The organism is Microvirga lotononidis, from assembly GCF_034627025.1.
In the GTDB taxonomy this organism is placed as follows: Bacteria; Pseudomonadota; Alphaproteobacteria; order Rhizobiales; family Beijerinckiaceae; genus Microvirga; species Microvirga lotononidis.
In genome coordinates this window covers 513,831-571,140 of record NZ_CP141048.1, presented here as the reverse complement: position 1 = coordinate 571,140, position 57,310 = coordinate 513,831, and the positions used below count along the sequence as shown (strand labels likewise).

At 63.2% G+C, this 57,310-nt stretch carries 50 protein-coding genes (2 of these 50 only partly in view); 22 read left to right on the top strand and 28 right to left on the bottom strand.

Annotated features, from left to right (window positions below):
- From cyoD to U0023_RS02465, 7 genes are all read right to left on the bottom strand, one after another.
- Positions 1-299, bottom strand: partial view of a cytochrome o ubiquinol oxidase subunit IV gene (gene cyoD, locus U0023_RS02495; RefSeq protein WP_009763928.1) — the 5' portion only. The gene continues 112 nt to the left of window position 1, outside the view; 299 of the gene's 411 nt are visible here — the first part of the coding sequence; its start codon is at positions 297-299; its stop codon lies off the left edge, out of view.
- Positions 296-922 (bottom strand): cytochrome o ubiquinol oxidase subunit III, encoded by a 627-nt coding sequence (gene cyoC, locus U0023_RS02490; RefSeq protein ID WP_009763929.1) that lies wholly within the window; start codon positions 920-922, stop codon positions 296-298. Before cyoC ends, cyoD begins: the two co-directional genes overlap by 4 nt.
- Before the next feature lie 4 nt (positions 923-926).
- Positions 927-2,930, bottom strand: coding sequence for a cytochrome o ubiquinol oxidase subunit I (gene cyoB, locus U0023_RS02485; protein ID WP_009763930.1), 2,004 nt, complete (start codon positions 2,928-2,930; stop codon positions 927-929).
- Between the two features lie 17 nt (positions 2,931-2,947).
- Entirely contained in the window at positions 2,948-4,201 is a 1,254-nt protein-coding gene (gene cyoA, locus U0023_RS02480; protein ID WP_009763931.1) for a ubiquinol oxidase subunit II, read from the bottom strand.
- A 3-nt stretch (positions 4,202-4,204) separates the two neighbouring features.
- On the bottom strand, positions 4,205-5,548 hold the full coding sequence (locus U0023_RS02475) for an MFS transporter (protein ID WP_009763932.1): 1,344 nt from the start codon (positions 5,546-5,548) through the stop codon (positions 4,205-4,207).
- Positions 5,549-5,800: 252 nt separating this feature from the next.
- Entirely contained in the window at positions 5,801-8,164 is a 2,364-nt protein-coding gene (locus tag U0023_RS02470; RefSeq protein ID WP_009763933.1) for an FdhF/YdeP family oxidoreductase, read from the bottom strand.
- A gap of 162 nt (positions 8,165-8,326) precedes the next feature.
- Complete coding sequence (locus tag U0023_RS02465) at positions 8,327-9,736, bottom strand: FAD-binding oxidoreductase (protein WP_009763934.1); 1,410 nt, start codon at positions 9,734-9,736, stop codon at positions 8,327-8,329.
- A gap of 107 nt (positions 9,737-9,843) precedes the next feature.
- Here U0023_RS02465 and U0023_RS02460 point away from each other — a divergent pair, with 107 nt between their 5' ends.
- The 4 genes from U0023_RS02460 (at position 9,844) to U0023_RS02445 (ending at position 14,975) form a co-directional block, all read left to right on the top strand.
- Complete coding sequence (locus U0023_RS02460; RefSeq protein ID WP_009763935.1) at positions 9,844-10,749, top strand: LysR substrate-binding domain-containing protein; 906 nt, start codon at positions 9,844-9,846, stop codon at positions 10,747-10,749.
- A gap of 184 nt (positions 10,750-10,933) precedes the next feature.
- Complete coding sequence (locus tag U0023_RS02455) at positions 10,934-12,007, top strand: NAD(P)-dependent alcohol dehydrogenase (RefSeq protein ID WP_009763936.1); 1,074 nt, start codon at positions 10,934-10,936, stop codon at positions 12,005-12,007.
- Positions 12,008-12,136: 129 nt separating this feature from the next.
- A complete protein-coding gene (locus U0023_RS02450) occupies positions 12,137-12,970 on the top strand; it encodes a universal stress protein (RefSeq protein ID WP_009763937.1) in 834 nt (277 codons plus the stop codon).
- 85 nt (positions 12,971-13,055) lie between these two features.
- A complete protein-coding gene (locus tag U0023_RS02445) occupies positions 13,056-14,975 on the top strand; it encodes a heavy metal translocating P-type ATPase (protein WP_009763938.1) in 1,920 nt (639 codons plus the stop codon).
- A gap of 49 nt (positions 14,976-15,024) precedes the next feature.
- On the opposite strand, the gene U0023_RS02440 is transcribed toward U0023_RS02445, so the two are convergent.
- The 3 genes from U0023_RS02440 to U0023_RS02430 form a co-directional block, all read right to left on the bottom strand.
- Positions 15,025-15,462: a universal stress protein gene (locus U0023_RS02440; RefSeq protein WP_009763939.1), complete on the bottom strand. Its 438-nt coding sequence runs from the start codon at positions 15,460-15,462 to the stop codon at positions 15,025-15,027.
- A 46-nt stretch (positions 15,463-15,508) separates the two neighbouring features.
- Positions 15,509-16,351 (bottom strand): universal stress protein, encoded by an 843-nt coding sequence (locus U0023_RS02435; protein WP_009763940.1) that lies wholly within the window; start codon positions 16,349-16,351, stop codon positions 15,509-15,511.
- Between the two features lie 63 nt (positions 16,352-16,414).
- A complete protein-coding gene (locus U0023_RS02430) occupies positions 16,415-17,398 on the bottom strand; it encodes a zinc-dependent alcohol dehydrogenase family protein (RefSeq protein WP_040639098.1) in 984 nt (327 codons plus the stop codon).
- A 358-nt stretch (positions 17,399-17,756) separates the two neighbouring features.
- Here U0023_RS02430 and U0023_RS02425 point away from each other — a divergent pair, with 358 nt between their 5' ends.
- A complete protein-coding gene (locus U0023_RS02425; protein ID WP_009763942.1) occupies positions 17,757-19,154 on the top strand; it encodes an MFS transporter in 1,398 nt (465 codons plus the stop codon).
- 19 nt (positions 19,155-19,173) lie between these two features.
- Here U0023_RS02425 and U0023_RS02420 read toward each other — a convergent pair whose 3' ends face one another.
- The gene (locus tag U0023_RS02420; protein ID WP_009763943.1) at positions 19,174-19,776 is read right to left on the bottom strand and encodes a nucleotidyltransferase family protein; all 603 of its coding nucleotides are present in this window, start codon (positions 19,774-19,776) and stop codon (positions 19,174-19,176) included.
- Positions 19,777-19,955: 179 nt separating this feature from the next.
- Here U0023_RS02420 and U0023_RS02415 point away from each other — a divergent pair, with 179 nt between their 5' ends.
- The 4 genes from U0023_RS02415 (at position 19,956) to U0023_RS02400 (ending at position 26,975) form a co-directional block, all read left to right on the top strand.
- On the top strand, positions 19,956-21,020 hold the full coding sequence (locus U0023_RS02415) for a patatin-like phospholipase family protein (RefSeq protein WP_009763944.1): 1,065 nt from the start codon (positions 19,956-19,958) through the stop codon (positions 21,018-21,020).
- A gap of 267 nt (positions 21,021-21,287) precedes the next feature.
- The gene (locus U0023_RS02410) at positions 21,288-22,439 is read left to right on the top strand and encodes an efflux RND transporter periplasmic adaptor subunit (protein WP_009763945.1); all 1,152 of its coding nucleotides are present in this window, start codon (positions 21,288-21,290) and stop codon (positions 22,437-22,439) included.
- A 23-nt stretch (positions 22,440-22,462) separates the two neighbouring features.
- Positions 22,463-25,648 carry an efflux RND transporter permease subunit gene (locus tag U0023_RS02405; protein WP_009763946.1) on the top strand — a complete coding sequence of 1,062 codons (3,186 nt, stop codon included), beginning with the start codon at positions 22,463-22,465 and terminating at the stop codon, positions 25,646-25,648.
- A 100-nt stretch (positions 25,649-25,748) separates the two neighbouring features.
- Positions 25,749-26,975: an adenylate/guanylate cyclase domain-containing protein gene (locus U0023_RS02400; RefSeq protein ID WP_009763947.1), complete on the top strand. Its 1,227-nt coding sequence runs from the start codon at positions 25,749-25,751 to the stop codon at positions 26,973-26,975.
- 57 nt (positions 26,976-27,032) lie between these two features.
- Here the strand turns inward: U0023_RS02400 and U0023_RS02395 are convergent, their stop codons facing one another.
- From U0023_RS02395 to U0023_RS02355, 9 genes are all read right to left on the bottom strand, one after another.
- Positions 27,033-28,058 carry a S1C family serine protease gene (locus tag U0023_RS02395; protein ID WP_009763948.1) on the bottom strand — a complete coding sequence of 342 codons (1,026 nt, stop codon included), beginning with the start codon at positions 28,056-28,058 and terminating at the stop codon, positions 27,033-27,035.
- Between the two features lie 68 nt (positions 28,059-28,126).
- Positions 28,127-28,465: a helix-turn-helix transcriptional regulator gene (locus U0023_RS35500; RefSeq protein ID WP_083861479.1), complete on the bottom strand. Its 339-nt coding sequence runs from the start codon at positions 28,463-28,465 to the stop codon at positions 28,127-28,129.
- Positions 28,466-28,684: 219 nt separating this feature from the next.
- Positions 28,685-29,605 carry a S1C family serine protease gene (locus U0023_RS02385; protein WP_009763950.1) on the bottom strand — a complete coding sequence of 307 codons (921 nt, stop codon included), beginning with the start codon at positions 29,603-29,605 and terminating at the stop codon, positions 28,685-28,687.
- Between the two features lie 132 nt (positions 29,606-29,737).
- The gene (locus U0023_RS02380) at positions 29,738-31,501 is read right to left on the bottom strand and encodes an ABC transporter substrate-binding protein (protein ID WP_009763951.1); all 1,764 of its coding nucleotides are present in this window, start codon (positions 31,499-31,501) and stop codon (positions 29,738-29,740) included.
- A gap of 93 nt (positions 31,502-31,594) precedes the next feature.
- The gene (locus U0023_RS02375; protein ID WP_009763952.1) at positions 31,595-31,876 is read right to left on the bottom strand and encodes a DUF2160 domain-containing protein; all 282 of its coding nucleotides are present in this window, start codon (positions 31,874-31,876) and stop codon (positions 31,595-31,597) included.
- Positions 31,877-31,886: 10 nt separating this feature from the next.
- Positions 31,887-32,663: a carbohydrate ABC transporter permease gene (locus tag U0023_RS02370; protein ID WP_040639101.1), complete on the bottom strand. Its 777-nt coding sequence runs from the start codon at positions 32,661-32,663 to the stop codon at positions 31,887-31,889.
- A gap of 104 nt (positions 32,664-32,767) precedes the next feature.
- Complete coding sequence (locus tag U0023_RS02365) at positions 32,768-33,664, bottom strand: carbohydrate ABC transporter permease (RefSeq protein WP_009763954.1); 897 nt, start codon at positions 33,662-33,664, stop codon at positions 32,768-32,770.
- The gene (locus tag U0023_RS02360) at positions 33,661-34,761 is read right to left on the bottom strand and encodes an ABC transporter ATP-binding protein (RefSeq protein ID WP_009763955.1); all 1,101 of its coding nucleotides are present in this window, start codon (positions 34,759-34,761) and stop codon (positions 33,661-33,663) included. Before U0023_RS02360 ends, U0023_RS02365 begins: the two co-directional genes overlap by 4 nt.
- Before the next feature lie 10 nt (positions 34,762-34,771).
- Complete coding sequence (locus tag U0023_RS02355; RefSeq protein ID WP_009763956.1) at positions 34,772-35,860, bottom strand: ABC transporter ATP-binding protein; 1,089 nt, start codon at positions 35,858-35,860, stop codon at positions 34,772-34,774.
- A 439-nt stretch (positions 35,861-36,299) separates the two neighbouring features.
- On the opposite strand from U0023_RS02355, the gene U0023_RS02350 reads away from it, so the two are divergent.
- Positions 36,300-37,088 carry an SDR family NAD(P)-dependent oxidoreductase gene (locus U0023_RS02350; RefSeq protein ID WP_009763957.1) on the top strand — a complete coding sequence of 263 codons (789 nt, stop codon included), beginning with the start codon at positions 36,300-36,302 and terminating at the stop codon, positions 37,086-37,088.
- 105 nt (positions 37,089-37,193) lie between these two features.
- Positions 37,194-38,582, top strand: coding sequence for an FAD-binding oxidoreductase (locus U0023_RS02345; protein ID WP_009763958.1), 1,389 nt, complete (start codon positions 37,194-37,196; stop codon positions 38,580-38,582).
- Positions 38,583-38,587: 5 nt separating this feature from the next.
- Here U0023_RS02345 and U0023_RS02340 read toward each other — a convergent pair whose 3' ends face one another.
- The gene (locus U0023_RS02340; RefSeq protein WP_085985165.1) at positions 38,588-39,202 is read right to left on the bottom strand and encodes a peroxidase-related enzyme; all 615 of its coding nucleotides are present in this window, start codon (positions 39,200-39,202) and stop codon (positions 38,588-38,590) included.
- 194 nt (positions 39,203-39,396) lie between these two features.
- Between U0023_RS02340 and U0023_RS02335 the strand changes: the two genes are divergently transcribed.
- Positions 39,397-40,197, top strand: coding sequence for an enoyl-CoA hydratase (locus U0023_RS02335; protein WP_009763960.1), 801 nt, complete (start codon positions 39,397-39,399; stop codon positions 40,195-40,197).
- Between the two features lie 10 nt (positions 40,198-40,207).
- On the opposite strand, the gene U0023_RS02330 is transcribed toward U0023_RS02335, so the two are convergent.
- The 3 genes from U0023_RS02330 to U0023_RS02320 form a co-directional block, all read right to left on the bottom strand.
- Positions 40,208-41,848 (bottom strand): acyl-CoA synthetase, encoded by a 1,641-nt coding sequence (locus U0023_RS02330; RefSeq protein WP_009763961.1) that lies wholly within the window; start codon positions 41,846-41,848, stop codon positions 40,208-40,210.
- A gap of 89 nt (positions 41,849-41,937) precedes the next feature.
- Positions 41,938-42,603 (bottom strand): bifunctional 4-hydroxy-2-oxoglutarate aldolase/2-dehydro-3-deoxy-phosphogluconate aldolase, encoded by a 666-nt coding sequence (gene eda, locus U0023_RS02325; protein WP_009763962.1) that lies wholly within the window; start codon positions 42,601-42,603, stop codon positions 41,938-41,940.
- Between the two features lie 35 nt (positions 42,604-42,638).
- Complete coding sequence (locus U0023_RS02320; protein WP_009763963.1) at positions 42,639-43,535, bottom strand: sugar kinase; 897 nt, start codon at positions 43,533-43,535, stop codon at positions 42,639-42,641.
- Positions 43,536-43,947: 412 nt separating this feature from the next.
- Between U0023_RS02320 and U0023_RS02315 the strand changes: the two genes are divergently transcribed.
- Positions 43,948-44,433 carry an HU family DNA-binding protein gene (locus U0023_RS02315; RefSeq protein WP_009763964.1) on the top strand — a complete coding sequence of 162 codons (486 nt, stop codon included), beginning with the start codon at positions 43,948-43,950 and terminating at the stop codon, positions 44,431-44,433.
- A gap of 765 nt (positions 44,434-45,198) precedes the next feature.
- Here U0023_RS02315 and U0023_RS02310 read toward each other — a convergent pair.
- Complete coding sequence (locus U0023_RS02310; protein ID WP_009763965.1) at positions 45,199-45,438, bottom strand: hypothetical protein; 240 nt, start codon at positions 45,436-45,438, stop codon at positions 45,199-45,201.
- Positions 45,439-45,716: 278 nt separating this feature from the next.
- Between U0023_RS02310 and U0023_RS02305 the strand changes: the two genes are divergently transcribed.
- The gene (locus U0023_RS02305; protein WP_009763966.1) at positions 45,717-46,529 is read left to right on the top strand and encodes a DUF1194 domain-containing protein; all 813 of its coding nucleotides are present in this window, start codon (positions 45,717-45,719) and stop codon (positions 46,527-46,529) included.
- Between the two features lie 147 nt (positions 46,530-46,676).
- Here the strand turns inward: U0023_RS02305 and U0023_RS02300 are convergent, their stop codons facing one another.
- From U0023_RS02300 to U0023_RS02290, 3 genes are all read right to left on the bottom strand, one after another.
- The gene (locus tag U0023_RS02300) at positions 46,677-47,885 is read right to left on the bottom strand and encodes an extracellular catalytic domain type 1 short-chain-length polyhydroxyalkanoate depolymerase (protein ID WP_009763967.1); all 1,209 of its coding nucleotides are present in this window, start codon (positions 47,883-47,885) and stop codon (positions 46,677-46,679) included.
- 226 nt (positions 47,886-48,111) lie between these two features.
- Positions 48,112-49,947 (bottom strand): DEAD/DEAH box helicase, encoded by a 1,836-nt coding sequence (locus U0023_RS02295; RefSeq protein WP_009763968.1) that lies wholly within the window; start codon positions 49,945-49,947, stop codon positions 48,112-48,114.
- 55 nt (positions 49,948-50,002) lie between these two features.
- Entirely contained in the window at positions 50,003-50,320 is a 318-nt protein-coding gene (locus tag U0023_RS02290; protein WP_009763969.1) for a hypothetical protein, read from the bottom strand.
- A 158-nt stretch (positions 50,321-50,478) separates the two neighbouring features.
- On the opposite strand from U0023_RS02290, the gene U0023_RS02285 reads away from it, so the two are divergent.
- The 8 genes from U0023_RS02285 to modA form a co-directional block, all read left to right on the top strand.
- Positions 50,479-51,354, top strand: a complete 876-nt coding sequence (locus U0023_RS02285; protein ID WP_009763970.1) for a hypothetical protein — start codon at positions 50,479-50,481, stop codon at positions 51,352-51,354.
- Positions 51,355-51,432: 78 nt separating this feature from the next.
- Positions 51,433-52,680: an extracellular solute-binding protein gene (locus U0023_RS02280; protein WP_009763971.1), complete on the top strand. Its 1,248-nt coding sequence runs from the start codon at positions 51,433-51,435 to the stop codon at positions 52,678-52,680.
- Positions 52,681-52,807: 127 nt separating this feature from the next.
- A complete protein-coding gene (locus tag U0023_RS02275) occupies positions 52,808-53,740 on the top strand; it encodes a carbohydrate ABC transporter permease (protein ID WP_009763972.1) in 933 nt (310 codons plus the stop codon).
- Complete coding sequence (locus tag U0023_RS02270) at positions 53,737-54,591, top strand: carbohydrate ABC transporter permease (RefSeq protein WP_009763973.1); 855 nt, start codon at positions 53,737-53,739, stop codon at positions 54,589-54,591. The genes U0023_RS02275 and U0023_RS02270 overlap by 4 nt, the downstream gene beginning before the upstream one ends.
- A gap of 10 nt (positions 54,592-54,601) precedes the next feature.
- The gene (locus U0023_RS02265) at positions 54,602-55,273 is read left to right on the top strand and encodes an N-acetylmannosamine-6-phosphate 2-epimerase (protein WP_009763974.1); all 672 of its coding nucleotides are present in this window, start codon (positions 54,602-54,604) and stop codon (positions 55,271-55,273) included.
- An 85-nt stretch (positions 55,274-55,358) separates the two neighbouring features.
- On the top strand, positions 55,359-56,303 hold the full coding sequence (msrP, locus tag U0023_RS02260; protein ID WP_009763975.1) for a protein-methionine-sulfoxide reductase catalytic subunit MsrP: 945 nt from the start codon (positions 55,359-55,361) through the stop codon (positions 56,301-56,303).
- The gene (gene msrQ, locus U0023_RS02255) at positions 56,303-56,947 is read left to right on the top strand and encodes a protein-methionine-sulfoxide reductase heme-binding subunit MsrQ (RefSeq protein WP_009763976.1); all 645 of its coding nucleotides are present in this window, start codon (positions 56,303-56,305) and stop codon (positions 56,945-56,947) included. Before msrP ends, msrQ begins: the two co-directional genes overlap by 1 nt.
- 64 nt (positions 56,948-57,011) lie before the next feature.
- Positions 57,012-57,310 carry the start of a molybdate ABC transporter substrate-binding protein gene (gene modA / locus U0023_RS02250; protein ID WP_009763977.1) on the top strand. It continues 517 nt past the right edge of the window, so 299 of the gene's 816 nt are visible here — the first part of the coding sequence; the start codon lies at positions 57,012-57,014; its stop codon lies off the right edge, out of view.

The following is a 57,310-nucleotide window of genomic DNA, read 5'->3' as shown; positions in this document are numbered from 1 at the left end:
ACCAGGGCCAGGAAGGTCCAGCCGCCCTCGGATTTCGTGTTCATATGCAGGAAGTAGATCATATGGACGACGATCTGCACGGCCGCCAGCGCCATGATGATGATGCCGGTCGTGCGTGTGTCGTCCAGCACATCGCCCATCACGAGCCAGAACGGAATGGCCGTGAGGATGACCGACAGGACGAAGCCGGTCATGTAGCTTCTGAACGTGCCTTGCGAGCCATGCGCATCATGGGGTCCATGCGCCTCGCCGTGGCCTTGCGGCCTCCCGGCGAGCCCGGGCTCGACGATGTCGCTCATCGCATGACTCCCATCAGGTAGACGAAGGTGAACACGCCGATCCAGACCACGTCGAGGAAGTGCCAGAACATGGAGAGGCACATGAGCCGGCGCTGGTTCTCCCGGATCAACCCGCGCAGACGCACCTGGACCATCAGGGTCACGAGCCAGACGATGCCAAACGTGACGTGCAGCCCGTGCGTGCCCACCAGCGTGAAGAACGAGGACAGGAAGGCGCTCCGCTGAGGCGTGGCGCCCTCGCGGATCAGGTGCGCGAATTCATAAAGCTCGATCGCCAGGAACGCCGCGCCGAGCAGGCCCGTGACCGCGAGCCAGATGAGGGTCGTGCGGGCCTTCTCCTTGTCCATCTCCAGCATGGCGAAGCCGTAGGTAATCGAGGACAAGAGAAGGAGGCCTGTGTTGACCGCGACCAGCCGCAGATCGAACAGGTCCGCGCCCGATGGACCCGCCGCGTAATTGCGGCCGAGCACGCCGTAGCAGGCGAACAGGACCGCAAAGATGAGGCTGTCACCCATCAGGTAGATCCAGAAGCCGAACAACGTTCCCCCATCGCCGTGGGCGTGCTCTTCCTGCTCGTAGAAGACCGGCGCCGTTGCGCCGGGCGGTGGAGTCATCTCATGCATCGGCTCAGGCCCTTCCTGCGAGTTGCGCCATGCGTTGGTTTTCAAGCCGCACGACCTCCTCGGCCGGGATGTAGTAGTCCCGGTTGTAGTTGAAGGTGTGGATGATGGCGGCCGCCAGGAGAGCCACGAAGGACAGGGCGGCCAACCACCAGATGTACCAGACCAGGGCGAAGCCAAGCACTGTGCTGAGCCCGGCCAGCACCACGCCCGCGCCGGTGTTCTTCGGCATGTGGATCGGCCTGAAGCCTTCCAAGGGGTGATCGGCGCCGCGCCTCTTCATGTCCCACCATGCATCGAGGTCGTGGACCACGGGCGTGAAGGCGAAATTGTAGGGCGGGGGAGGCGAGGACGTCGCCCATTCGAGCGTGCGGCCTTCCCAAGGATCCCCGGTGAGATCGCGTAGCTGCTCGCGCCGAAGATAGCTGACGAAGAGCTGGATCAGGAGCGCCGCGATGCCGGCCATGATGATGAAGACGCCGATCGCGGCAACCGTCAGGTAGGGCTGCACGGCCGGGTCGTCGAAGTGCTGCGTCCGGCGCGTCACGCCCATCAGGCCGACGAGATAGAGCGGCGCGAACACGGTCCAGAAGCCGACAAGCCAGCACCAGAACGACACCTTGCCCCAGAACGGGTCGAGCTTGAAGCCAAATGCCTTGGGGAACCAGTACTGTAGGCCTGCCAGGACCCCGAACACCACGCCGCCAATGATAACGTTGTGGAAGTGGGCGACCAGGAACAGGGTGTTGTGCAACTGGAAGTCGGCGGGCGGCACGGCAAGCAGCACACCCGTCAGACCGCCGATCACGAAGGTCGGGATGAAGCCCACCACCCAGATGAACGGCGTCTCGAACCGGAGTTTCCCCCGATACATGGTGAACAGCCAGTTGAACACCTTCGCGCCCGTCGGAATCGAAATGATCATGCTCGCAATGGCGAAGAAGGAATTGACGTTGGGCCCCGCTCCCATGGTGAAGAAATGGTGCAGCCAGACGAGCCAGGACACGAGGGCGATCACCATCGTGGCGTAGACCATCGACGTGTAGCCGAACAGCCGCTTGCTGCTGAAGGTCGAGGTGACCTCCGAGAAGATGCCGAAGGCTGGCAGGACGAGAACGTAAACCTCCGGGTGGCCCCAGATCCAGATGAGGTTCATGTACATCATCGGGTTGCCGCCGTAGTCGTTCGTGAAGAAATGCGTCCCCACGTAACGGTCGAGGGCCAGGAGCGTCAGGGTCGCAGTCAGGACCGGAAAGATCGTGACGATCATCGCGTTGCTGGCGAGTGTGGTCCAGCAGAAGACGGGCATCTTCATCATCGTCATGCCCGGAGCACGCATCTTTGCGATGGTTGCGATCAGGTTGACGCCCGACAATGTGGTCCCCACGCCAGCGACCTGAAGGCCCCAGATGTAGTAATCAACCCCCACACCCGGACTGTACGCCGCCTCCGACAGAGGCGCGAAGCCGAGCCAGGTTGCCCGCGAGAACTCGCCGACAAACAGGGACATCATCGTCAGGATGGCGCCGCCTGCCGTCATCCAGAAGCTGAAGTTGTTCAGGAAGGGAAAGGCGACGTCGCGCGCCCCGATCTGCAGCGGCATCACGTAGTTCATGAGGCCGGTCACGAACGGCATGGCCATGAAGAAGATCATGATCATGCCGTGGGCGGAAAAAACCTGGTCGTAATGGTGCGGAGGCAGGTAGCCCTCGTTCACGCCGACCGAAAGTGCCTTCTGGGTGATCATCATGAGCGCATCGGCGAAGCCGCGCAGCAGCATCACGATGGCGAGGATGACGTACATGATGCCGATCTTCTTGTGATCGACGCTCGTGAACCATTCGTGCCACAGATAGCCCCATTTGTCGTACCACGTGATGGCGCCCAGGAGCGCGATCCCGCCCAGGGCGACGACCGCGAAGGTCGCGAGCAGAATCGGCTCATGGTAGGGGATGGCTTCGAGCGACAGTCGTCCGAAGATGAGTTGCTGGAGATCGATGTTCGAAAACATGCGGATCCTCGTTCCAATCAGTGCTGGTGACCGTCGGCAGGTTGATTGTTCAACTGGGCCGGCGCGGGCTCCCGGTTGGCGCCGGGGAGGGCGTTGCCCTGTCCCTGGTCAGGATGAGTCTGGGGGGCGTTGACGCCACCGCGGGTCATGTTCTGGTCCCGTGGCATCATGCCCTGAGGCTGGACGGAACCCTGGGGTGGTCGGCCGGAAGCCGGGAAGGTCGCCGCGGATGGCTCATTGCCGCTTTCCAGGCGGTGGCGGTTATCATAGTCGAGACGCTTGCGATTCTCTTCGCTTCCCTCCGCCGCTCCCCCCATGCTGTCGATGTGGTGCATTTCATGCACGCACATCTGACCCGGTTGGACGCACATGCCCACGACGGCGTCGAAGAGGCCGTTCTCAACAGAGGAGAAATAACGAACCGGCTCCTTTTCGCTCGGCTTTTCGAGGTTGAGATAGGTCTCGCGGTCGAGGGGCGCCCCAGCTGACCTGGCCTTCGCGATCCACTCGTTGAAGCCTTGCTCGCCGAGGCTTTGAAAGCTGAAAGTCATGCGGGAGAAGCCCGTCCCGCTGTACTGCGCGGACAGCCCGGTGAACTCGCCCTCGTGGTTCATGATCGCCTGGAGCGGCGACTCCATGCCGGGCATGGCGTAGATCATGCCCGCTAGAGCGGGCACGTAGAATGTATTGAAGACGGAGGATGACGTGATCCGGAAGGAGATCGGCACGTTCGCGGGCGCGGCTATCTCGTTGACGCTCGCGATGCCGAATTCGGGGTAGATGAACAGCCACTTCCAATCGAGAGCGACGACCTCGACCTTCAGGGGCTTCATGTCGGCGGGGACGGGCTTGCCGGGGGCGATCCGAGCCAGCGGCCGGAAGGGATCGAGCGTGTGCGTGCCGATCCATGTCATGGCGCCCAGCGCGATGATGATGAGCAGGGGCACGGTCCAGATGACCACTTCGAGCTGGGTCGAATGGTGGAACTCGGGATCGTAGGGCGCATCTGTGTTCGATGCGCGGTAGCGCCACGCGAAGATGAAGGTGAGCGCGATCACCGGCAGGACCACGAGCAGCATCAAGGCGACGGACGCGACGATGAGGTTACGCTGCTGGACTGCCACGTCGCCCGACGGAAACATGATGGTCATGTTGCAGCCGGCAAGCAGACCTGCTGTGGCGAGCAGCACCAGACCCTGGAGGGACTTGCGCTTCAGGGAACCACTCGGGCGGAATGCGTTCTGACGGGTTGGTTGCGTCGGCTTCCGCATGGTTCAGACCTGCCGGATTTCGGAGCGGGACAGGCTGAGCGCCAGGAGGGTGGTGACCGCCCCCGACAGCAGATACAGACCGACGCAGGCGAGCCCGTAACGGGCCGTCAGGAACAGGACGATCAGCGGCGCGAAGCCCGCGCCGAGCAGCCAGGCGAGGTCGGTCGTGAGGGCCGCGCCCGTATAGCGGTAGCGCCGTTCAAGTTGCGACGTGATCGCGCCGGACGATTGGCCGTAGGACAGGCCGAGCAGTGCGAAACCCGCATTGACGTAGATCGTCTGGCCGATGGCGTTCTCCTCGACGATCAGGGGCGCGATGGTGCTGCAGATGGCGAAGATTGCGATGAGGCCGGCCGAGACGATGAGCAGCCTGCGGCGGCCGATCTGGTCGGCGATGAGGCCCGAGGCCACCACGGCTCCGGCGCAGATGAAGGCGCCTGAGCATTGGACCATCAGGAACTCGCCTGCGGAGCGCTGGGTGAACAGGGTGATCCAGCTGATGGGAAAAACGGTGACGAGGTGGAACAAGGCGAAGCTTGCCAATGGGATCAGCGCGCCGACGATGAGAACGCGCCCCTGGGTGCGGATCAGGGGAATGACCGGTGAGGGTTCGAGCCGCCGCTGTTCGAGAAGGCGCGAAAACTCCTCCGTCGCCACGAGCCGCAAACGGGCGAACACGGCCACGACGTTGATCGTGAACGCGCAGAAAAACGGATAGCGCCAGCCCCAGTCCAGGAAATCGGCGTCGGACAGATTGAGCATGAAGAATGCGAACAGGACGCTGGCGACCATGAAGCCGAGCGGCGCGCCGAGCTGCGCGACGGCGGTGTAGAAACCCCGTCGCTCGGCGGGTGCGTTGAGCGCGAGGAGAGACGCAAGCCCATCCCAGGCGCCGCCTTGGGCGAGGCCCTGCCCGATGCGCAGGATGGCCAGGAGATAAATCGACCAGGCCCCGATCTGGTCGTAGCGGGGCAGGAAGGACACCGCCATGGTCGAGAAGCCGAGCAGGAAGAGCGCGATGGTGAGCTTGACGCCGCGCCCATGCCGGCTGTCGATGGCCATGAAGATGACCGTGCCGGTTGGCCGGGCAATGAAGGCCAGCGAAAACAGGGCGAAGGAGTAGAGCGTCGCCGTCACGGGCTCCGCGAATGGGAAGAACACCTTGGGAAACACCACCACGGATGCGATGGCGAAGACGAAGAAGTCGAAATATTCTGCCGCCCGTCCGATCACCACGCCGATGGCGATCTCGCTCGGCGCGACACGGTGGTCCGTGGACACCAGACGGGCGTCGCGCTCGAGAGCCGTGGAGGAGGGCTGCGATCCTTGAACCTGATCCATCGTCATCCGGGCGAACGCCTCCAGCGAGAATAGTTCAGCTCAGTCGGTCTATCCGGTTCAGTGCTGCTCGGCCCGTGTTCCGGCTACTCGATCTGAGGTCTTGCTGCCGCAATTCAGGTTAAACTTAGCCAAGTGTTTTAGGGCCGTCGTCCTGTTCAACAACCCGATGACATCGAGTATTTAGCGTGGAATGGACTGTCGGATGGCAAAGTAACGCCGGGCGGCTGCAAGGAGCCTTCCATTGCTCAAGCCACATCTTCAGGCCGTCGGCACGGTCAGCGGCGGCCGGTCAGGATAGGTCTCCGCCACATCAGGCTCACTTGAGACGGGTTTGCCGGGTCGGGCCGCGCTGATCCGGACCGGGACGGATTTCGCAGCCGGCGTGTTGCTCCGCTCATCGCGATGGGAGAGGGGCAGAAGCGCATTGGTTTCCGGGTAATAGGCCGCGCAGCAGCCCTGCGGCACGTCGTAGGCGACGACCTTGAAGCCGCCGACGCGCCGGTCGATCCCGTCGCCGGCGGCGCTTGTGAACTCGATTACCGCTCCCTCCGACAGCCCCAGGCCGGCAATATCCTGCTCGTTCATGAAGACCACCAGCCGCTCGCCCGAAACGCCGCGATAGCGATCGTTGTACGAATAGACGGTCGTGTTGAACTGGTCGTGGCTGCGCAGGGTCATGAGCTGCAGGTGCGGCGCCTCCGGTGTGTCGTCGTCCTGATCGGTCTGGCCGGGTTTGAAGAGGAAGTTGGCCTTGCCGGTCGGCGTATCCCATTTTCGCACGCTCGCCCCATTGGGAAGGCGGAAGCCGCCCGGCGTCTTGATCCGGGCGTTGTAATCCGCGAACTGCTCAGGCAGCACGGCCTCGATCTTGTCACGGATCAGCGAATAGTCCGACACGAGGAGGTCCCAGTCGATTCTTGCCCGGTCGGCTACGGTCGCCTTGGCCAGACCCGCGATGATCCAGGGCTCCGAACGGCAATGCTCGCTCGCTGGGGTCAGCATCCCGGTCGAGCCATGGACCATGGAGAAGCTGTCCTCCACCGTGACCGTCTGCTTGTTCCCATTCTGGATGTCGAGTTCCGTGCGCCCGAGGGCCGGAAGAATATAGGCTTGCTTGCCGTGGATCAGGTGGGACCGGTTGAGCTTGGTGGCGACATGCACCGTCATGCCGATCTCCGGCACCTTCGCGCCGACCCTCTCGATGTCGGGAATGGCGCGGAAGAAGTTGCCGCCCATGGCCAGAAAGGCGTCGACCTCGCCCCGGAGGACCGCCTCGCAGCATTCGGCCGTGTCGTGCCCGCCCTCCCGGGGACTGTGGAAGCCGAAGGCAGCGTCGAGCTTCGCGAGGAATGGCTCCTTGGGTTTCTGGTAGATCCCGACCGTGCGGTCACCCTGCACGTTGGAATGTCCTCGGATCGGGCAGGCTCCAGTGCCCGGACGGCCAATATTGCCGCGGAGAAGCAGCAGATTGACGATCTGCTGCATGGCGTCTCCGCCGCGCCGGTGCTGAGTGATGCCTATTCCCCAACAGGCGATCACGCGCTCGGCTTTCATGTAGATGTCTGCCGCCTGCTCGATCTGCTGCCGGGTCAGAGCCGTGTAGCGCTCGATCTGTTCCCAGCTCAGGCCTCGGACGTAATCCGCGAAGGCCTTGAAGCCGTGGGTGTGCTCGGCGATGAAGCCGACATCGAGGATGCGCGGCCCGCCGGTGGCCCTGGCCGCATCGTCGGCCGCGATCACCGCCTTGCACATGCCCTGCATGGCCATGATGTCGCCGCCTGTGCGGAGCTGGAAGTAGCTTGAGCTGATCGTCTGCCCTGTTCCCGTCAACATCTCGATCGGGCTTTGCGGATCGGTGAACTTGACGAGCGCGCGTTCTTTCAGCGGGTTGAACGTGACGATCGGGATCCCGCGCTTGGCCATGTCGTGCAGGTAGCCCATCATGCGCGGGCTGTTGGTTCCCGGATTCTGGCCAAGGATGAAGACAGCGTCGCATTCCTCCCAATCGCCCAGGGTCACGGTTCCCTTGCCGACACCGATGCTCTCGGGCAGAGCCACCGTGGTCGTCTCGTGGCACATGTTCGAACAATCGGGAAAGTTGTTGGTCCCGATCAGGCGCCCATAGAGCTGCCAGAGAAAGGCGGCCTCGTTGGACGTGCGGCCGGACGTATAGAGCTCCACGCGTTTCGGGTCGAGCTGACGCACGAACCCGCCGATCTCCCGGAAAGCAGTTTCCCAGTCGACCGGCTCGTACTTGTCGGTCTGCGGGTCGTAGCGCATCGGATGCGTGAGACGGCCTTTGTCCTCGAGGGCGAAATCGCTCCAGTTCTTGAGCTCTTCGACCGTATGCCGCGAGAAGAATTCCGGGGTCGTGCGCTTCTTCGTCGCCTCCCAGGCCACAGCCTTGGCGCCGTTCTCGCAATATTCGGCGATGTGGGGCTTCTTCGGGTCGGGCCAGGCGCAACTGGGGCAGTCGAAGCCGTCCGGCTTGTTCATGGAGAGAAGGGTTCGGTTGCCCTTCAGCAGCACCTTTTGTCTGCCGAGATGCCTTTCGACCGCATTCAGGGCGCCCCAACCGCCGGCGGGAGGCTGCTTGGGGACAGACTTGCGACCTTCGCCCATGACGGCCTCTCAGCAGTTGACGATCCAGCCCAACTATCGAGGGTGCCGATTGTTCAAACCCAGGATCGAACCGGTTCCTCGTGACCGGCTTCCGCTGACCTCCGCTCAAGGTTCCGCCACATTCACCCATGCTGTCCTCGCGCCACAGGCGTCGCGAACCTCTTATCCTGGGCCGCCGCCGACACTCGGCCTGATATTCTGGTTCAGGTAGAACACGTTCGCCGGGTCGTACTTGTTCTTGAGGTCCACGAGCCTTTGATAGTTCGGGCCATATGCCGCCTTCACCCGGTCATGGCCTTCATCTCCCAGATTGTTCACATAGACGGCCCCGGTCGAGTATGGCCGCATGGCGGCCCACACTTCGCGCGCCCAGCCGATGTTTTCCTCGTCTCGGGCCGGATCGTCCCAGATGGCGATGGGGAAGCAGTCGAACTCTGCGCTCCGGCATGCATAGGCCGTGTCCGAGACGGGGACGCGGGAAATGGCTCCGCCGACCTGCTGAAGCACCAGCAATGCGTTGTCGTTTGGCGCCTTCCTGTAGACATCGAGGAGAACGCCGATCGCGTCATCGCTGAGCTCGCGCATGAACTGCGCTTTCCACGAGTAGCGGCGGCCCCGCGGAAACAGGGCGTCACCGGACGACTGCACCTCAAGGTAAGGCACTTTCCCGAGGCGCTCGCTCATCGCCTTGCCACGGGCATAGGCGAGCAGAGGTGCGATCGCCGCCTTGGACTCGGCCGGTGAGCCGGAATGAAAGATCGAGATCGAGAACATCCGCTCTCCGGCGGAGGTGACGAGCGCAGCGTCCAGGCTGAGTTCATCGGGCGCCTTCGTGGCGAATTCCCGATAAAACTTCAGCGCATCCTGCGCCTCTGCTTCCCGGAAAGTCACGCTACCTGCGATGACCTCTGTGCCGATCGGGTGGAGCCGATACTCAAAACTGGTCACGATGCCGAAATTTCCGCCGCCGCCGCGCAGGCCCCAGAAAAGGTCCGGATTCTCGGCGCTGCTGACATGCAGCGTCCTCCCGTCGGCCGTCACGACTTCCGCCGACAGAAGATTGTCGCAAGCGAGGCCGAAGCGCCGCCCGAGCTTCCCGAAGCCGCCGCCCAGCGTCAGTCCGGCAATACCCGTGTCGCCGTTTACACCCATCGTCGTTGCCAGACCGCAAACCTGCGTAGAGCCGTCGAACTCGGCGAGGGTCAGTCCGGCCTCGACCCAGGCGACGCGCCGCTCATCGTCCACCACCCTGTTCTTCATACGGGACAGGTCGATGACGAGGCCACCTGCGGAGACTGAGTTCCCGGCTACGTTGTGGCCGCCGCTTCGCACCGAAAGCGGCATGCCATTGTCCCGTGCGAAGGACAGGGCCGCGACGACATCCTGCACGCCGGCGCAATAGACGATGGCCGCCGGGTGCTTGTCGACGAGGCCGTTCCATACCCGCCGCGCCCGTTCGAAGCTCGGGTCACTCGGCAGAACCAACTCGCCTCGCAGGGCGCGGCGGAGCGGGATGAGGTTCTGGTCGCTCATCTCCGGACTCGGGGTCAGAGTGGTGGTTTCCAGCGGCATGCCGTTTCTCCCCTCCAAGGCTTCGCGCAGCGTCTCACAGGAGGAGAGCGCTGACAAAATCGAAGAAATCAGGTGATGGATGAATTCAATTCATCTACAATCCGCCTATGAAGAAGCTGCCGCCGCTCAACGCATTGCGGGCATTCGAAAGTGCCGCCAGGCACTTGAGCTTTCGGCTTGCCGCTGCGGAGCTCGGGGTTACGCCGACAGCGATCAGCCATCAGATCCGACTTCTGGAAGAAAGCTGCGGCCAGTCCTTGTTTCGGCGAAGGCCGCGCCCGCTCCGCCTCACGGCCGCTGGCGAAATGCTCTTCCCCGTCCTCCGCAACGGGTTCGACTCGTTCGCAGCGGCACTCGCAAGCCTGCCCGGTGACTTGACGGGGCAGACGCTGCGCGTCACGACGCCGAATGCCTTCGCCAGCCGGTGGCTGGTACCGCGTCTCCCGAAATGGCGAGAGATCCAACCTCAGATTACCCTTGAGGTGATCGGGACAGACCGGGTCTTGAACCTCGCAAGCGGTGAAGCCGATGTGGCGATCCGCTATGCGCGGCATGTCCCCTCCGAGCACGTTTCACATGAATTGTTTCGTGACGCCTACTTCCCGGTTTGTCGGCCCGAACTGCTTCCCGAAGGTAAGTCTCTGACTGAGCTGGAGGACTTGTGCCGATTGCCGCGTATTCATTACGACTGGATGAAGATGGATGCCGAAAGTCCGACTTGGCGGCGCTGGTGGAGGGTCGCGCGCGATCAGAATTCCAATTTGCCTCGCGACGCCGAGACCTGCCAGGCCAGCTTTCGCGAGGAGGCGCATGCGATTGCAGCTGTGTTGGCGGGGCAAGGCGTCGCCATCTGCAGCGACATCATCCTGGCACCGGAGCTCGAGCGAGGCGAGTTGGTAAAAGCACATCGGCTCTCGCTTCCCGGGTTGAGCTACTACCTGATCCATAGGCCCGAACATCGCCAGAAAGCCGTGATTGCGCAGTTTGCCAATTGGCTGCGCTCCGCGATCTGAAGGAACCCTGCGGCTCACCGTACGCCTCATGACGCCTGGGCCGAGTGCCATTTGGGCCGCTCCGCGTCCCTGGAGGCGGGTTCAACGATAGAAATGCTTGATCCAGGTTCCGCCTTGCCCCGAGCGTCCGGCAGGTACCGTCCTGTGGTATGATGATGGCAAATCAGCCTTGGGAGATGTGGATATGCCCAAGATGAGAGCTGCCATTTTCGTCGAGCCCGGCCGCATTGTCCTCGATGAAAAGCCGATCCCGAATATCGGACCGCTCGATGCCCTCGTCCGCATCTCCACCACGACGATCTGCGGCACGGACATCCACATCCTCAAGGGCGAGTATCCGGTGGCCCCGGGGCTCACCATCGGGCACGAGCCGGTCGGCATCATCGAGAAGCTCGGCTCGGCCGTGCAGGGCTACCGCGAGGGCCAGCGGGTTATCGCCGGCGCCATCACGCCGAGCGGGTACAGCGAGGCCTGCCTGTGCGGGTGCCACTCGCAGGACGGAGCCGGCACCAAGCATGGCTGGAAGGCCATGGGCGGCTGGAAGTTCGGCAACACCATCGACGGTTGTCAGGCCGAGTACCTGCGGGTACCGGACGCCATGGCGAACCTCGCCCCGGTGCCGGACGGCCTGACGGACGAACAGGTGCTCATGTGCCCGGACATCCTGTCGACCGGGTTTTCCGGCGCGGAGAGCGGACGCATCCGGATTGGCGACACGGTGGCCGTATTCGCGCAGGGCCCCATCGGGCTCTGCGCCACGGCTGGGGCAAAGCTGATGGGTGCAACCACCATCATTGCCGTCGAGAGCCTACCGGAGCGGATCGACATGTCGCGCCGGATGGGAGCGGACCACGTGATCGATTTCACGAAAGCCGATCCGGTCGAGGAGATCAGGCGTCTCACCGACGGGCGCGGCGTCGACGTCTCCATCGAGGCGCTCGGGCGTCAGCAGACCTTCGAGGCGGCGCTTCGTGTGCTCCGTCCCGGCGGAACCCTGTCGTCGCTCGGCGTCTACTCGGGGGATCTCAGGATCCCTCTCGACGGCTTCCTGGCCGGGCTGGGGGATTACACGATCCGGACGACGCTCTGCCCGGGCGGCAAGGAGCGGATGCGTCGTCTGATCAGCGCGATTGCCTCGGGGCGCGTCGACACGCGTCCTCTCGTGACGCACCGCTTCAAGCTCGACCAGATCGAGGAGGCCTATGACCTGTTCTCCCATCAGCGCGACGGCGTGCTGAAGGTGGCGATCGCGCCATGACTCGCCGCCATGACAGCATCTATCCCGGCTGGATTGCTCCAGATCAAGGCAAGATCCCTGTCCTGATCGCATGATGGCCACCAACGGCTGCGGCATGAGCCGTGTTCGAGTTGATGGAGGAACGAGGCGATGATCAAAGACATCATGGTGCATCTCGATGGCAGTGCCGAGGACGAGATCCGGTTGGAATACGGGCAGGCGATTGCGGCGGCAGGGCAGGCCCACCTGATCGGGATATTCACCAACCTGCTGTCGGACATCACCATTCCGATTCCAATGGATGGGGGTGGAGCGGTCGTACAGGTCCTCGCGGAGCTCGATGAGCGTGCCCGCCGCGAGGGGGACGTGACGGCTAAGCGCCTGACGGAGCGGATGGCCAGCCTTCAGCTGCCCAATGAGTTCCGTCGGCTCGACGAGACTTATGGCGTCTTGTCCGCCAAGGTCGCGGAACTGGCACGGTGTGCCGATGTCTTCATCGCCACGCGGCCCCACCGCAAGCCCGACATGACCGATTGGTCGGATCTCGTGGAGGCCGTGCTTTTCGGCAGCGGCCGCGCGCTCCTGCTCGTCCCGCCCGGCCGTCATCGGCAGGGGCCGATCCGGACCGTTCTTGTGGCCTGGAACGGCAGCCGCGAGGCGGCCCGTGCCCTGCGTGAAGGATTGAGCTTCATCGACCAGGCGGCTCGCACCATCGTCCTCGTCGTCGATCCTCCGGAGGATATGGAATCATGGAACGAGGTGGAACGTCATCTCGCACGCCATGACATAGTCCCGGAATTGATCTCGACCGAAAGCGGGAACCGCGGCATCGGCGAGGCCATCCTGGAGGAGGCAAGCCGCCTGTCCGCCGACCTCATCATCATGGGCGGGTACGGCCATGCCCGCTTGAGAGAGCAGGTTTTCGGAGGTGCGACACGGGACGTGCTCCAAACCGCGGCAAGCCCGCTGCTGATCGCGCATTGATAGAGCCGTGTAGCGCTCGCCCCAGGCCGGCGGATGTTTGCAGATCCGCAGGGATCATCGATCCGCACCGTGAATGGACCTGACGATGCGTGGTTTCGAGAAATCCAGCCTGCCAGGCTTCTCCGGGCTTGCCCGAGAGGCGAGCCTCCCATCCTTGCGGGATCTTCACAGGCTCCTCCGCCCCACGCTGGTCATGGTACCCGCTGTCGGCCTCGTGCTGGGTTTCGGGATACGGATCGCCGGGAGCGGGGAGACAGCCGGAACGGTCTGGGCCATCGCGATCCTCCCGGTTCTCGCTGCATTGCTGATCGAGATCGTCGCCAGTCTGCGGCGCGGCGATGTCGGCCTGGACATTGTCGCTGCTCTCTCCATGGCCGGAGCGCTTGTGTTCGGAGAGCATCTCGCCGCCGTCGTCGTGGCCTTGATGTATGCCGGCGGGCAGTACCTCGAGAGTTTCGCCGAGCGTCGCGCCAACCGCGAGATGACGGCGCTCCTTGCGCGCGTGCCGCGTGTGGCCCTCCGGCACAGCAATGGCAGGCTCGAGGAAGTCGCTCTCGATGCCGTCGCACCCGGCGATCGCCTGCTCGTACGGCAGGGCGATGTGGTTCCCGTCGACGGTTTCGTGGACAACGGGGTCGCCGTCCTCGACCAATCGGCGCTGACGGGCGAGGTGATTCCTGTCCGGAAGAAAGCGGGCGAGCAGGTCATGAGTGGGGTAACGAATGCCGGGGATGCCTTCGACCTGGTGGCCACGCGCCGCGCGGCCGAGAGCACCTATGCCGGTGTCGTGCGCCTGATCGAGGCCGCCCAGAGCGCGAAGGCACCGATGGCCCGCTTGGCGGACCGGTATGCCATGGCATTCCTGGCCTTGACGATCGGACTCGCCGGCGGCGCCTGGCTGTGGAGCGGCGATCCGATCAGGGGGTTGGCCGTCCTCGTCATCGCAACCCCGTGTCCTCTCATTCTCGCCGTTCCCGTGGCGATCGTCTCGGGGGTGTCGCAGGCCGCGAAGACCGGTGTGCTGGTGAAGGGCGGAAGGGCCTTGGAGGGGCTCACGCGTGTCACAGGCTTGGTCATCGACAAGACCGGAACACTCACGCACGGACAGGCGCAGCTCGTCGAGATTCTCCCCGTCTCGGACATGCCATCCGACAGGCTCCTCCAGCTTGCGGCATCCCTCGATCAGGCGTCGAAGCACGTCATCGCCCATGCGCTCGTGGCGGAAGCGCGAGAGCGCAGGCTCGATCTCCTGCCGCCGACCGAGGTCGTGGAGATCGCCGGGGAGGGGCTGGAAGGGGTCGTCGATGGCCGACACATCTCCGTAGGCGGTGTTCGGTACGTCTCGCAACGTGTCCCCAGGATAGCCCAAATGGTCTCCGAGAACCGCTGGCCTGCCGGAGCCGTCGTCGTGGCCGTATCGGTCGACGGCCAGGGGGCCGGGTTCCTGATCCTGGCCGATCCCCTGCGGATGGAATCCGCCCGGGTGGTCGACAGCCTCCGCCGACTCGGAATCGCCCGGATCGTCCTCGCAACGGGGGATCGCCGGGAGGTGGCCCAGGCGGTCACGGTCGGGTTGCACCTCGACGAGGTTCACGCCGAGCTCACGCCGGACCAGAAAATCGCCATGGTGCAGGACGAGAAGCGATATGGGCCCGTCATGATGATCGGTGACGGCGTCAATGATGCGCCGGCCCTTGCTGCGGCCGACGTCGGCGTCGCCATGGGTGCGAGGGGCGCGACCGCTTCCGCCGAAGCGGCCGACGTGGTTCTCCTCGTCGACCAGCTCGACAGGCTTCCTGCCGCCATTCTCATAGCGCGCCGGTCCCGCCGTATCGCAGTTCAAAGCGTCTATGCCGGAATCGGTCTTTCCGTGATCGGCATGATCGTTGCCGGACTGGGCTACATAACCCCCGTTCAGGGTGCCCTGATCCAGGAAGCTATTGATGTCGCGGTGATCCTCAATGCCCTGCGGGCCCTCTGGGGACCAGAACCGTCGCGGTCGTAATCAGCGGGTTTTTCAAGGTGCAGTGCTCAAAGCCAGATCATAGAGCGTTCTATCTGACGACGAGAACGGGAATCTTCGAATGTGCGAGCACCTTCATGGTCTCGCTGCCCAGGAGCATGGCCGAGACGCCGCCGCGTCCATGCGAGGCCATGACGATCATGTCGCAGCGCTTGTCTTCCGCCGTGCGGATGATCGCCTGGTAGGGTGCGTCGTCCTCCACGTGAATCGTCGTGGCTTCGACGCCGAGATTGTGCGCCATGTCGGAAGATTCCGACAGAGTGCGTTCAGCCAGCTTTCGCATATGGGCGCGGAACGAAGACGGTGTCTCCTCCACCTGATCGGCTTCGAGCGCGAACACATGGAACCGTTCGGTCACCGTCAGGAGAATGACCGCGGCACCCAGCGATTTGGCAAGATTGGTTCCGTGCTCGACCGCCCGAGCCGCAAGGGACGACCCGTCCGTTGCAATCAGAATCTTCTTGTACATGCAACCCTCCTCCATGAAAGCACGCCAGAGTGCCGATCCTCTCTCGTCAGTAGGAGAGGAACAGAGGCGCCGGAGCGTTCTTGAGCAGTGACTGGGTCGTGCCGCCGAGCACCATCTCGCGGAGGCGCGAATGCACATAGGCGCCCATCACGATCATGTCGGCGCGCGTCAGGTGAGCGTGCGTACGCAAGGTTTCTGCCACGTCGCCCTTAACGACCGGAAGCGACAGGACGCTCACGGCGACACCGTGGCGGGCGAGATGCGGGGCGATCTCCGCGCCCGGCACCGTATGCGCCAGGCTCTTCTCCCCTGTGACGCTGATCACTTCGACCTGTGAGGCAGCCCGCAGGAACGGCAGGGCATCGTTGAGGGCGCGCGCTGCCTTGGCGCTGCCATCCCACGCCACGATGATCCGCTCCCCCGCAAACGCCTCCCGCCCCTCCGGCACGACGATGAGCGGGCGTCCGCTTTCCATCAAGACGGCTTCGATCAATCCCCGGTCGACGGCAAGGGAAATCGGCTCGAGGTCGAGAATGGTCAGGTCGTGGGTGCGGGCCAGGGAGGTGAAACTCCGAAGGAGTTCCGGATAGGCAAGCTGCGGCGCCTGCGTGATGCAGGCGATACCCGAGGCCGCGGCAGCTCGTTGTGAGGCTTCCGCAGCCGACTGGGCAAGAGCGTTCAGCCGGCGATTCTCAGCGGATACGAGTTCTTCTGCAAAGGCGCTGGCGAAGGCATGTGTCAGAGTGACTTTCAGGGAAGCCGCCTGAACGGTGACATGGGCATTGGCCTGCCGCGCGAGCGCAAGTCCGTAGGGCAGGGCCGAGGAACGTTCCTCAGCGTCTCCTTCTTCCGTAATCCCGATCAGGATGCTGCGAATGTTCTGGATCATGAAAACCTCTCTTTGAGCGTTTTGTTCTGCGGCTGAAGTTCATGGCATCCGTTGTCGACCTCTTCAGGGGGTCAGGACCGCGGCCCCTTGGAGCCGGCCCGACCGGAGATCGTCCAGGGCCTCGTTGGCGGCTTCCAGCGGATAGCGCGTCGTCTGGGTTCTGATGCGGGCCTCCGGGACGATCGCCAGGAAGTCCTGAGCGTCCTGTCGGGTGAGGTTGGCGATGGAGCGGATCTGTCGCTCCTCCCAGAGAATCCGATATGGAAATTGCGGGATGTCGCTCATGTGGATGCCGCCGCAGACGACGCGCCCGCCCTTCCTCACGGTGCGTAGGGCAACAGGCACGAGTTCGCCCACAGGCGCGAAGATGATCGCCGCATCGAGACGCTCGGGAGGCTCCTGATCGGAGCCACCGGCCCAGACGGCGCCAAGTGACCTGGCGAAATCCTGAGTCGCAGGATCGTGAGGGCGCGTGAAGGCGAAGACGTTGCGTCCTTGCCAGGCGCAGACCTGAGCGATGATATGAGCCGCGGCACCGAACCCGAAGATGCCGATCGTCTTGCCCGGTCCTGCGGCCACCAGAGAACGCCAGCCGATCAAACCGGCGCAGAGGAGGGGTGCCAGCGCGGCGGGATCGTCGTCCTCGGGCAGACTAAACGCATAAGCTTCGTCGGCGATCGCATGGGACGCGAAGCCGCCGTCCCGCGTGTATCCCGTGAACAGCGGTTCGTCGCACAGGTTCTCTTGTCCGGCGATGCAGTAAGAGCAATGTCCGCAGGTATGGCCGAGCCATGGAATGCCGACGCGCTCGCCCAATGCGCGGCTGCGGATTCCAGGACCGAGCGCGTCCACCCGTCCGACGATCTCGTGCCCTGGAATGACGGGAAGCTTGGGATGCGGCAGATCGCCATCGAGCAAATGGAGGTCGGTCCGGCATACCGCGCAGGCCTCCACCGCAATGCGGATCTCGCCTGCTCCAGGTGCGGGGACCGGGCGCTCCTCCATGACCAGAGGCTTGCGCATCGCGTGGAGGACCATGGCCTTCATGGCAGTGCTCAATGAAACGCCGCCTTTGGCGGCATAGGAAATCATCGTCGTTGTGCGCGCGAGGGGCATTGACCAAGATCAAAGGGGACCGTTTGAGCCTGTCCGGAGGCTCCTGGCTGGTGGCTCACCATGAATCGTTGTTGCAGCGGCTTCGCGGTTGCCGATCCCTCTGTCGGAGCGCGGGAGTGAATTCCTTGGTTCACAATGGTTTCTACATGCGTTAGGGCATTGGCGGCACGCCTCGCCTTCGAAGGCCGCTCTTGGCCGCCGATGCGCCCGGAGCATCGTGCAAGCTCGGCCGGAGCTCGCGCGATTCTCGAAGATCCCTCCCGAGCCGGCCGATCGACAGCATCTCACCATGGACACGACTTCACCCCGGACTTCGCCTGCGGCAGGCATCACCGACGGCCTGCCCAATCCCGAGCGGCTGCTGGCCTTTCTCGCCATTGCCATCGCTCTCACCATGGCGGTTCTGGATAGCGCGATCGTCAACGTGGCCCTTCCGGTCATGGCCCGCGAACTCCAGGTGGATCCGGCCACGACCGTCTGGGCGGTCAACGCCTATCAGCTGGCCATCACCGTTTCCCTTCTCCCTCTGGCCTCCCTCGGCGACTCCCTGGGCTACCGCCGGATCTATTGGGCCGGACTCCTGGTGTTCACCCTGTCCTCGCTGGGCTGTGCCCTTGCCGGGTCATTCCCGATGCTGATCGCCGCGCGCGTCCTTCAGGGTTTCGGTGCGGCCGGAATCATGAGCGTCAACATTGCCCTTGTGCGCTTCATCTATCCCTCGAAGCTCCTGGGCCGGGGCGTCGGGAACACCGCCCTCGTGGTCGCCATCTCGTCGGCCGCAGGTCCTACGGTGGCGGCGGCCATCCTGTCGGTTGCGTCCTGGTCCTGGCTCTTCCTGATCAACGTGCCCCTCGGCATCTTCGCGCTCATCGTGGCGGCCCGGACTCTGCCCGATACGCCCCGTTCGGCCCGGCGGCTCGACGGATGGAGCGTCGGTCTGAACGCTCTGACCTTCGGGCTCCTGATCACCGGGATCGACGCCCTCAGCACCGGCAGCTTCACGTATCCATTCATCGCCATCGCCGGCGCGGTCGTAGCGGGGTTCGTCTTCGTGCGCTATCAGCTGTCGCTGGCAATGCCGCTGCTGCCCCTGGATCTCCTGCGATTGCCCGTCTTTGCCCTGTCGATGATGACGTCGATCTGCTCGTTCGCCACGCAGGCGCTCGCCACGCTCGCGCTTCCGTTCTACTTCCATGACGAGCTGGGCCGGAGCGTTGCCGAGACTGGCATGCTCATGACGCCCTGGCCCCTGGCGATTGCCGTGGCGGCTCCCATCGCCGGCCGCTTGGCCGATCGCTTCTCACCCGGCCTGCTGGGCGGGCTCGGGCTTGCCACTCTCTCGGGGGGCTTGGCTCTCGTCGCCATGCTGCCGGACAATCCGTCAACCGCGGACATCATTTGGCGGCTGACGATCTGCGGCCTGGGATTCGGTCTGTTCCAATCTCCCAACAACAAGGCCATCATCACCAGCGCGCCGCCGGAGCGCAGCGGCGGGGCGAGCGGGATGCAGTCGTCCGCTCGACTGGTCGGACAATCCCTCGGAGCGGCCATGGCGGCGGTTCTCTTCGGACTGGTTTCCGGCAGCCCGACGACGATCATCCTATGGCTGGGAGCATGCCTGTCGCTGATCGGCTGCGTGACGAGCAGCCTGCGCATTCTCAGGGGAGGCCGGCCCTCCGGCCGATAAGGGGTGCCGGCGGAGCTTCCTAGCTTTGCCGCTTTTCGGGGCTGACATGGCCGAGATCCGCGGGCGTATCGATGTCCTGAAGGATGGCCGGATCGTCGACCGGGCATTCCAGTACGTCGGATCGTCCGCGCAGGATTGGTCCAGCGCCGCTATCGCCTGAAAGCTGCTCGATCTGGCCTGCGAGTTTGCGCGAGAGGATGACCGGATTGCCACGCCGACCGTTGAGGGTGGGAACCAGCGCCATCGGCTCGCCGGCTCGCTGCCATTCGTGCACGAGGGTGTCGATCAGGCTGGACTTGATGCAGGGCATGTCGCCGAGGAGAATGACGGCGGCCCGAGCCTCGGACGGGAGGGCCGCGAATCCTGCCTTGAGCGACGTCGAAAGCCCGTGCGCGAAGGCATCGTTCCGGATGATGTGGATTGGAAGACCTGCCAACGCGCCTTCCACCTCGGAAGCGTGGTGGCCTGTGACCGCGATCACGGGTTCGGCCAATGACTCTAAGGCGGCGCTCGCCACGTGGTGCACCAAGGGCCTGCCATCCATTCGAGCCAGCAGTTTCGGGTTCGGCCCGAAGCGTGTGCCTCGCCCGGCGGCGAGGATGATAGCCGCAACATCGCTCATCAGGCGATTTGGTCTCAAGCTCGGCGTTCCGTCAACTGGAGCCCGGGCAGGCGCAGCGATCCGCCACGCCATTGGCAAGCGCATTCATGCTTGGCTGAGGCATCTTTCGGGCACGATGTCCGATTTGCAATTCGGAGGCATCCTGGTGGTAATCTGTCGGCCGAGACCTGGAGGCCGCGATGACTGGACGAGCCGACATCCGTAAAAATCCTGTGCGCGGGCTTGTTTGTCCCAACGCCGAGAAGTCCATATCCCTGGCGCTGCAGGGCGGTGGCGCACATGGTGCCTTTACCTGGGGCGTGCTCGATTACCTGCTTGAGGATGGACGGCTGATGATCGAGGCGATCACCGGTGCCAGCGCCGGATCGATGAACGCGGTCGTCCTTTTCGAGGGATGGCTCGAGGGAGGCCGTGACGGTGCACGGGAGCAGTTGCGCAAGTTCTGGAAGCGCGTGAGTCTCGATGGTGTGCTCTCGCCGGTCCAGCGAACGCTCTTCGACCGCATGTTGAGCTATTGGAGCATGAACGGCTCTTCGAACCTCTGGTTCGATGCCTGGTCCCGGGTTGCGAGCCCCTATGATCTGAATCCTCTCGACATCAATCCCCTGCGCGATGCTCTCAACAGTCTGATCAATTTCGAACGGGTGCGTGCCTGCAAGGATGCGAAGCTGTTCATCGCGGCGACAAGCGTTTGGTCCGGCAAGATCAGGGTCTTCAACGGTCCTGAGCTGACGGTGGATCATGTCCTGGCGTCGGCTTGCCTGCCAATGCTCTTCAAAGCCGTGGAAATCGACGGCGAACCGTACTGGGACGGAGGCTACACCGGAAACCCAGCCTTGTTTCCGCTGTTCTACGAAACACAGACGGACGATATCCTACTGGTGCAGATCAACCCGATCGAGCGCCGGTCGACTCCGCGAAGCGTGCAGGAAATCCAGAACCGGCTGACCGAGATTACGTTCAATGCCAATCTTTTGCAGCAGTTCAGGGCGATCGAGTTCGTGACGCGCCTGATCGACGAGGGAAAGCTCTCTGCTGACGATTACAAGCGGGTCTTCATGCACCGGATCCACGGCGGAGAGAAGCTCGACGAGTTCACGGCGGCGTCGCGCCTTAGCGCTCAATGGAGTTTCTTCAAGGAGTTGAAGAATCTCGGCAGGAATGCGGCTCGTACATGGCTGAGGGAGAATTATCAGTTCATCGGGAAGAAAGGCACTCTCGATCTCCGAAATGCCTACACCTAACGGGTTCAGGGCTGCGGGAAGCTTCTTATGATCGTTGCGCTGAAGCGTCTCGCAATCGAAGCGCCCTGGCAGAGTCGTTCGTTAGGGGATCGTGGATCGTCTCGACGGAATTGTATCTGAGTTGCATATCTTGTCAGAGCATCAGCAATGCGCAATATTGCGTTGCAATAAGAACAAAAGCCCTTCTGCGTGCCTCTGCGCATGGGTCGTCAAGCTGGAATTCGGAGGCATAGTGCTGCGTTCATCATGCCGATCAGGAGGTTACGCATGCGCTTTCCTCGGTCCGTGTTGTTTTCCAGCGTTCTGCTGTCATGGTTTCCAGTAGCGAGCTTGGCCATGGCGCAAGGCGGCCCCGCGCCACCCCCACCCGTGACTGTCGCGAAACCCATCGTGAAGGACATCGTCGAGCAGGACGATTTCATTGGACGTTTCGAGGCGATCGATCAGGTCGACATTCGTGCACGGGTCTCCGGCTATCTCGATAAGGTCCATTTCCAGGACGGAACCTTCGTCAAAGCGGGTGACCCTCTTTTCACCATCGACCCACGGCCCTATCGCAATGCTCTTGAACAGGCGCAATCGGCCGTCACGTCCTCCCAGGTCCGTCTGGAATTCGCCCAGAGCGACCTCGATCGTGCCGAGCAGCTGCGGAAGACTGGAAACATCACCGACCAGCTCTACGATCAGCGCCGTCAGTCCTTCCTGACGTCGAAGGCAGAATTGGATCGCGCTCAGGCAGCCCTTCGACAAGCCCAGCTCGATGTCGAGTTCACGGAGATCAAGTCTCCCTTGTCAGGGCGCATCTCGCGAAAGCTCGTTTCCGAGGGCAATCTGGTCAATGCCAACGATACGATCCTGACGAATGTGCTCTCGCTCGACCCGATTCAGTTCTACTTCGATGTCGACGAGCGCTCGTTCCTGGCCTTTTCCAGGCAGTCCCGTGGAGGGACGAATAGCTCCGCCAACGGAGAGACCAACGAGGTCGTGCTCAGATTGACGGACGAGCGTCTGGAGCCGCGCAAGGGGCATCTCGATTTCGTCGACAACCGGCTGGATTCGGCAAGCGGAACGATCCGCGTGCGTGCGGTGTTCGAGAACAAGGATCGCTTTCTGACCCCGGGCCTGTTCGGCCGCGTGACGATCGGCGCGTCGGACCCGTACCGAGGAATCCTCTTGCCCGACGAGGCCATCGGCAGCGATCAGGACAGGCGGGTCGTCTATGTGCTCGGCGAGAACAATACCGTCAATCTCAAGCCCGTTCGCATCGGTCCACGGATCGATGGCTACAGGGTGATCCGTGACGGACTGGCCGGCAACGAGACGGTGGTCGTGAACGGCCTCGTTCGCGTCAGGCCAGGCGCGCCGGTGACGCCTCAGATGACCACGCTCCCGCCAGTGCGGGAACGAAACGGAAGCTGATCCCACGCGAGGAGGGTGCTTCCATGCGCTTTGCCCATTTCTTCGTCGATCGCCCCATCTTCGCGACGGTCCTGTCGGCGCTCTTCCTGATCATCGGGGGGATTGCCTATTCGACCCTGCCGGTGGCGCAATACCCGGATATCGCGCCGCCCACCGTGGTGGTCAGAGCCAATTACCCGGGAGCCGATGCGCAGACGGTCGCGGCCACGGTCGCGACGCCACTGGAGCAGCAGATCAACGGTGTCGAGGACATGCTCTATATGTCCTCCTACTCCACCGGCGACGGCGCCATGGCGCTGACGATCACGTTCAAGCTCGGCACCGATCTCGACAAGGCTCAGGTGCTCGTTCAGAACAGGGTGGCGATCGCGACTCCGCGCCTGCCTGAGGAGGTGCGTCGTCTCGGCGTGACCACGCTCAAGAGCTCTCCCGACCTGATGATGGTCGTGCATATGCTCTCGCCTGACGGATCCTACGATCAGCTCTACGTCTCCAACTATGCCCGCAACTATGTGCGCGACATTCTGCTGCGTCTCGACGGCGTCGGCGATCTCATCATCTTCGGCGAGCGGCAATATTCCCTGCGCGTCTGGCTCGATCCCGAGAAGCTTGCTTCGTACGGCCTGACATCGAGCGAAGTAGTGCGTGCCATTCAGGAACAGAACGTCCAGGTCTCAGGCGGCGCTCTGGGGCAGGAGCCGACACCGATGGATGCGGCGTTTCAGCTCACGGTGACGACGCAGGGCCGCTTCGAGGATCCGCGCCAGTTCCGTCAGATCATCGTCCAAGCCACGCCGCAGGGACGCCTCGTGCGGCTGCAGGATGTGGCCCGCATCGAGCTTGGTGCGCAGGATTACGTGACGAACTCATACCTGAACGGCAATCCCGCGGTCGCATTGGCGATCTTCCAGCGGCCCGGAACCAATGCCCTGGCTGCGTCGGCGCAGATCACGCGGACCATGGAAGAGCTCAAAGGCAACTTCCCTCCGGGCATCGCCTATCAGATCGTCTACAATCCCACCGAATTCATCTCCGAGAGCGTGAACGAGGTCTACAAGACGTTGTTCGAAGCCACGGCGCTCGTCGTAATCGTGGTCTTCGTGTTCCTGCAGAGCTGGCGGACGGCGATCATCCCCATCGTGGCGATTCCGGTCTCCCTGATCGGAACTTTCGCCTTCATGGCGGCCCTCGGCTTCTCGATCAACACGCTGACCCTCTTCGGCATGGTCCTGGCGATCGGCATCGTGGTGGACGACGCCATCGTCGTTGTGGAGAACGTGGAGCGCAACATCGCGCTCGGAATGACCCCGCGCGATGCCGCGCACACCACCATGGACGAGGTCGGAACCGCGCTCGTGGCCATCGCGCTGGTCCTCGTCGCGGTCTTCGTGCCTACGGCCTTCATCCCCGGCATTTCCGGCCAGTTCTACCGGCAGTTCGCTCTGACCATCGCCGTGTCGACGGTGATCTCGGCCTTCAACTCCCTGACGCTTTCGCCGGCCCTGGCCGCCTTCCTGCTGAAGCCGCACAGCCACGAGCATTCGCGGAACCCGGTCGCGCGCTTCGGGCGTACATTGGCCAACGGCTTCAACCGGGGTTTCGACGCCACGTCCAACGGCTATGCGAGGGCGGTCGGAACCCTGGCACGGCACAAGCTCATCGTGCTGCCGGTCTATGTCGGTCTCCTGGCCGGGACATTATGGGCCGCAAATCACGTGCCGCGCGGCTTCATCCCGACGCTCGACCAAGGCTATGCCATCGTCGTGATCCAGTTGCCGGACGGAGCGTCGCTGGCGCGCACCGATGCGGTGGTGCAGCGGGCATCCAGGATCATGCAGGAGACCCCAGGCGTCAAGAACGCGGTGGCCTTTGCGGGGTTTTCGGGCGCCACCTTCACCAACGCGACCAATGCCGCGGCGATCTTTGCCGGATTCAAGCCGTTCGACGAACGGATCAAGGCGGGGGAAACCGGACCGAAGATCATCGCCGATCTTTTCGCGCGCATGCAGCAGATCGAGGAAGCGTTCATCATCGCCATCCCGCCGCCGCCCGTCCGAGGCCTCGGAAATTCGGGGGGCTTCAAGATTCAGATCCAGAACCGCACCGGCGACGATGTGCGCGGCATTCTGGCGGTGGCCTATCAGCTGATGGGGCAGGCGCGGCAGAACCCAAATCTGGCCGGCGTCTTCACGACGTTCTCGGCCAATTCGCCGCAGGTCTATCTGGAGATCGACCGCCAGAAGGCGAGCATCCTGAACGTTCCGATCCCGAACATCTTCGAGACGCTTCGCATCAATCTCGGCACAGCCTATGTGAATGACTTCAATGCCTTCGGCCGGGTCTACCAGGTTCGCGCGCAAGCCGATCAGCGCTTCCGGATAGACCAGGATGACATCAATCGGCTTCGAGTCCGCTCGTCCACAGGCGCTCTCGTGCCCTTGGGCACCCTCGTCGAGATGCGGGAGGTCTCGGGCGCGGACCTGATCCAGCGATACAACATGTTCACATCGGTGGCCCTGCAGGGCAATGCGGGGCCCGGCGTGTCTTCGGGCACTGCGCTCGATGCCATGGAGGCCCTGGTTCGGCAGAATCTTTCTCCGGGAATGGGTTTCGAGTGGACCGAGCTGGCGTTCCAGGAGCGGCAGACCGGCAACACGGCGGTGTTCATCTTCGCTTTGTCCGTGCTCTTCGTGTTCCTTGTGTTGGCAGCCCAGTATGAGAGCTGGTCGCTGCCCATCGCCATCATCCTGATCGTGCCGATGAGCGTTCTCTCGGCGCTGATCGGCGTCATGATCAGAGGCCAGGACAACAACATCCTGACACAGATCGGCCTCGTGGTTCTCGTCGGTCTGGCGGCGAAGAACGCGATCCTCATCGTGGAATTCGCGAGGCAGGCCGAGTTCGACGGGAAGACACCGGTGGAGGCCGTCATCGAAGCGTGCCGGCTGCGCCTGCGGCCGATCCTCATGACGGCTTTCGCCTTCATTCTCGGCGTTCTGCCGCTCGCAGTCGCGACCGGGCCCGGTGCCGAGATGCGCCGATCCCTCGGCACGGCCGTGTTCTCCGGTATGCTCGGCGTGACCGTGTTCGGCCTGTTTCTGACGCCTGTCTTCTATGTCGCGGTTCGGCTCGTGGTGCTGCGCCTCTTCAAGCGTGCCGCCCCGAAGCGAGCCGGCTCCTTGGGAACTCAGGCATCCCCGGCCGAATAGGCGCGGGGCTGCTGGTTCACATGAAAGCTGTTCGACTCTACCCGGTGCCCCATATGCTGGCATGGAACGTCGAACGCCCAGACATCGTGAAGAGAGCCCCATGGAAGCAGCCCAGGCAGCAGACATCGCAAAATGGGTCACCGAAGCCGGATTGTCCGGCACGTCGGAACTTGAGCTCCTGCAAGGCTTCTGCTCCCGCTTGACGGAGGCGGGGCTTCCTGTTTCCCGCGTGAACATCGTGATCGACACGCTGCACCCGATTCACGAGGGGCGGGTTTTTCGCTGGCGTCGCGACGACCAGGACGGTCTCGATCCGGTCATCGAGTATGGCCGTACCAACGTTGAGGGACAGGCGGCGGAAAACTGGCGCCGGAGCACCTATTATCACCTGTGGGCGACCGGAGAGGATTTCCTGCGTCGACGGATCGGTCCCGGACATATCGAGGACTTCTCGGTTCTTGCGGATCTTCGTGCTGAAGAGCAGACGGATTATCTGGCTCTGATCCACCGTTTCGAAGCCGAAGGCGCCATCGGCGAGATGGACTCCTTCTATTCCTCCTGGACGAGCGATGCGCCTTCCGGCTTCAGCGAGGAAGAGATCGCGCTCCTGCGCGAACTGGCGTCGCCCCTGATGCTGGCGATGAAATGCGCTTCGCTCGCGCGCATCGCGAAAACCCTTGTCGAGACCTATCTCGGCCGCGATGCCGGACGACTCGTTCTCAGTGGCCGGATCGCCCGTGGCGTCACGGATCGGATCCAAGCGGTCCTGTGGTTCAGCGACCTGCACGGCTTCACCCACATCACGGAAACGGCGGATCCGGAGCAGATCATCCCGTTCCTGAACGATTACTCGGAAGCGATTATCTCATCCATCTACGACGCGGGCGGCGATGTCCTGAAACTCATCGGAGACGGAGCGCTCGCGATCTTCAAGGAGGAGGTTCCAGGCCAAGCCTGCCGTTGCGCGCTCAAAGCCCAGCGATTGATGCAGTCTCGGATTCGAGTGCTGAACGACGAGCGCCTGTCGTGCAACCTGCCGGTCACCTCGGCCTATCTCGGACTGCATATCGGCGAGGTGTTCTACGGGAATATCGGCAGCCAGGACCGCCTCGACTTCACGGTGGTCGGACCGGCCGTGAACGAGGTGAGCCGGATCGGCGCCTTGTGCCGCTCCGTCGAGAGGGATGTTCTCGTGTCGTCCGCCTTCTTCTCGGCGGCGTCGGAGGATGATCGGGAATGTCTGGTATCGGTCGGCCGTTATGCCCTGAGAGGCGTGGCCAGGCCGCAGGAGCTGTTCACGCTCGATCCCGCATGGGTGGAAAAATGAGAGATGCGGGCGGACCCGGAAGAGGTCCGTTCGTCCGCTCGCAATTTCTGTCGCAGCTTACTCGGATCGGGTTGTCTTCGTCCTGCGCTCCACGGGCGTGATCGTCACGGTGCGCATTTCGCCCTTCTTGAGCAGGACGAGTTCGACGACGCGCCCGATCCGCTCCCCGTTCAGCAGGCGTACGAGATCATCGACCCCGCCGACGGGCTCGCCGTCGAGCGAAAGGATGACGTCCCCCTGTTCCAGGTGCGCCTGGTCGGCAGGGCTGTTCGGCTCAACGGCGGCGATGACCACGCCGAATGTTCCGGCAAGACCGGCCGCATAGCTGACGCGCCGCGGCAAGGGCACCGTCTGCCCCGCGATTCCTATGGAAGCGCGGCGGACGCGGCCGTGGCGGATCAGTTCCGACACGACGAAATTCGCCGTGTTGCTGGCGACGGCAAAGCAGATGCCCTGGGCCCCCATGATGACGGCGGTGTTGATGCCAATCACCTCGCCGGAGGTCGCAACGAGCGGTCCTCCTGAATTGCCCGGGTTCAGGGCGGCATCCGTTTGGATCACGTCGTCAATGAGTCGTCCGGATTTCGCCCGCAGGCTCCGTCCGAGGGCCGAGACCACGCCCGCCGTGACGGTCGATTCGAAGCCCAGGGGATTGCCGATGGCGACGGCGATCTGGCCGCGCTTCAGTCGCTTGGAATCGCCCAGGGTGGCGAAGGGAAGCCTGTCTCCACTGGCGCGCAGCAGGGCAAGATCCGTGTCGGGATCATCCCCGATGACTCGGGCCGCGATGGTGCGCCCGTCCGAACCGGTGAGCTTCGCCTCCCGACCCCCTTGCATGACATGGCTGTTGGTGAGCAGGAGTCCGTCGGGCGAGATGAGGACACCGGAACCCATTCCTGCCGGTCGGCCGGATACCTGCGGCTCGACCCGCATGACCGAGGGGCCGATGCGGTCCACTACGCTTGATACGGCGTGGGAATAGGCATCGAGCAGCACTCCCTCATCGGGAGACCCGGGCGTCGGCTGCGATGAGGAAGAAGAGGCAGTGTCGTGAAGAAGATAGGCTGGAGTGCGGTCGAGCATTGAGGCCTCCAATGATAACGCTATTTCACATCATGTGGTCATTCGGACCGCCGACACCAAGGGCAGGATCACAACAGAATGAGGCCGAGGCGGACGGCTTGAGCGACCGCATCCGTCCTCCCGGTCGCATCGAGTTTCGCAGCGATCGAGGCGACGTGGAACTTCGCCGTGTGGAATGAAATCCCAAGTCTGCGCGCGATAAGCTTGTTCGAGGCACCTTCCGCCAGAAGCTTCAGAACGTCCAGCTCGCGCGCAGTGAGCAGATCGTCTCGTGACGGGGTTTGGCCGCTCCCGATCCCGCTTCGTGGCAGGATGGCAAAGCCTCTTTTGACGATGTCCAGCGCCAGCAGCAGATCCGGGGCGGCGATATGGCGGGAGAGAACCCCGCTCGCCCCGGCCTTGAGCATCTCGATTCCGTTCACCTCATCACCCAGAAGGATCGTCGGCGCCGTTCCCGAGAACGGCAGATGGTCCGTGATGACGAGGTCGGGGTTAACCGGGTGCAGGACATCGATGCCGGTTTCGTCGGCCAGGATCGTGGCAATGCGGTCGAGCAAGCTCGCATCGTCGATGTGAAGTGCCACCCTGTGCAAGGTCTCACCCTAAAGCATTGGACCCGAAATTCGCTACTGAGGTGCTGGGCGCTCCCTGATCTCTACGGCAAGAGTGATATGCTCACCCGCTCTCAGGATTCCTAGATCGACCGCCTGACCCACGCTCTCGGGCCCCAGGAGCCGGAAGACCCGGCGGACGGATGGAAGGGTGTCATTGTTCCAGCGGACGAGAATATCGCCCTGGCGAATGCCAGCGCTTTGCCCTGGCCCGTCCTGGTCCAAGCTGACGACGATCAGGCCTCTCGGCTCGCTCAACCCCGCCGTGTCGGCTGCGGCTTGGTCGATACGGATTGGCTGGAGCCCGAGGCCCAGATAGCCGCGAGCGACGCGACCTTTCTCAAGCAATTGAGGAGCGACGCGCTCGATGGTCTCCGACGGGATGACGAGGGCGCGCCGCCGCGGGCCGAACACCGCCATTCCGAGGACTTTTCCGCTCGTGTCGAGGGCAACCCCTCCTTCGGATTGAAAGTCGAGCCTGAGATCGAGATGGATCCTGCGGTCGATATGGCCTCCGCGCAGACTCTTCCACGCCGCGCCTGTGAGGGACACGATACCCAGCGCCGCGCTCGGTCCCTCTAGCTGCCGCCCCGCCGCGAGAACAAGATGGCCGGCGCGAAGGCCATCCGTCGGGCTGAAGGCGATTTCGTCCGACGGCTCTTCTTCGGTGCGGAGAAGGGCGATATCCGTGCTCGGATCGCGGCCGACGAGGCTTGCCGTGACTTTGCTTCCATCGGGACGCATGACTGTGATGTCGTCATCCGCCTCCAGCGCTTCCTCCGCCGTGATGACGAGGCCGGGGCGCCAGAGAAAGCCGCTCGACGTTCCACGTCGGCGACCGTGAATCGTCACGAGTCGTGGCGCGATACCATCGAGCAGACCAGAGACATGGTTCGAGATCAGATTGAGGGAGAAACCGGAGACTGGATCTGGCATGACAAACCCTTTCGGTCATCGTCCTGGCGATCCTGTCGGCAAACGTCTTTTTCCGATACTGGCCGGGCGGCTAGGTGATGTGGCTGCCCTCCACATGAAAAAGGCCCCGCCTTTGGGCGGGGCCTCTCAGGGTCAGCTGCGCTTCGGCGGTGACGCGGGCCAACTCTTGATGAGCGTGTCGTAGTCCACCGTCTCGCCTTTGGGCTTCTCGTTGGCAAGTTTACGCTGAGGTGCGATGGTACCGGAGCTTTCAGCCTTCTTGAACCACTCCTCGGCGGAGGTCTTCGGGTTCAGCTTCGGGCCGCATTCGCCCTGTACGTTGGCACGCTCCAAACGGCCGAGCACCTCGTCCTGCGCATTGGCAAGCGAGGTCATCGCTTCCTGCGGGGTCTTCGCGCCCGAGGCCGCATCGCCGATGTTCTGCCACCAGAGCTGGGCGAGCTTCGGATAATCCGGCACGTTGTTGCCGGTCGGGGTCCATTGCACGCGGGCGGGAGAGCGATAGAACTCGATCAACCCGCCAAGCTTGGGCGCCCGCTCGGTGAAGCTCTTGTCCCAGATGTCGCTCTCTCGGATGAAGGTGAGGCCCACATGGCTCTTCTTCAGCGAGACCGTCTTCGACGTGACGAACTGCGCATAGAGCCAGGCCGCCTTGCGCCGGTCGACGGGCGTGGACTTCAGCAACGTCCACGAGCCGGCGTCCTGATAGCCGAGCTTCATGCCGTCCTTCCAGTACGATCCGTGCGGGGAGGGCGCCATGCGCCATTTCGGCGTCCCGTCCGCATTCACCACGGGAAGACCGGGCTTGACCATGTCGGCCGTGAAGGCGGTGTACCAGAAGATCTGCTGGGCGATGTTGCCCTGTGCGGGCACCGGACCCGATTCGGAGAAGTTCATGCCGGCCGCCTGGGGCGGAGCATACTTCTTCATCCACTCGAGATACTTGGCGATGGCGTAAACGGCCGCGGGTCCGTTGGTGTCGCCGCCGCGCTCGATGGAGGAGCCGACGGGGCGGCAGCCTTCCATGCGGATGCCCCATTCGTCCACCGGCAATCCGTTCGGAATGCCCTTGTCGCCGTTGCCGGCCATGGACAGCCAGGCATCGGTGAAGCGCCAGCCCAGGGACGGGTCCTTCTTGCCGTAATCCATGTGGCCATAGACCTTGACGCCGTCGATCTCCTTCACGTCGTTGGTGAAGAACTCGGCGATGTCCTCATAGGCCGACCAGTTCACCGGCACGCCGAGATCATAGCCGTACTTGGCCTTGAACTTTTCCTTGAACTCCGGGCGCTGGAACCAGTCGTAGCGGAACCAGTACACGTTGGCGAATTGCTGGTCCGGCAGCTGATACATCTTGCCGTCGGGCGCCGTCGTGAAGGACCTGCCGATGAAATCGGCAACATCGAGAGTGGGGGACGTCACGTCCTTGCCGTCGCCCGCCATCCAGTCGTCGAGCGGAATGGCCTGCTTATAGCGGAAGTGAGTGCCGATGAGATCCGAATCGTTGACCCAGGCATCGTAGATGTTGCGTCCGGACTGCATCTGCGTCTGGATCTTCTCCACGACGTCGCCTTCCTGGATCAGATCATGATTGATCTTGATGCCAGTGATCTCCGTGAAGGCTTTGGCGAGCGTCTTCGCCTCGTATTCATGGGTCGTGATGGTCTCGGAAACCACGTTGATCTCCTGGCCCACGAACGGCTTGGCCGCATTCACGAACCATTCCATCTCCTTCATCTGCTCATCCTTGGAGAGGGTGGAGGGCTGGAATTCGCTGTCGATCCAGCGGCGTGCTTCTTCCATGCCTGCGAGAGCAGCGCTTGAGCCTAGCGCCATCGCGAGGATGCTTGTCGAGACGAGCAGTTTCAAATGCCGGTGTGGTTGGGTGAGCTTCATTCGTTCCTCCCAAGTAATGCCCTGGCCGGCTTATCCGCTGGTCTTGATCCTTCCGGTCCGGGCAAACCGGAGGGTTTTGTTGAGCCATCCCTCCTAGACGTAGCGAAACACGGCTGCTGCGTAGAGCAGGGACAGGCCGGATGCCCACCACAGGTCCGGGCCGATAAGGCCCAGCCATGCGAGGTGGATGAACGCCGCACCGAGAAGCGAGATGAAGAGGCGGTCGCCGCGCGTCGTCGGGATGCGCAGCGCGCCGATACGTTCCGTCTCAGAACGCTGGATCGCCAGCAGGGTCATGACGAGCAGAAGGCTGGCGATGCCGGCAAAGAAGAGGCCCGTCTGCCACGTCCAGGCCATCCAGGCGAGATCAGGCATGGCACTCTCCTCAAACCCGGCCCAGGGCAAAGCCCTTGGCGATGTAGTTGCGAACGAACCAGATCACGAGCGCGCCCGGCACGATGGTGAGCACGCCGGCAGCGGCGAGCAGTCCCCAATCCATTCCGGCGGCCGAGATGGTGCGCGTCATAGTGGCGGCGATCGGCTTGGCGTTGACCGAAGTGAGGGTGCGGGCCAGCAGAAGCTCGACCCAGGAAAACATGAAGCAGAAGAAGGCGGCGACGCCGATGCCCGAGGCGATCAGCGGCATGAAGATCTTCACGAAGAAGCGGGGATACGAATAGCCGTCGATGGCGGCGGTCTCGTCGATCTCCCGTGGTACGCCCGACATGAATCCTTCCAGGATCCACACGGCCAGCGGAACGTTGAAGAGGCAATGGGCGAGGGCCACGGCCCAGGGCGTATCGAACAGCCCGATGGCGGAATAGAGATTGAAGAAGGGCAGGGCGAAGACGGCGGCCGGCGCCATGCGGTTCGTGAGCAGCCAGAAGAACAGGTGCTTGTCGCCGAGGAACCTGTAGCGCGAGAAGGCATAGGCCGCCGGAAGCGCGAAGGAGATCGACAGCACCGTGTTGATGACGACGTAGCTCAGCGAGTTGATGTAGCCCGAATACCAGCTCGGGTCCGTGAAGATCCTGATGTAGTTGTCGAAGGTGATCTCCTTCGGCCAGAGGGTCAGGCCGGACGTGATCTCCATGTTGGTCTTCAGGCTCATGTTCAGAAGCCAGTAGATCGGCAGCATCAGGAACAGGAGGTAGAGCGTCATCACCACAACGCGCCCGCTGATGCGAGGGCCGGACAAGGCACGGTTCGCGGCCAGCGGCGCTGCGACGGGCTTGGTATCGGAGCTGCCGACGGCGATGGTTCCGGTCATGTTTCGACCCTCTCTCGCTGGGCATCCACGTTAGTCATGACGGTGTAGAATACCCAGCAGATGGCGAGGATGATCAGGTTGTAGACCAGGGACATGGCGGCGGCCTTGCCGAGGTCGAACTGCCCGAGCGCCAGCTTCACCAGATCGATGGACAGAAATGTGGTCGCGTTGCCCGGGCCGCCGCCGGTGATCACAAAGGGTTCGGTATAGATCATGAAGGAATCCATGAAGCGCAGGAGAACCGCGATCAGCAGAACGCGCCGCATCTTGGGCAGCTGGATGGTGCGGAAGACGGCCCAGCGCGAGGCGCCATCGATGCGGGCCGCTTGATAATAGGCGTCGGGAATGGATTTCAATCCGGCATAGCAGAGAAGCGCGACCAGACTCGTCCAATGCCAGACATCCATGACGATGAGGGTCGCCCAGGCGTCGATGGGATCGTTAGTGTAGTTGTAGTCGATGCCGAGATGATTGAGTGTCCAGCCGAGCAGGCCGATATCGCCACGGGCGAAAACCTGCCAGATCGTGCCGACCACGTTCCACGGAATGAGAAGCGGCAGGGCCATCAGGACGAGGCAGAGCGCGACGGTCCAGCCCTCCCGCGGCATGGCGAGCGCCACCGCGATGCCGAGCGGCACTTCGATCATGAGAATGATCGCCGAGAAGAGAAGGGTGCGCCACAGGGCGCCAAAGAAGCGTCCGCCGAGTTCCGTGGAGGGATCGAGCAGTTCCTGGAACCAGCCGATCCCATTCCAGAAGAACTGGTTGTTGCCGAAGGTGTCCTGAACCGAGTAGTTCACCACGGTCATCAGCGGCAGGACAGCCGAAAAGGCCACGATTGCGAAGACCGGCAGAACGAAGATCCAGGCCTTGTTGTTGACGGTTTTCGTCATGTCCGGCCCTCGCCGATCGGCTCGCCCGGGACGAGGTGTCCATTGGCATAGATGTGGATCTGGCGCGGATCGAGCGCGAGGGCGGCTTCGTCTCCGTCAAGGGAGATGTCCTCCGGAACGCTTGCGGCCAGAGGGCGGCCGTTCATCTCCACGCGGGCAATGCGGGCACGGCCGATATCGTCGATGCGACGGACCTGGACAGGCAGTCCCGATCCTCGCGGCTGAAGGCGCACGAATTCCGGCCGGATGCCGAATTCGACCCGCTCGCCATCATAGAGCGCCCGATAGGTCCGCTGCAGGGGAATGGCTTGATTGCCGATGAAGGCCGTAGCGCCTTCGACCTTGCACGGCAAGATGTTCATGCCCGGCGAACCGATGAAATGCCCGACGAAAGTGTGGGCGGGGCGTTCGAACAGTTCGTCGGGTGTTCCCGTCTGCACCACGGCGCCGTCATGCATGACGACCACCTTGTCGGCGAAGGTCAGCGCCTCCGTCTGATCGTGCGTCACATAGATCATGGTGATGTCGAGGGTGCGGTGGATCTCCTTCAAGGTCGAGCGCAGCTGCCATTTCAGGTGCGGATCGATTACGGTGAGCGGCTCGTCGAACAGGATGGCCGCCACATCCGGGCGCACCAGGCCCCGCCCGAGCGAGATTTTCTGCTTCATGTCCGCCGTAAGGTTGCTTGCGTTGCGGTCGAGCACGCGGGTCAGGTCGAGGAGGCGCGCGATCTCCTCCACCCGCTCGGCGGTCGTGTCGCGCGGGACGCGCCGGTTCTTGAGCGGGAAGGCCAGGTTCTCGCGCACGCTCATCGTGTCGTACACCACTGGGAACTGGAAGACCTGAGCGATATTGCGGGCTTCCGTGGCCAGGTCCGTCACATCGAGATCGTCGAAGAGCACGCGCCCGCGCGTGGGGCGGACCAGCCCTGAGATGATGTTGAGCAGGGTCGTCTTGCCGCATCCGGACGGCCCCAGCAGCGCATAGGCGCCGCCTTGGCTCCACACATGGTTGATCTCCTTCAGGGCGTAATCGTCTGCGGTGTGAGGGTCGGCCCTGTAGGCATGGGCGAGATGATCGAGGGTGATGCGGGCCATCGGTCTCTCCTCACGCCGCTCGCAGGGCCGGGTCGGCAGCGGCCAAGCGGCCCCCTGTGTCGAACAGGAACAGGTGTCGCGGATCGATATAGGCCGTAACAGGAGATTTCGGCTCCAGCCGCCTCACGCCCGGAACGAGCGCAATGAGGCGATGCGCACTGGCATCGAGATGGACATAGCTTTCCGACCCGGTGATCTCGGACACGGACACGATGGCCGGAATGGCGATCCCGTCGGAGCCTGTCGGTTCGAAGGTGAGGTGATGAGCTCTGAAGCCGATTGTGTATTCTCCGTCCGGGACGGCCGCGAGCGGACCTGACGTGCGGATCTCGGCCCCCGTGCTCAGGATCACTTGGCCGTCCGCCTTGCGGGCGCTCAGGGTGTTGAGCGGCGGATCGGAGAAAACCCGGGCCGTGGTCAGATCGTCAGGGCGGCGATAGACCTGCGGTGTCGGTCCGAACTGGGTCACCCGGCCTTCGAACAAGGTCGCCGTGTTGCCGCCCAGGAGCAGGGCTTCCGACGGTTCCGTCGTCGCATAGACGAAGACGGCGCCCGACGCCGCGAAGACACGCGGCAATTCCTCGCGCAGTTCCTCGCGGAGCTTGTAGTCGAGATTGGCCAGGGGCTCGTCGAGCAGGACGAGATCCGCGCGCTTCACCAGCGCGCGGGCGATGGCGGTGCGCTGCTGCTGGCCGCCGGAGAGGTTCAAGGGCTTCCGGTCGAGATAGGGTTCCAGCTTCAGGAGCCTGGCGGCCTCGCGAACGCGCGTGTCGATCTCTGCCTTCGGCAGCCTGGCGACCCGCAGAGGCGAGGCGATGTTCTCATAAACATCGAGCGACGGGTAATTGATGAACTGCTGGTAGACCATGGCCACGCTGCGGCGTTGCACGGGCCAGCCCGTCACATCCCGCCCGTCGACGAGGACGCGGCCCGTGGTCGGCACATCGAGCCCGGCCATGAGCCGCATGAGCGAGGTCTTGCCGGCAAGCGTCGCCCCAAGCAGGACATTGAGAGAGCCCCGCTCCAGGGACAGATGAACGTCGTCGATATGCGTCGCGGCTCCGACCTTTTTCGAAACGCCTTCCAGAGCAAGGGTCATCGGCACTGCTCTGTTCGATGGAGGGCTTCGAGAGGGGACGAGATGGGGTATGGAGAGATCGTCGCGGTGCCAAGCTCCACCGCGTTTCGGGCCCTCGCGTGCCCGCATGCGCTACCACTCACCGCGACGCCGAGCGTCGCCGATTCTTGCGGACCCAAGAGCGCTTCTCCCGGCTGCAGCCCTTAAGGGCCTAAGCTTTCTTTTGTTGTTACGGTGAAGGTAACTTGCCCCCATGACGAAAGCAACTGCCCGATATCTTCGCGGAAGTGGTCTTTGACTGGACTGAACTGTCAAGGTGCTTCGGGCGGGAGGGGCGACTGCTTCGCTTGGAGCGCATTTTTGAACCGAAGGGTTCTTCGTGAGTTCAAGCTCCACATGCCGGTTGCGCTCTTTTCTGACAGTGGCCGGGCCATTCCTTCGAACCGCTTGGGAGAATGCCATGCCAGAAACCGCAAAGCCGCTCGCCATCGTGACCGGTGCCTCCTCGGGTATCGGGTATGAACTTGCGAAACTCTGTGCCGAGAACGGGTACGATCTCTTGGTCGCAGCGGATCTGGCTGCCATTCACGACGCGGCGAAGGATTTTCAAGGGCTCGGCGCCAAGGTCGACGCCGTCGAGGCTGATCTTTCCACCCTCGAGGGCGTCGACAAACTTTATGCTGCAGCCGGTGGACGACCGGTCGACGCGCTCCTGGCCAATGCCGGCCATGGTCTCGGTCATGCCTTCCTCGATCAGGATTTCACCGAAGCACGCCACGTGATCGACACCAACATTACGGGGACGCTCTACCTGATCCAGAAGGTCGGACGGGACATGCGGTCGAGGAACGAGGGCAAGATCCTCATCACCGGCTCGATCGCCGGCTTCATGCCGGGCACCTTCCAGGCCGTGTACAACGGCACCAAGGCTTTTATCGACTCTTTCTCCTTCGCGCTGCGGAACGAACTGAAGGATACGAACATCACGGTGACATGTCTGATGCCGGGCGCGACCGAGACCGAATTCTTCGAACGGGCCGGCATGGAAGACACACAGATCGGTCAGGACAAGAAGGATGATCCGGCCATGGTGGCGAAGGTCGGGTTTGATGCCATGATGAAAGGCGAAGGCGACGTGGTGAGCGGCTGGAAGAACAAGTTCACCACCATTCTGGCCAATGTGACGCCGGCCGGCATGCTCGCCGAACAGCACCGAAAGATCGCCGAGCCCGGATCGGGCAAGCGTTGACCGCCACTTTGTTGCGGATTTGTCCGAATATCCCTCGCGCATGCCACGTTGACGATTGCGTCCTGATCGGTCAGGAGCGGTGCTGAAACCGCGAGGGATTTTTCCATGACCAACGCGACGGACCTGCTGCCGCGCCTGACGAGCCTTCTCGGCCCTGCGGCCGTCATCACGCAAGGGGCGGATCTCGAGCCCTATGCGATCGACTGGCGCAGGCTCTTTCCGGGCAAGCCCGCCTGTGTCGTCCGTCCGTCCTCAGTCGAGCAGGTCGCCCGGATCGTGCAGATCTGCCGCGAGGCCGGGGCCGCCATCGTTCCGCAGGGCGGCAACACGGGGCTCGCCGGTGGAGCGGTCCCGGATGCGTCAGGCACGCAGGTCGTTCTGTCCCTCAATCGCATGGCCGCCATTCGCAGCGTCGATCCGGTCGGCCTGACGATCGAGGCCGAGGCCGGGTGCATCCTGAAAGTCGCTCAGGATGCCGCCGGCGCCGCCGGGCGCCTGCTGCCGATCAGCCTGGCGGCGGAGGGCTCGGCCACCATCGGCGGCGTGATCGCGGCCAATGCGGGTGGCGTGAACGTCCTGCGCTACGGCATGACCCGCAGCCTCGTGCTCGGCCTCGAGGTCGTTCTGCCCGACGGCACGATCGTCCACGGGCTGCGGAAGCTGCGAAAGGACAATGCGGGCTACGACTGGAAGCAGTTCTTCATCGGCAGCGAGGGGACGCTCGGGATCGTCACGGCGGCCGTCCTGAGGCTTCTGCCGCGGCCCAAACACTCGGTGACGGCCTTGCTCTCGGTCGCGGACCCCGCGGCCGCCCTACGCCTTCTGGAGCTCGCCCAGGACGAGTTGGGCGACCAGATTTCGGCCTTCGAGTTGATCTCGGCCACCTCCATGCAGCTTGTCGCCAAGCACGCCGGCTTGAAAGCGCCCATCGCAGAGGGCGAATGGTTCGTGCTCATCGAAGCGGCTTCCAGCCTCGCAGGCCTGCGGGAGGCTGCCGAGACCATGCTGGGGGCGGCGTTCGAAAAAGGGATGGCACTCGATGGCGTCATCGCCGAATCAGGAGCTCAGGCCAGCCAGCTGTGGGCGCTGAGGGAGCATGTCACGGAATCCGAGGCGCGGGAGGGTAAGAGCGTGAAGCACGATGTCTCCGTGCCGCTCACGGAGGTTCCGCGCTTCCTCATCGAGGCCGGGGAGGCGCTCGCGGCCGGCGCACCGGGCACGCGCGTGAACGCCTTCGGACACCTCGGAGACGGCAACATCCACTACAATGTCCTCGTCGACGAGAGACATGATGCCAGCCACGTGAACCGGATCGTGCACGATGTGGTGGCGGCTTTCGGCGGAAGCATCTCGGCGGAGCACGGCATCGGCCAGTACCGCGTGGGCGAGCTGGCGCGCTATCGCGCCGCGCCCGAGATGGATCTCGCTCGGACGATCAAGCGGGCGCTCGATCCCGACAACCGGCTCAATCCGGGCAAGGTGCTCTCAGCCTGAGCGCCTCACCCCCGGCCGAGCGAATAGAACTCGTCGTTCGGCCGCATGCTGGTGACGTTGGCGAGGCGGTTGGACATGGCAAAGAATGCCGCGATCGCCGTGATGTCCCATACATCATCCTCTGAGAACCCAAGGGTGCCTAGCGCGGCAATGTCCGCGTCGCCGACCGAGTGTGCCTCGAGCGCGACCTTCATGGCGAAATCCAGCATCGCCTTCTGTCTCGGCGTGATGTCGGCCTTGCGGTAATTGATCGCGACCTGGTCGGCGATCAGCGGATTCTTGGCCCGGATCCGCAGGATGGCCCCGTGGGCGACGACGCAATATTGGCATTGGTTGGCGTTGCTCGTCGCCACCACGATCATCTCTCGCTCGGCCTTCGTGAGATTGCCGGGCTTGTCCATCAGGGCGTCGTGATAGGCGAAGAAGGCGCGGAACTCGTCCGGGCGGCGGGCCAGCACGAGAAAGACGTTCGGCACGAAGCCCGACTTCTCCTGAACCGCCAGGATCCGCGTGCGGATATCCTCCGGCAGGTCGGCGATCTCGGGAACGGGAAAACGGCTGATGGGCGAATTGCTCACGATGGCACCTCTTGTTGTTCGGACCCGGCCAGGAGGTGGCATTCCAAGGGTCTTGTTGCCATACTGAGCTTATTCAGGTTGGATCCTGCTCACAATGCGCAAGAGCATCGCGCGGAAAGTGGAACCGGTTTTCCGCACGATGCTCTCTTCTATAGAGGAAACGTCGGATCCAGCCCGAAAAGTGCAAATCCACTTTTGGGTCCGATGCTTCAGGAGGGATCCGGAGGAGAATGCCGATGAGTGCCCAGCAGGCCGTTTCCAGCAATGACATTCTGCTGCGCGACGAGCGGGACGGTGTCGTGACGCTGACGCTCAACCGCCCGGCCCAGTTCAACGCCTTGTCCGAGGAAATGCTGTCGGCGCTTCAGCAGGCGTTGGACGACCTGAGGGACGACGAAGCGGTGCGCTGCGTTGTTCTTGCCGCCTCCGGCAAGGCCTTCTGCGCAGGGCACGACCTCAAGCAGATGCGGGCCAATCCGCGTCAGGAGTATTATCAGGCGCTGTTCGCGCAGTGCAGCCGGGTGATGCAGGGAATCGTCAAGCTGCCCGTTCCGGTGATCGCCCGTGTGCACGGCATGGCAACCGCGGCGGGCTGCCAGCTGGTCGCGTCCTGCGATCTGGCGGTTGCCGCCGAGAGCGCGACCTTTGCCGTCTCGGGCATCAACGTGGGGCTGTTCTGCTCCACGCCTGCGGTCGCGCTGTCCCGCAACATCACGCCCAAGCATGCCTTCGACATGCTGGTGACGGGACGCTTCATTTCGTCCTCCGAAGCCCTGTCCTTTGGGCTCATCAGCAGAGTGGCGCCCGATGCCGAGCTGGATGATGCCGTCGCCGCCTTGACGGCGGAGATCTGCGCCAAGAGCCCCGTGGCGATCCGGACGGGCAAGGCCATGTTCGGCCGGCAGCGCTCCATGAGCCTGGAGGAGGCCTATGCCTATGCGGGCGACGTCATGGCCTGCAACATGATGGCGGACGATGCCGCCGAGGGCATCGACGCCTTCATCGAGAAGCGCAAGCCCGTGTGGAAGGGGCGGTGATCGCTCGTGATCACCCTGCCGCCTTATGAGCCCTGGCCATCTCCCGCAGCTGGAACTTCTGGATCTTGCCCGTGGAGGTCTTGGGCAGCTCCGTGAAGATCACGGTGCGCGGGCACTTGTAGGAGGCGAGATGCTGGCGGCACCAGGCGATGATGTCCTCCGCCGGGACTGACTGATCGGGCCTCAGCTCCACGAAGGCACAAGGCGTCTCGCCCCATTTCTCGTCCGGCATCGCGACGACGGCGGCCGCTTGAATGGCGGGGTGCCTGTAGAGCGCATCTTCCACTTCGATGGACGAGATGTTCTCGCCGCCGGAAATGATGATGTCCTTGGAGCGGTCCTTGAGTTGCACATACCCGTCCGGATACTTCACCCCGAGATCACCGGAATGAAACCAGCCGCCCTCGAAGGCCTTCGCCGTGCCGGAGGGATTCTTGAGATAGCCCTTCATGACCACGTTACCGCGGAACATGACCTCGCCGAGGGTTCGCCCGTCGGCAGGCACGGGCTGCATCGTTTCCGGGTCGAGCACGTCGAGGGCTTCCAGAACCGGATAGCGCACGCCCTGACGGGCCTTCTTGGCCGCATAGCCGCCCTGGTCGAGCGCATCCCATTCATCGTGCCATTCGTTGACCACCGCAGGGCCATAAACCTCCGTCAGGCCGTACAGATGCGTCACGTCGAAGCCTGCAGCCTTCATGGCTGCGAGCACCGCTTCCGGCGGCGGTGCGGCGGCCGTCAGGAATTTGACCGTGTGGGGAAGGGGGCGCTTCTCGGAGGCCGGCGCATTGAGCAATGTCGACATGACGATGGGCGCGCCGCAGAGATGCGTGACCCTTTGGTCGGCAAGCGCGTCGTACATGGGCTTCGCGCGCACGGCGCGCAGGCAGACATGGATGCCCGCGACGATGGACAGCGACCAGGGAAAGCACCAGCCGTTGCAATGGAACATGGGCAGCGTCCACAGATAGACGGGATGTTGGCCCATGCCGGCCGTGAGGATATTGCCCATGGCGAGCAGATAGGCGCCGCGATGGTGATAGACGACGCCCTTCGGGTCGCCCGTGGTGCCCGAGGTGTAGTTCAGTGTGATCGCGTCCCACTCGTCCCGAGGCGGATTCCAGGCGAATTCGGGATCGCCCTCGGCCAGGAACTCCTCGTACTCCATGGCACCCAGTCGCTCGCCCGGGCCGGTGAATTCAGGATCGTCGTAGTCGATGACGAGGGGCTTGACCGAAGATCGCGCCAGCGCCGCCTTGACGGTGGCAGAGAACTCCCTGTCCGTGATCAGCACCTTGGCTTCACTGTGGTCCAGGGAGAACGCGATGATCTTGGCATCAAGGCGGGTGTTCAGCGTATTGAGCACGGCCCCGGCCATCGGGACGCCGTAATGGCATTCGAGCATGGCAGGGGTGTTGGGAAGCATGACCGAGACCGTATCGCCGCGCCCGATTCCACGCCGGGCAAGCGCTGACGCAAGCCGTCGGGCACGCGCGTAAAAGTCACGATAGTCGCGAACCAGGGGGCCGTGGATCACGGCGGTCCGGTCCGGATGAACGCTCGCGGCCCGCTCCAGGAAGGAAAGCGGCGTCAGCGGCTGGTAATTCGCCGGGTTCTTGTCGAGGTTCGTATCGTAGATCGTTGAGGTCATTGGCTTTCCTCCCCCGCTGCCGAGTATCGCCAGGAGGGAGGAGGCTGACAATCCTACGAAATGTCAGCCGTTGAATGGCCTGCGGAAGCTCATTCCTTGATCGACGTCATGGCACGCTGCGCTTTCGCCGTGATCTCACCCCAGGCTTGCGCACGGATGTCGGAGGTCTGGCAGACCCACGATCCGCCGATGGCCACGACATTCGACAAGGCGAGCCAATCCCGGGCGTTCTTCTCGTCGATCCCGCCCGTCGGGCAGAAGCGCGCCTGCGGGAACGGTCCGGCGAGGGCTTTCAAGGCCGGGATCCCGCCGGATGCGACGGCCGGGAAGAATTTGACGGTCTGAAAGCCGTGGGCGAGAGCCGCCATCAATTCGGACGCGGTGGCGATGCCGGGAATGAACGGCATCTCGCTCCGGCTCGCCGCTTCGAGCAGGTCGGGCGTGGCACCGGGGCTCAAGGCATAACGCGCGCCGAGGGCCTGCGCGCGCTCCAGATCCTTCGGGGTCAGGACGGTCCCGATGCCGACGATGGCCTCGGGCACGTCCCGGATGATGGCCGCCGCTGATTCTGCCGCAGCGGCAGTGCGCAGGGTGATTTCCAGCAGGCGCAATCCGCCTGCGACGAGGGCACGCGCGAGGGGAACCGCATCCTCCACACGTTCCAGCGTGATCACCGGGACGATGGGACCGGCGCGGAGGAGGTCAGCCAGCGTCTTGCTGCGAGCGCTGGCGAGATCCTTCGGGTCTTGAGGCATGGGAGGAACTCCTTGGATGGAGATGGAGGAAAAGCTTATGGCATCGCTTCGCGCGGGATGATCGCGCCACGATAGCGCACGACCTGTCCGGCGAGGCGATGGCCTGCCGCCGCAGCGGAACGCTGGCTCTCGCCCGACAGGCGCGCATTCAGATAGGCGGCGGCGAAGCTGTCGCCGGCGGCCGTGGTGTCGACCACGTCTTCCGCAGGCTTGCCGGGCACGAGGATGTCCTCACCTTGCGACAGGACGCGGCAGGTCAGGTCGGGATGTTTGAGAACGATCTCTGCCTTGCCCGAGAAGGCGAGCAGCTCTTCCACACCCTTGCTGCCGAAGAGAAGGTCGAGGTCTTCTGTGGAGGCGAGGATGATATCGGCGCAGGCGAAAGCCTCGCGGAAGGCTGCTCGTGCGACGTCCGGATCCGGCCAGCCGCGCGGGCGGAAATTCGTGTCGAAGGCCACAAGTCGGCCGTTGGACCGGGCGTTGCGAAGAACGTCGAACAGGCGCTCTCGCCCGCTCTCTCCGTAGAGCGAGAGGGAGATGCCCGACAGGTAGGCGAGATCGTATGTGCCGATGGCTTCGATGATGCTTGCGGCTTCCGGTGCCTGGAACAGCAGGCGCGCAGCTGCGGTTTCGCGCCAGTAGGAGAAGCGACGCTCCCCCTTCGCGTCCGTCTGGATGATGTAGAGCCCCGGGAGACGTCCGGGCAGGCGCAGCACCCGTTGTGTCCCAACGCCTTCCTTGTTCCAGGCCGTGATCAGCTCATCGCTCCAGCTGTCGTCTCCGAGCGCGGTGATGTAATCGGTCGGCGTCCCGAGGCGGGCCAGGTAGACGGCGGTATTGAACGTATCGCCGCCGTATCCCCTCGATAAACGGCCGTCGGCCTCTTCGCGGAGCTCGATCATGCATTCACCGATGCAGGCGACTTGAGTCATGTTTCCACCATGGCGTCTTCGGATTGTGGCGAGCCTGAGCCCTATGTCGATTCAATAACCGGAATACTGCGATTTTGCGACAGGGGAGGTGCCGCCAAATTATCCACGAACATCCAATCTCCGGGGCAGGGGAGGTCTGGCGGCCGTAGGAGACCGCGCGTCGAACGCGAAAAGCGGTTCTGGCAGTGATGTCCCTTTGCATTCGAGCCGTTTCGATGCCTATGCCGCCTCGAGGTCGGAGTGCGCTGCAAAGGGCCGTGGAACCAGCATTCGGGTGCTTCTTGACGAGAAATCGACAAGTATCCCTTACTATTGTGCGGAAACCCGGCTTTGCCATCTTTAATTCTTGGCTGAAAGCGTTATTGAGAATCTGCTGTCTTATGCATTCACCATCTACAATAAGGAGTTCCTGATGGCCAAGACTGCAACCAAGGTTTCCAAGAAGGCCCCGGCCAAGAAGGCTGCGGCGCCTAAGGCTGCAGCGAAGGCATCGTCGAAGGCTGCCAAGGCGCCTGCAAAGGCCGCCAGCAAGGCTGCTGCGACTAAGGCTGCTGCGACGAGGGCCCCGGCAAAGAAGGCGGCTGTGAAGAAGGTTGCGAAGGCCTCCTCCTCGGCATCGTCCCCGATCCTGACGCTGCGCCATATCGCCGAGAAGCTCTCCGAACTGCACGAGCTTCCCAAGCGCCAGGCCAATGAGATGCTGACCCAGGTTGTCGAGATGATCGCCAAGAGCCTGAAGAAGGGCGACAAGATTCGCCTGACCGGCCTCGGCATCCTCCAGGTGCGCAAGCGCGCCGCGCGCATGGGCCGCAATCCTCAGACCGGCGAGCCGGTGAAGATCAAGGCCTCGAAGAAGATCGCCTTCCGCGCGGCCAAGGATCTCAAGGAATCCATCTAACCTTAGGCCAACGGGACAGCGCCCGAGGTGGGTCCCGGTGAGTTCCAACCAGAGAGCAAGGCGGCCATCCGCCTTGCTCTTTTTCGTTCTAAGGGCGTCGCGTTCCCGGATGCTGCGGTGAACCGGTCCCGTTCTGATCGAGAATGAAACCAGAGTTCCCTGCCATAGGCTCGCTCGGAGACTCTTGCTCTGGTCGAGGCCATGTCATGCATTCGATGGCGGGCCGCCCTTTGGGACGATGTGGGGCCTCGCACGCCTATCGGCGCGTTGGCCCGTCGCAATCCCGATCAACGGGCGCGCTGCTGGCGAAGCGAACATATCGTCATCGATGCCATCGGCATCGCGGCCGATGGATGGTTGGATGGCGGTCGAATGCGACGAGGCAGGGGAACACCCGCCTCGCGGCGTGTCATCCGACGATCGAGCAGGGGACACAAGACGTGATCAGATCTTTGAAACACGTCCGATGCTCAAGCTTTTAGACGGCGCATCGCTCGGGGCGGGTCCCAAAGCGCGAGCGATGCGCTAGAGCTTTTTCGGCGAAGCGGATCCGGTCCGCCGTCAAAAAATGCGGCTCCGCCAAGAAGTGAGATGATCCCACGCCAATGGGAACAGCTCTAACGAGTATTTTGCAATTGATCGATGTCGTACTCGCCCCTCACTGTGACGAGGCTTGCCACGATTACTCTTATTTCAATCGAAACTTATTTCGGTCATGCCGCTGATGCGCGAATGAGCGCCTCGCTAGCGGGGAGAAGACGTCTATCAGTTGAACGCGTAGCTTGCTGCCTCTCCCATCAGAGCCGCCTTTGCTGCGAGAAGCAGGGCCTCGCCGAGCTCTCGCGCGTGCTCCGGTGTCATGGCAACGGGCATCTGGTGGCGGATGCCGCGCTCGTATTCCTCGGGCGTGGTCGCGAGTTCGATCACCATCATTGCGTCGCGGCCGTCAAGCGTGCCGACGGAGAAGCTGGTGAGAGCGCCGATCAGATCCATATCCGGTTTCATGGTTTTGCCCTTTGCGTAGCGTAATTAATCATTACTCGAACGGAGTCCCCCTGTCTGCTCTGCGTATAGAGGGTGGATTTTGTTACGTGTTTCCGGGGGCTTCCGCGATCGAGCGGCCGTGCCATCGCTCGTCTTGCTATTGTCCTCGTGGATCGGGGAACGATCTGCATCAAGTAGATTTGCCGATTTATCGGCAAAATTTGCGTATCAAATGCCTGATTGGAACGTTGACAGACACTAATCTTGGCCGCGATCGCGTGCCGGGAGCGGAGGTGGTCATGGCGAATAGGCTTTTGAGTACTCTCGCGTTCTTTCTATTGGCCGGCGATGTTCTTGCCGCCAGTCCAGCCGCTCCGGGAACCCAGCTCGATGTCGCCCTTGTGATCGCGGTCGATGTATCGTCCTCCATGGAAAACGACGAGCAGACCCTTCAGCGGGAAGGCTTCATCGACGCCTTCCGGTCCTCTCTCGTTCATGAGGCGATCGGGAGCGGCCTGAATGGCCGCATCGCGGTGACTTATGTCGAGTGGTCGGGTGTCAAGGATCAGCGGGTCATCGTGCCGTGGATGATCATCGACAGCCCTGAAAAGGCGATGTCGTTCTCGAACCAACTCGCCTACCAGCCCATTCGGCAAGCGGGGATGACCTCCATATCGGGCGTGATCGATCAAGGCGGCAAGCTCTTCGAGCAACTGGGAGGAGCGCCGCTCCGCCGCGTCATCGACATCTCCGGCGATGGGCCCAACAACGACGGCCGTCACGTCACCTATGCGCGCGATGAAGCGATTGCGAATGGGATCATCATCAATGGCCTGCCCATCATGTTCAGACGCGGTACCGGCAGTGCGGACCAGGAGGATCTGGATCTCTACTACAGGGAATGTGTGATCGGGGGCGCAGGATCCTTCGTGATTCCCCTGCATGATCCCGAGCAGTTCGCCATGATCGTCCGCACGAAAATCATGCGTGAGGTTGCGGGAATTGTTGACCCGCGGCCCTTGATCGTCCCGGCTCAATCAGGAAGCATGAATTGCATCACGGGCGAAAGACGCAAGCAGGAGGATCTGTTGAGCCAGGAGAAGAAGCCCTGAGCGGCGCTTCAACTCTCCTAGCGCATCGGACGGAAAAGTGGACCCGGTTTTCCGGCTCATCCGATGCGCCACGCAAGAGAAAGAGCATCGGATGAATCCCAAAAGTGGTGTCCACTTTTGGGTCCGAGGCTCTAGGCTCATCCACGGTTACTTCATAAGGCCGGCAGACCTGAGAGCCTTCGTGATCACGGAACCGATATCCAAAGGAGACGGCGCCGGCCGCTCACGCCATGGTGCGTCGCGTGCTGCATCCGCCATATCCGGTACTTCCGTCACGGAGGGGAGCGCATGAACGGTCGCTGCCGTATCGCGGGCGACAGCGTCATTCGAAACCCGACGTGATGCTGTCTCTTCCAAAGACTCCGTCAATCCCCAAAACTTCACGATCCGGTAGCTCGACGAAATGCCGACATCGAGCAGGAAGGGGCCCGCCGTGCCATAATTGTGCTCGTCATTGCCGACAGCGAGGGGCGTGCCGTGCGCCATTCCGGTAATGACATATTCCTCGATGATCTCTTCGCCTGCGTCATTGGTCCAGGCGCGTCTCGGATAGCCGTCGACGACGTCGCTGCGGTTCGCTTCGGTGCGCAGGCCATGGACGTTCGTCCATTGCTTGATGATTTCGCCCGCATTCATCGGCTTGACCGTCGCATCGGCGCTGCCGTGCCATACGGAGATCTTCGGCCATGGCCCCGTGTGGGGTGACGCCGTGCGCACGAGGGCGCCCCATTCCTCGGCCGATCGCGTCTGGCCCTGGAACATGCACTCGAAGGCTTCCGGAATGCTGGTGGCGGAGCGATAGGGCAGGCCCGCGATGATGGCGCCGCCGGCGAAGACCTCCGGATAGGCCGCAAGCATCGTCGAGGTCATCGCGCCGCCGGCTGAGAGCCCGGTCACGAAGATCCGGCTGCGATCGACGGCGTATTGCTCGACCGCATGCTCGACCATTTGCCGGATCGAATGAGCCTCGCCACGATCCCGTTCGATGTCGCCGAGCTGAAACCAGTTGAAGCAGCGCTTCGGATTGTTGCTCTCCTGCTGCTCGGGGTAGAGCAGAACGAATCCGTAGCGATCCGCAAGCGCCGACCAGCCCGAGCCATGATCGTAGCCTGCCGCCGTCTGCGTGCAACCATGCAGGACAACAACGAGTGCGGGAGAAGGCGGCAGACTTTCCGGAACGTAAGCCAACATTCTCAGATTGCCCGGATTGGAGCCGAATTCCGTGACTTCATTCAGCCGTGTCGGCACCGACGGGCTTCCCATGATAGGGGATGCCGCGTTCGACGCATTCATCACGGTTTCCCACTGACGGCGGTATTGTGCCAATTGGCGAATCATTTGCCCTAAGCGTTGCATAATGACTGGGCCCTTTCGGGTAAGGTGTTATCTCAAAGTCAACGCCTCATATGGGGTCTATGTTGCAATGCACAATATGCTTGTTGCATTGCGTCATGACAACGGGTTTCCCGTTCCGTCCTCACGAGAGCTGGGCCGTTTCGTGAAACAACCGAAGCAGAAGGTTATGGCTGCCGCCATAAAAGATCAGGCCGGGACATACTGATGTCCCGGCCTGTTTCCTTCATCAGGGGCGCTTGTCGAAAGACCGCTTCCTGTCCTTCGGGCGCTTGTGATCTTTCGGACCTTTGCCGTCCTTCGCGGCCCGGAAGGGAGGAGGTCCGCTTCGCTCCTGGGAGCCCTTGCCCTTCGGCTTGTCCCACGGCTTGCCTTCGCGGGGCCGCCTGTCGGGGGCCTTGCCCGGTCCGGCGTCGGCGGGCTCGATCCGGATGTCCTCGTCATTGGACTTGCGGACGGCCGAGGCGAATTTCGGCGCATGGGACTTCGCGATCTCGAACTTTGTCTCGCGATCGAAGATCTTGATCGAACCGATTTCCTTCTTCGTCACGTGTCCCAGGCGGCAGATGATCGGCAGCAGCCAGCGGGGATCGGCGTTGTTGCGGCGTCCGACGCTCATGCGGAACCACACCATGTCCTCGGACGAGCGTTCGAAGCCCTCGTCGGACGCTCCGCGGCCTCTCTCCTTGAAGCCACGCTGGCGCTCGTCCTGGCGCTCGCGCTTGTCCTTGCGCTGGCGCGGCTCGCGGTCCGCGCCCGCATCGACGATCTCTTCCGGCGCGGGCAGGCGCGCGCGGAAGAAGCGCGCCAGGGCATTGGCGATATCCTCGGCCGAGCGCTCCGCCAGGAGAGCCCGCGCCATGGCGAGATCATCGTCCGTCACCTCTTCCGAGAAGATCGGATCCTGCATCATCCGTTCGCGGTCGCGCTGGCGGATTTCGTCGGCGGAGGGAGGCCCGGCCCAGGTCACGTCGACGCCGGCCATGTCGATCAGCCTCTCGGCCTTGCGGCGGCGCGTATAGGGCACGAGCATCACGCAGACGCCCTTGCGGCCCGCGCGGCCCGTGCGGCCGCTGCGGTGCAGGAGCGTCTCGTGATCGTTCGGCAGGTCGAAATGGATCACCAGGCCCAGATCGGGCAGGTCGATGCCGCGGGCCGCCACGTCGGTCGCCACGCAGACGCGGGCGCGCCCGTCGCGCAGCGACTGCAGGGCGTTGCTGCGCTCGTTCTGGGTCAGCTCGCCCGAGATGGCGACCGCCGCGAAACCGCGCTCGATCAGGCTGGCATGCAGATGCCGCACCGCCTCGCGGGTGTGGCAGAACACCATGGCGCCCCGGCTCTCGTAGAAGCGCAGGACGTTGACGACCGCATGCTCGACCTCGTTGGGAGCGATCCTGAGCGCGCGATACTCGATATCGCCATGGGGCTCGTTCTCGACCAGGGTGTCGATGCGATGCGCGTCGCGCTGATAACGCCGCGCCAGGGTGATGATGTTTTTCGGCAGGGTTGCGGAGAACAGGAGCGTGCGCCGATCCTCGGGCGTCGCGTCGAGGATGAATTCCAGATCCTCGCGGAAGCCGAGATCGAGCATCTCGTCGGCCTCGTCGAGCACCACGACGCGCATCTTCGAGGTGTCGAGGCGCCCGCGCTCCAGATGGTCCCGCAGGCGGCCCGGCGTCCCGACGACGATATGGCAGCCGTCTGCCAGGGCCCGCTGCTCCCGGCGCACGTCCATGCCGCCGACGCAGGAGGCGACCCGCGCTCCGGCCGGGCCATAGAGCCAGATGAGTTCCCGGTTGACCTGGAGGGCCAACTCGCGGGTCGGGGCGATGATCAGGGCCAGGGGCTCGCGCGGGGCGTCGAAGCGTTCGGCATCGCCCAGGAGGGTGGACGCCATGGCGAGGCCGTAGGCGACGGTTTTGCCCGAGCCGGTCTGAGCGGAGACGAGAAGGTCGCGGTCGCGGGCGTCCGGCTCCAGCACCGCGGCCTGGACGGGCGTCGGATCGTTGTAGCCTCGGTCGGCAAGGGCACGTTCGAGGCTGGGATTGGTCGTTGGAAAAGGCATGTGAATAGGGCTGAACCGTGTTGGGGGAGGCTGCTAGGGGCTCCGGTAAGGATGATCAGCCGGAGGCGGCGGCGTCGTCAATTTCGTCGATGGACACCAGGAACACGACATCGATATCGAGGTCGCCGTCATAGTCTTCGTCGTCTTCTTCGACCTCGTCCTCTTCGTCCAGGGCCTCATAGAAGGCATCGATCTCGTGTTCCGATGCGGGCCGTGTCGTCAAGGCAGCTGAGCCGTCCCAGAGGGATCGGCCCTCGCTCTTAAACGACTTTAAGTCATCTTTAAAGCTCTCACTGAAAAAGAGTTCGCGGGCTTGCCCCTCGTCCGCGTTCGTCACGGCAACGGCCTGGCCGTCGATTTCCAATGTGACCATGGCTCTTCCTTCGACAACAGGTTGATCAAAGCACTAACGCCCAGGTGCGGAATTCGATCAAACCTAACCTTCCGAAGGCTTTTTTGCCTCTCGAAGCATGTGAAAAGCACTTAAGACCAGTATAGACACGAAGCGACCAATATGAGACCAGTTAAGCCGTGAACCCGACTGGTCCCATTTATCATTTCCGGTCTCTGGACCGGCTTTCCCTGCCAGGCTCCCGTATCAACGAGGACGGGATCGGCCTGCATGGACCTTTTGCCTGGGTCATCGACGGGGCGACCGGCCTGTCCGATGAGCAGCTCACCTCAGGGGGAAGCGATGCCGCCTGGCTCGCCGGCACCGTCGGAGGCCGCTTGATGGGCCTCGCCCGGGACGAGAGCGCCGACGCGGTGCTGCAAAGACTCGAGGCTGCCATCGATTCGGATTTCCGGGAGGCAACGGCCCATATCCGGAACATCGACGATCATCAGGCACCCTCCGCCTGCCTCGGCCTCATCGAAACGATGCCGGGGGAGGGAGGGCGCGTCCGCATCCAGGGGCGCTTCCTCGGCGACGTGATCGCCCTCCTGCCCACCGAGCACGGCATCGTCCGGTGGAGCGACGAACGGGCAAAACCCTTCGAGAGGAAGACGCTGGCGGCGCTCGGGGCCCGGGAGCACGAGCCGGGGTCCATCCCCGAGACGGTCAGGCGCCAGATCCTCGAGAACCGAGCCAGTCTCAACCGGCCGGACGGCTATTGGGTCGTGAATCCGCGCCGCCCGTGGGCCGGGCAGGAGCTGCGTTTCGACGCGCAGGTGGAGGCGGGCGCCCCGATCGTGTTGGCGACAGATGGATTCATGCGGCTCGTCGATGTGTTCGGGGCCTATTCGGACAGCGCTCTTCATGGCCGGCTCGCGGCGGGCATGGGAGCCGACCTGATGCAGGAATTGCGGGAAAGGGAGCGGGGCGACCTCATGGCGGGTGCCTATCCTCGTGTTAAAACCCACGACGACGCGACCTTTCTCGTGATCTCAGCCGAGCCACACGGCTGAAGAAAATTCCGTCCGGTGCGATCGAGGATCGGGCCGGATGGTGGGAGGACAAGGACTTCAACGATGAGGGAACCCACAATGAAACTGACCCGACGCATTCTGATGGGCGCTGCCGCAGCAGGCTTCCTGCTCTCAGGCACGGCCGCCATGGCCCAGACCGAGCTGACCTTCTGGAGCTGGCGCCAGGAAGACAAGGCTTTCTACCAGGACATCATCAAGAAATTCCAGGCCGCCGAGCCGGGCATCACGGTGAAGTTCGAGACCTACGCGCCGGAGAACTACCAGACCATCCTCTCCACGGCGCTCGCCGCCGGTCGCGGTCCGGACGTGATCCAGGTGCGCGCCTACGGCAATCTGGAGACGATCGCGACTCCCGGCTACCTGCTCGCCCTCGACAAGCAGAACGTGCCGGAACTGGCGAACTTCCCGGAAGCGGCGCTCGCGGCCGAGACCCTGCGCTCGGACGGCAAGGTCTATGCGGTTCCCTTCGCCATGCAGGCGCAGCTCGTCGTCTACAACAAGAAGATCTTCAAGGATAACGGCCTGAATCCGCCGAAGACCTGGGACGAGATGATGGCCTTGGCCCAGGCCCTGAAGGCCAAGAACATCAATCCGTTCTCCAACGGCACGGCAACGGCCTGGCAGAACGAGACCATCGTCGGCGGCCTGCTCTCGTCCATGCTCGGCAAGGACTTCGAGGCCGACATCGTGTCCGGCGAGGCGAACTTCACCGATCCGCGCTTCGTCAGCGCGCTCGCCAAGCTGAAGGACATCAGCCAGTACTTCGCGCCGAACTTCACCGGCGTGGATTATCCGTCCTCGCAGCAGCTCTTCGTGGCGGGCCGCGCGGCCATGTTCGCGGGCGGTTCCTACGAGGTGGCGAACTTCAAGAACCAGAACCCCACGCTCGATCTCGGCGTCTTCCCGGCCCCCATCATGAAGGCGGGCGACCAGGCGCTGATCGCCACCTATTACGACGGCGGTTACGCGGTGAACGCAAAGTCCGAGAAGAAGGACGCGGCGCTCAAGTTCGTGCGCTTCCTCGCTACGCCGGAATACGGCACGGCCTTCACCAACACGCTCAAGAACCTGTCGCCGATCAAGGGCATCAAGATCGAGGATCCGATCACTCAGGACGTGGCGAAGCTCGCCGAAAATTCCATGTCCTACCTGATGCTCGTGCGTTTCCGCTACCAGGAGCCGAGCGGCTCGGTGCTGCTGCAATCGAACGTGCAGAAGATGCTCGCCGGCCAGCAGACGCCGGAGCAGGCTGCGGCCGAGATCAACAAGGGCATCGCGACCTACTACAAGCCCTTCCAGAAGTAAGCACAATCCTCTCGTCATCCCCGGGCTTGGCCCGGGGATCCACGTCTTTGACACGTAGCGATTCCCAAGACGTGGGTGGCCGGGACAAGCCCGGCCATAACGGGGGATGCCTTCCCAAGGTCAAGTCATGCACGCCTCGCGCCAACAGCCCCGCACGTTGAAGCACCGGTTATGGGTGGCGTTTCTCGTCGTCCCGCCGATCGCCTTCATGTCGCTGTTCGTGGTCTATCCGATCCTGTCTGCCTTCGCCTATGCCTTCTACGATTGGCAGGGATTGGCGCGGGGCCCATTCGTCGGCCTGAAGAACTTCAAGGAAGTGCTGTTCGGCGCCACCATGGCGCCCGTGGTGTGGAACGCCTTCCTGCATAACGTCTATGCGCTGATCGCGCTGATGATCATCCAGAACGGCGGCGGGTTCTTCCTCGCCTGGCTTCTCTACAAGGAGCCCTTCGGCTTCCGATTTCACCGCATCGCGATCTTCGTGCCGGTGGTGCTGTCGACGATCATCGTCGGCTTTCTCTGGAAGCTCTTCCTCAATCCGAATTTCGGCATCATCAATCAGGCGCTTTATTCCCTGGGGCTCGATTCGTTGGCCAAGCCATGGCTCGGCGATTCCTCGACGGCCCTGGGAGCCCTCATCCTCGCCAATGCCTGGCACTTCGTCGGTTTCCCAGCGCTCGTCTATCTGGCCGGCATGCAGCGAATCCCGCCGGAAGTCATCGAGGCGGCCCGGCTCGACGGAACCAGCGAGTGGCAGCTTCTGAAGAACATCGTGTGGCCGCTGGTGGCGCCGAGCACCACGATTCTCTTCACGCTGCTCTTCATCGGCGCGTTCAACTGGTTCGAGATTCCATACGTGATGGTCGGTCTCGACGGCTCGCCCTTCGGCACCACGGACGTGCTCGGGCTGGTCTTCTACCGCACGGCTTTCGGCAACCAGAGCGCCAGCATTCAGAATTTCGGCATGGGCTCGGCACTGGCCACGCTCCTCTTCCTCTTCATCGTCGTCTTCGCGTCCATGCTGACCCTGTGGCTGCGCCGTCGGGAGATCCAGTTTTGACCGCCATCACGTCCGATACGCCGGCCACGCGCCAAGCCATTCCCTTCGTCCTGCTCGCCCAGGTCATCCTGATCGCGAATTCCTTCATCATGCTCTATCCGGTCGTGGTGATGGTGCTGTCCGCCTTCAAGACGACGGGCGAGATCTTCGAGCATCCCTTCGCGCTGCCCGATTTCACGCAGGTGGGCAACTTCGCCAAGGTGCTCGGCGAGACCGCAATGCCGACCTACTTCGTCAACTCGGTCCTGGTCACGGGCACCTCGATCATCCTGATCCTGGTGCTGGGCACCATGGCGGGCTACGCGGTGGCGCGCTACGAGTCGCGTACGAACACCTTCATCCTGCTGTTCTTCCTGGCAGGGCTGATGCTGCCCCTGAAGCTCGCGGTGATCCCGCTCTTCATCCTGCTGCGCGATCTCGGCCTCCTCGACAGCCGCTGGAGCCTGATCGTCACCTATACGGCCATCGGCCTGCCTTCGACCGTGTTCATCATGGCGGGCTTCCTGCGTACCCTGCCGGCGGAGCTCGAGGATGCGGCTCGGATCGACGGCGCATCCGAGCCCCGCATCATGTGGTCGGTCATGCTGCCGCTGGCGCGTCCCCCCATGGCGATTGCCGCCATTCAGAACGCGGTGCCGATCTGGAACGACTTCTTCTTTCCGCTGGTCTTCATCCAGACCGATGCCCGCAAGACCCTGCCGCAGGGCCTGACCACCTTCATGGGCGAGTACACGACCGATTGGGGCATGCTGTTCGCCGGCCTGACCATCGCGGCCGCCCCGATCACGCTTCTCTACATCGCCCTGTCGCGCCAGTTCATCCAGGGCATGACCGCCGGCGCCGTGAAGTAGGAGACGGACAATGCTGATCCCGAAAGGGGCCCTCGTGGTCTCCTGCCAGGCCCGGGCCGACAACCCGCTGCACGGCTCCATCCACATGTCCGCCATGGCGCAGGCGGCGGAGGCGGGCGGCGCGAAAGGAATCCGCGCCAACGGCGAGGCCGACGTGGCGGCGATCCGTGCGGTGACGAGCCTCCCTATCATCGGGATCTCCAAGGTGTGGGACGACCGCTTCCCGGTCTACATCACGCCGGGCTTCGCGCAGGCGGAGCAGATCGCGAAAGCGGGCGCGGACATCATCGGCATCGACGCCACGCCGCGCCCGCGCAACGGCAATCCGGTGGAGCGCCTGATCGGCCGCATCCTGACGGAGCTGGGCCGGGAGGTTTTCGCCGACATCTCCACCCTGGAGGAGGGGCGCGGCGCCCATGCCGCAGGCGCGACCTATGTCGCTACGACACTGGCCGGCTACACGGAGGAAACCGCCCTCCGCAAGGGTCCGGGTCCCGATCTGGAACTCCTGTCGGCTCTCGTTGCGGAGCTTGCAGTGCCGGTCGTCGCGGAAGGACGCTTCGACACGCCCGATCTCGTGGCCGAGGCTTTCCGGCGCGGGGCCCATGCGGTGGTGGTGGGGACCGCGATCACCAACCCGCGCGAGATCACGCGACGGTTCGTCCAGGCCGTGAACCCCTGAACGAAAAACTGTAACGGAAATGTGAGGCCACGTCTGGCGTTCTCGGGTGTACCCATTCACAATGGGTTTGAAACGAGGTGATGCCGTGCTGATCCGCCGCCCTGACGATGTCCTGCCCTCCGAAATCACGCCGCGGGAGGTCTATTTCAATCGCCGCCAATGGATGGCAGGCGCGGCCGGATTGGCTTTGACCGCTTCCCTTCCGAAGGGCCTGGAAGCCGCTCCCCTGTCCGGCGCCAAAAGCCCCTTCTCGACGGACGAGAAGAAGACGAGCCGCGAGGACGTCACGAGCTACAACAACTATTACGAGTTCGGGACCGGCAAGGAGGATCCGGCGGCCAAGGCCGGCAGCCTCAAGACCGCGCCCTGGACGGTCAAGGTCGACGGCATGGTGGGCAAGCCCGCCGAATTCGCCATCGAGGATCTCATAAAGTCCCCGGCCCTGGAGGAGCGCATCTACCGCATGCGCTGCGTCGAAGGCTGGTCCATGGTCATCCCCTGGGTCGGCTTCCCGCTGGCCGACCTGATCAAGCGGGTGGAGCCCCTGGGCAGCGCGAAATACATCGCCTTCGAGACCGCTTTCCGGCCTGATGAAATGCCGGGCCTGGATTCGATCTTTCCGGTGCTCGAATGGCCTTATGTGGAGGGACTGCGCCTGGACGAGGCCATGAACCCCCTGACGCTTCTGGCCGTCGGTCTCTACGGCGAGACCCTGCCGAACCAGAACGGCGCACCGATCCGCCTCGTCGTTCCGTGGAAATACGGCTTCAAGGGCATCAAGTCGATCACCCGGATCAGCTTCGTGGACAAGCAGCCGCCGACCTCCTGGAACAAGCAGGCGCCGAGCGAATACGGCTTCTATGCCAACGTGAACCCGAACGTGGACCATCCCCGCTGGAGCCAGGCGACCGAGCGGCGCATCGGCGAGGGCGGCCTGTTCGCGAAACGCCGTCCGACGCTGATGTTCAACGGCTATGCCGAGCAGGTGGCGAGCCTCTATACCGGCATGGACCTGCGGAAGCTCTACTGATGGCGGGACGAGCCTCCGTTCAGGGCGAGAAGAAGGGTTTCGCCCTGCCTCAGGTGCCGAAGATCGCCGTCTATATCGTCGGCTTCATCCCGGCGGTCTGGCTGTTCTATGCGGGCATCGACGATCGGCTCGGGGCCGATCCGATGCGTTACCTGGAGCAGGCGCTGGGGCTCTGGGCGCTGCGCTTCCTGATCGCCACCCTGGCGATCACGCCGCTGCGCCAGCTCTTCAACATCAACCTGCTGCGCTACCGCCGGGCCTTGGGGCTGCTGGCGTTCTATTATGCCGCCCTGCATCTCACCACTTATCTGGTGCTCGACCAGGGCCTCGATCTTGCGGCCATCGTGGCCGACATCGTCAAGCGGCCCTACATCACCATCGGCATGGCGACCTTCGTCATCCTCATCCCCCTGGCGGTGACCTCCAACAATGCCGCGATCCGGCGGATGGGAGGCCAGGCCTGGGCAAAGTTGCACCGCCTGGTCTATGTCGCGGCCATCGGGGCGGCGCTGCATTTCCTGCTGGTGGTGAAATCCTGGCCGCCCGAACCGCTCGTCTATGCGGCCATCGTGGCCACGCTGCTCGGCTACCGGCTGGTCCGCCCGATGGTGAGGAAGCCCTCGCCGAGGCGCCGCGCCGCTTGAAGGGCCCGATCGCTTCACTAGGATACCTGTACCAAGCGGGCCAGCTCCATCCGGGAGACAGAGGATGCACTCGACACGACCTTCCATAGGCAAGATTGCGAAGACGCTTCTCTTCGGGCTGCTTCTCTCGGGTTTCACGCTGGTCGGCGCGGCTTCGGCCCAGACCAGGGACGTGGTGGTGTTCGCGGCGGCCAGCCTGAAGAATGCGCTCGATGATGCCGGCGCGGCCTGGATGCGCGAGACCGGCAAGCGGGTCACGATCTCCTATGCCGCCAGCAATGCGCTGGCCAAGCAGATCGAGGCCGGCGCCCCGGCGGATCTCTTCTTCTCCGCCGATCTCGACTGGATGGATTACCTGGCCTC

Bases quoted from the DNA above. Each gene is read 5' to 3' on its own strand.
- cyoC (WP_009763929.1), bottom strand. From the start codon at position 922: ATGCATGAGATGACTCCACCGCCCGGCGCAACGGCGCCGGTCTTCTAC.
- cyoB (WP_009763930.1), bottom strand. From the start codon at position 2,930: ATGTTTTCGAACATCGATCTCCAGCAACTCATCTTCGGACGACTGTCG.
- cyoA (WP_009763931.1), bottom strand. From the start codon at position 4,201: ATGCGGAAGCCGACGCAACCAACCCGTCAGAACGCATTCCGCCCGAGT.
- U0023_RS02475 (WP_009763932.1), bottom strand. From the start codon at position 5,548: ATGACGATGGATCAGGTTCAAGGATCGCAGCCCTCCTCCACGGCTCTC.
- U0023_RS02470 (WP_009763933.1), bottom strand. From the start codon at position 8,164: ATGGGCGAAGGTCGCAAGTCTGTCCCCAAGCAGCCTCCCGCCGGCGGT.
- U0023_RS02465 (WP_009763934.1), bottom strand. From the start codon at position 9,736: ATGCCGCTGGAAACCACCACTCTGACCCCGAGTCCGGAGATGAGCGAC.
- U0023_RS02460 (WP_009763935.1), top strand. From the start codon at position 9,844: ATGAAGAAGCTGCCGCCGCTCAACGCATTGCGGGCATTCGAAAGTGCC.
- U0023_RS02455 (WP_009763936.1), top strand. From the start codon at position 10,934: ATGCCCAAGATGAGAGCTGCCATTTTCGTCGAGCCCGGCCGCATTGTC.
- U0023_RS02450 (WP_009763937.1), top strand. From the start codon at position 12,137: ATGATCAAAGACATCATGGTGCATCTCGATGGCAGTGCCGAGGACGAG.
- U0023_RS02445 (WP_009763938.1), top strand. From the start codon at position 13,056: ATGCGTGGTTTCGAGAAATCCAGCCTGCCAGGCTTCTCCGGGCTTGCC.
- U0023_RS02440 (WP_009763939.1), bottom strand. From the start codon at position 15,462: ATGTACAAGAAGATTCTGATTGCAACGGACGGGTCGTCCCTTGCGGCT.
- U0023_RS02435 (WP_009763940.1), bottom strand. From the start codon at position 16,351: ATGATCCAGAACATTCGCAGCATCCTGATCGGGATTACGGAAGAAGGA.
- U0023_RS02430 (WP_040639098.1), bottom strand. From the start codon at position 17,398: ATGAAGGCCATGGTCCTCCACGCGATGCGCAAGCCTCTGGTCATGGAG.
- U0023_RS02425 (WP_009763942.1), top strand. From the start codon at position 17,757: ATGGACACGACTTCACCCCGGACTTCGCCTGCGGCAGGCATCACCGAC.
- U0023_RS02420 (WP_009763943.1), bottom strand. From the start codon at position 19,776: ATGAGCGATGTTGCGGCTATCATCCTCGCCGCCGGGCGAGGCACACGC.
- U0023_RS02415 (WP_009763944.1), top strand. From the start codon at position 19,956: ATGACTGGACGAGCCGACATCCGTAAAAATCCTGTGCGCGGGCTTGTT.
- U0023_RS02410 (WP_009763945.1), top strand. From the start codon at position 21,288: ATGCGCTTTCCTCGGTCCGTGTTGTTTTCCAGCGTTCTGCTGTCATGG.
- U0023_RS02405 (WP_009763946.1), top strand. From the start codon at position 22,463: ATGCGCTTTGCCCATTTCTTCGTCGATCGCCCCATCTTCGCGACGGTC.
- U0023_RS02400 (WP_009763947.1), top strand. From the start codon at position 25,749: ATGGAAGCAGCCCAGGCAGCAGACATCGCAAAATGGGTCACCGAAGCC.
- U0023_RS02395 (WP_009763948.1), bottom strand. From the start codon at position 28,058: ATGCTCGACCGCACTCCAGCCTATCTTCTTCACGACACTGCCTCTTCT.
- U0023_RS35500 (WP_083861479.1), bottom strand. From the start codon at position 28,465: ATGCTCAAGGCCGGGGCGAGCGGGGTTCTCTCCCGCCATATCGCCGCC.
- U0023_RS02385 (WP_009763950.1), bottom strand. From the start codon at position 29,605: ATGCCAGATCCAGTCTCCGGTTTCTCCCTCAATCTGATCTCGAACCAT.
- U0023_RS02380 (WP_009763951.1), bottom strand. From the start codon at position 31,501: ATGAAGCTCACCCAACCACACCGGCATTTGAAACTGCTCGTCTCGACA.
- U0023_RS02375 (WP_009763952.1), bottom strand. From the start codon at position 31,876: ATGCCTGATCTCGCCTGGATGGCCTGGACGTGGCAGACGGGCCTCTTC.
- U0023_RS02370 (WP_040639101.1), bottom strand. From the start codon at position 32,663: ATGACGCTCTACCTCCTGTTCCTGATGCTGCCGATCTACTGGCTTCTG.
- U0023_RS02365 (WP_009763954.1), bottom strand. From the start codon at position 33,664: ATGACGAAAACCGTCAACAACAAGGCCTGGATCTTCGTTCTGCCGGTC.
- U0023_RS02360 (WP_009763955.1), bottom strand. From the start codon at position 34,761: ATGGCCCGCATCACCCTCGATCATCTCGCCCATGCCTACAGGGCCGAC.
- U0023_RS02355 (WP_009763956.1), bottom strand. From the start codon at position 35,860: ATGACCCTTGCTCTGGAAGGCGTTTCGAAAAAGGTCGGAGCCGCGACG.
- U0023_RS02350 (WP_009763957.1), top strand. From the start codon at position 36,300: ATGCCAGAAACCGCAAAGCCGCTCGCCATCGTGACCGGTGCCTCCTCG.
- U0023_RS02345 (WP_009763958.1), top strand. From the start codon at position 37,194: ATGACCAACGCGACGGACCTGCTGCCGCGCCTGACGAGCCTTCTCGGC.
- U0023_RS02340 (WP_085985165.1), bottom strand. From the start codon at position 39,202: ATGCCACCTCCTGGCCGGGTCCGAACAACAAGAGGTGCCATCGTGAGC.
- U0023_RS02335 (WP_009763960.1), top strand. From the start codon at position 39,397: ATGAGTGCCCAGCAGGCCGTTTCCAGCAATGACATTCTGCTGCGCGAC.
- U0023_RS02330 (WP_009763961.1), bottom strand. From the start codon at position 41,848: ATGACCTCAACGATCTACGATACGAACCTCGACAAGAACCCGGCGAAT.
- eda (WP_009763962.1), bottom strand. From the start codon at position 42,603: ATGCCTCAAGACCCGAAGGATCTCGCCAGCGCTCGCAGCAAGACGCTG.
- U0023_RS02320 (WP_009763963.1), bottom strand. From the start codon at position 43,535: ATGACTCAAGTCGCCTGCATCGGTGAATGCATGATCGAGCTCCGCGAA.
- U0023_RS02315 (WP_009763964.1), top strand. From the start codon at position 43,948: ATGGCCAAGACTGCAACCAAGGTTTCCAAGAAGGCCCCGGCCAAGAAG.
- U0023_RS02310 (WP_009763965.1), bottom strand. From the start codon at position 45,438: ATGAAACCGGATATGGATCTGATCGGCGCTCTCACCAGCTTCTCCGTC.
- U0023_RS02305 (WP_009763966.1), top strand. From the start codon at position 45,717: ATGGCGAATAGGCTTTTGAGTACTCTCGCGTTCTTTCTATTGGCCGGC.
- U0023_RS02300 (WP_009763967.1), bottom strand. From the start codon at position 47,885: ATGCAACGCTTAGGGCAAATGATTCGCCAATTGGCACAATACCGCCGT.
- U0023_RS02295 (WP_009763968.1), bottom strand. From the start codon at position 49,947: ATGCCTTTTCCAACGACCAATCCCAGCCTCGAACGTGCCCTTGCCGAC.
- U0023_RS02290 (WP_009763969.1), bottom strand. From the start codon at position 50,320: ATGGTCACATTGGAAATCGACGGCCAGGCCGTTGCCGTGACGAACGCG.
- U0023_RS02280 (WP_009763971.1), top strand. From the start codon at position 51,433: ATGAAACTGACCCGACGCATTCTGATGGGCGCTGCCGCAGCAGGCTTC.
- U0023_RS02275 (WP_009763972.1), top strand. From the start codon at position 52,808: ATGCACGCCTCGCGCCAACAGCCCCGCACGTTGAAGCACCGGTTATGG.
- U0023_RS02265 (WP_009763974.1), top strand. From the start codon at position 54,602: ATGCTGATCCCGAAAGGGGCCCTCGTGGTCTCCTGCCAGGCCCGGGCC.
- msrQ (WP_009763976.1), top strand. From the start codon at position 56,303: ATGGCGGGACGAGCCTCCGTTCAGGGCGAGAAGAAGGGTTTCGCCCTG.